General features: G+C 64.3%; 55 protein-coding genes and 1 tRNA gene (2 of these 56 cut by a window edge). 35 read left to right on the top strand and 21 right to left on the bottom strand.

The annotated features are described in order from the left end of the window. A protein-coding gene (gene epmB / locus J2W94_RS06955) for an EF-P beta-lysylation protein EpmB (protein ID WP_310091432.1) crosses the window boundary here: on the bottom strand, positions 1-193 show its start. Its footprint begins 845 nt before the window's first position; 193 of the gene's 1,038 nt are visible here — the first part of the coding sequence; it begins with the start codon at positions 191-193; its stop codon lies beyond the left edge, outside the window. 100 nt (positions 194-293) lie between these two features. Between epmB and efp the strand changes: the two genes are divergently transcribed. The 6 genes from efp (at position 294) to folE2 (ending at position 5,400) form a co-directional block, all read left to right on the top strand. Then, on the top strand, positions 294-860 hold the full coding sequence (gene efp, locus J2W94_RS06950; RefSeq protein WP_310091430.1) for an elongation factor P: 567 nt from the start codon (positions 294-296) through the stop codon (positions 858-860). A 4-nt stretch (positions 861-864) separates the two neighbouring features. Then, positions 865-2,202: a TRZ/ATZ family hydrolase gene (locus tag J2W94_RS06945; RefSeq protein WP_310091427.1), complete on the top strand. Its 1,338-nt coding sequence runs from the start codon at positions 865-867 to the stop codon at positions 2,200-2,202. 25 nt (positions 2,203-2,227) lie between these two features. Continuing rightward, on the top strand, positions 2,228-2,950 hold the full coding sequence (gene ubiG, locus J2W94_RS06940) for a bifunctional 2-polyprenyl-6-hydroxyphenol methylase/3-demethylubiquinol 3-O-methyltransferase UbiG (RefSeq protein WP_310091425.1): 723 nt from the start codon (positions 2,228-2,230) through the stop codon (positions 2,948-2,950). A gap of 24 nt (positions 2,951-2,974) precedes the next feature. Then, positions 2,975-3,655, top strand: coding sequence for a phosphoglycolate phosphatase (locus J2W94_RS06935; protein WP_310091423.1), 681 nt, complete (start codon positions 2,975-2,977; stop codon positions 3,653-3,655). Between the two features lies 1 nt (position 3,656). Further along, positions 3,657-4,373: a phytoene/squalene synthase family protein gene (locus tag J2W94_RS06930; RefSeq protein ID WP_310091421.1), complete on the top strand. Its 717-nt coding sequence runs from the start codon at positions 3,657-3,659 to the stop codon at positions 4,371-4,373. Positions 4,374-4,452: 79 nt separating this feature from the next. Beyond that, positions 4,453-5,400, top strand: a complete 948-nt coding sequence (gene folE2 / locus J2W94_RS06925; RefSeq protein ID WP_310091419.1) for a GTP cyclohydrolase FolE2 — start codon at positions 4,453-4,455, stop codon at positions 5,398-5,400. A 264-nt stretch (positions 5,401-5,664) separates the two neighbouring features. On the opposite strand, the gene J2W94_RS06920 is transcribed toward folE2, so the two are convergent. The 3 genes from J2W94_RS06920 to yidD are packed head-to-tail and all read right to left on the bottom strand — an operon-like array spanning position 5,665 to position 8,092. Next, complete coding sequence (locus J2W94_RS06920) at positions 5,665-6,498, bottom strand: M23 family metallopeptidase (protein WP_310091417.1); 834 nt, start codon at positions 6,496-6,498, stop codon at positions 5,665-5,667. Next, positions 6,495-7,841 (bottom strand): dihydroorotase, encoded by a 1,347-nt coding sequence (locus J2W94_RS06915; RefSeq protein ID WP_310091416.1) that lies wholly within the window; start codon positions 7,839-7,841, stop codon positions 6,495-6,497. Before J2W94_RS06915 ends, J2W94_RS06920 begins: the two co-directional genes overlap by 4 nt. Continuing rightward, entirely contained in the window at positions 7,841-8,092 is a 252-nt protein-coding gene (yidD, locus tag J2W94_RS06910; protein ID WP_093279813.1) for a membrane protein insertion efficiency factor YidD, read from the bottom strand. The genes J2W94_RS06915 and yidD overlap by 1 nt, the downstream gene beginning before the upstream one ends. A gap of 119 nt (positions 8,093-8,211) precedes the next feature. Here yidD and dksA point away from each other — a divergent pair, with 119 nt between their 5' ends. Then, positions 8,212-9,327: an RNA polymerase-binding protein DksA gene (gene dksA, locus J2W94_RS06905; protein ID WP_310091413.1), complete on the top strand. Its 1,116-nt coding sequence runs from the start codon at positions 8,212-8,214 to the stop codon at positions 9,325-9,327. Positions 9,328-9,840: 513 nt separating this feature from the next. Here the strand turns inward: dksA and J2W94_RS06900 are convergent. The 4 genes from J2W94_RS06900 to cysS form a co-directional block, all read right to left on the bottom strand. Beyond that, complete coding sequence (locus tag J2W94_RS06900) at positions 9,841-10,482, bottom strand: CDGSH iron-sulfur domain-containing protein (RefSeq protein ID WP_310091411.1); 642 nt, start codon at positions 10,480-10,482, stop codon at positions 9,841-9,843. A gap of 52 nt (positions 10,483-10,534) precedes the next feature. After that, positions 10,535-11,773 (bottom strand): MFS transporter, encoded by a 1,239-nt coding sequence (locus J2W94_RS06895; RefSeq protein ID WP_310091409.1) that lies wholly within the window; start codon positions 11,771-11,773, stop codon positions 10,535-10,537. After that, positions 11,770-12,207, bottom strand: coding sequence for a SufE family protein (locus J2W94_RS06890; protein WP_310091408.1), 438 nt, complete (start codon positions 12,205-12,207; stop codon positions 11,770-11,772). Before J2W94_RS06890 ends, J2W94_RS06895 begins: the two co-directional genes overlap by 4 nt. Before the next feature lie 222 nt (positions 12,208-12,429). Then, the gene (cysS, locus tag J2W94_RS06885) at positions 12,430-13,797 is read right to left on the bottom strand and encodes a cysteine--tRNA ligase (RefSeq protein WP_310091406.1); all 1,368 of its coding nucleotides are present in this window, start codon (positions 13,795-13,797) and stop codon (positions 12,430-12,432) included. Between the two features lie 140 nt (positions 13,798-13,937). Here cysS and J2W94_RS06880 point away from each other — a divergent pair, with 140 nt between their 5' ends. The 11 genes from J2W94_RS06880 (at position 13,938) to J2W94_RS06830 (ending at position 25,355) form a co-directional block, all read left to right on the top strand. After that, complete coding sequence (locus J2W94_RS06880; RefSeq protein ID WP_310091403.1) at positions 13,938-14,432, top strand: hypothetical protein; 495 nt, start codon at positions 13,938-13,940, stop codon at positions 14,430-14,432. A 215-nt stretch (positions 14,433-14,647) separates the two neighbouring features. Continuing rightward, entirely contained in the window at positions 14,648-15,682 is a 1,035-nt protein-coding gene (locus tag J2W94_RS06875; protein ID WP_310091402.1) for an N-acetylornithine carbamoyltransferase, read from the top strand. 23 nt (positions 15,683-15,705) lie between these two features. After that, on the top strand, positions 15,706-16,902 hold the full coding sequence (locus J2W94_RS06870) for an argininosuccinate synthase (protein ID WP_310091400.1): 1,197 nt from the start codon (positions 15,706-15,708) through the stop codon (positions 16,900-16,902). Positions 16,903-17,060: 158 nt separating this feature from the next. After that, positions 17,061-18,164: an acetylornithine deacetylase gene (locus tag J2W94_RS06865; protein WP_310091398.1), complete on the top strand. Its 1,104-nt coding sequence runs from the start codon at positions 17,061-17,063 to the stop codon at positions 18,162-18,164. Between the two features lie 4 nt (positions 18,165-18,168). After that, the gene (locus J2W94_RS06860) at positions 18,169-19,485 is read left to right on the top strand and encodes an acetylglutamate kinase (RefSeq protein ID WP_310091397.1); all 1,317 of its coding nucleotides are present in this window, start codon (positions 18,169-18,171) and stop codon (positions 19,483-19,485) included. Between the two features lie 3 nt (positions 19,486-19,488). Further along, positions 19,489-20,112: a GNAT family N-acetyltransferase gene (locus J2W94_RS06855; protein WP_310091395.1), complete on the top strand. Its 624-nt coding sequence runs from the start codon at positions 19,489-19,491 to the stop codon at positions 20,110-20,112. After that, complete coding sequence (gene argC / locus J2W94_RS06850) at positions 20,102-21,052, top strand: N-acetyl-gamma-glutamyl-phosphate reductase (RefSeq protein ID WP_310091393.1); 951 nt, start codon at positions 20,102-20,104, stop codon at positions 21,050-21,052. The genes J2W94_RS06855 and argC overlap by 11 nt, the downstream gene beginning before the upstream one ends. A 107-nt stretch (positions 21,053-21,159) precedes the next feature. Continuing rightward, positions 21,160-22,464 (top strand): argininosuccinate lyase, encoded by a 1,305-nt coding sequence (argH, locus tag J2W94_RS06845; RefSeq protein WP_310091391.1) that lies wholly within the window; start codon positions 21,160-21,162, stop codon positions 22,462-22,464. 93 nt (positions 22,465-22,557) lie between these two features. Then, entirely contained in the window at positions 22,558-22,830 is a 273-nt protein-coding gene (locus tag J2W94_RS06840) for a YciI family protein (protein ID WP_310091389.1), read from the top strand. Between the two features lie 10 nt (positions 22,831-22,840). After that, positions 22,841-23,986, top strand: a complete 1,146-nt coding sequence (gene proB / locus J2W94_RS06835) for a glutamate 5-kinase (protein ID WP_310091387.1) — start codon at positions 22,841-22,843, stop codon at positions 23,984-23,986. 115 nt (positions 23,987-24,101) lie between these two features. Beyond that, positions 24,102-25,355, top strand: a complete 1,254-nt coding sequence (locus J2W94_RS06830; RefSeq protein ID WP_310091385.1) for a glutamate-5-semialdehyde dehydrogenase — start codon at positions 24,102-24,104, stop codon at positions 25,353-25,355. A 41-nt stretch (positions 25,356-25,396) separates the two neighbouring features. On the opposite strand, the gene J2W94_RS06825 is transcribed toward J2W94_RS06830, so the two are convergent. Further along, positions 25,397-25,473 (bottom strand) — tRNA-Pro (locus J2W94_RS06825). A 139-nt stretch (positions 25,474-25,612) separates the two neighbouring features. Between J2W94_RS06825 and hisS the strand changes: the two genes are divergently transcribed. Then, complete coding sequence (gene hisS / locus J2W94_RS06820) at positions 25,613-26,995, top strand: histidine--tRNA ligase (RefSeq protein WP_310091383.1); 1,383 nt, start codon at positions 25,613-25,615, stop codon at positions 26,993-26,995. Beyond that, positions 26,995-28,893 (top strand): HAL/PAL/TAL family ammonia-lyase, encoded by a 1,899-nt coding sequence (locus tag J2W94_RS06815; RefSeq protein ID WP_310091381.1) that lies wholly within the window; start codon positions 26,995-26,997, stop codon positions 28,891-28,893. The genes hisS and J2W94_RS06815 overlap by 1 nt, the downstream gene beginning before the upstream one ends. 17 nt (positions 28,894-28,910) lie before the next feature. Here J2W94_RS06815 and J2W94_RS06810 read toward each other — a convergent pair whose 3' ends face one another. Further along, positions 28,911-29,330, bottom strand: coding sequence for an LIC_13387 family protein (locus J2W94_RS06810; RefSeq protein ID WP_310091378.1), 420 nt, complete (start codon positions 29,328-29,330; stop codon positions 28,911-28,913). Positions 29,331-29,361: 31 nt separating this feature from the next. Beyond that, positions 29,362-31,140, bottom strand: a complete 1,779-nt coding sequence (locus tag J2W94_RS06805) for a sensor domain-containing diguanylate cyclase (protein WP_310091376.1) — start codon at positions 31,138-31,140, stop codon at positions 29,362-29,364. Between the two features lie 262 nt (positions 31,141-31,402). Between J2W94_RS06805 and J2W94_RS06800 the strand changes: the two genes are divergently transcribed. The 11 genes from J2W94_RS06800 (at position 31,403) to J2W94_RS06750 (ending at position 41,080) form a co-directional block, all read left to right on the top strand. Further along, positions 31,403-31,729: a YerC/YecD family TrpR-related protein gene (locus J2W94_RS06800; RefSeq protein ID WP_310091374.1), complete on the top strand. Its 327-nt coding sequence runs from the start codon at positions 31,403-31,405 to the stop codon at positions 31,727-31,729. An 11-nt stretch (positions 31,730-31,740) separates the two neighbouring features. Beyond that, positions 31,741-32,655, top strand: coding sequence for an ATP phosphoribosyltransferase (gene hisG, locus J2W94_RS06795; RefSeq protein ID WP_310091371.1), 915 nt, complete (start codon positions 31,741-31,743; stop codon positions 32,653-32,655). Beyond that, a complete protein-coding gene (hisD, locus tag J2W94_RS06790; protein WP_310091370.1) occupies positions 32,652-33,962 on the top strand; it encodes a histidinol dehydrogenase in 1,311 nt (436 codons plus the stop codon). The genes hisG and hisD overlap by 4 nt, the downstream gene beginning before the upstream one ends. Beyond that, entirely contained in the window at positions 33,959-35,041 is a 1,083-nt protein-coding gene (hisC, locus tag J2W94_RS06785) for a histidinol-phosphate transaminase (RefSeq protein ID WP_310091368.1), read from the top strand. Before hisD ends, hisC begins: the two co-directional genes overlap by 4 nt. Continuing rightward, positions 35,038-36,111, top strand: coding sequence for a bifunctional histidinol-phosphatase/imidazoleglycerol-phosphate dehydratase HisB (gene hisB, locus J2W94_RS06780; protein ID WP_310091366.1), 1,074 nt, complete (start codon positions 35,038-35,040; stop codon positions 36,109-36,111). Before hisC ends, hisB begins: the two co-directional genes overlap by 4 nt. Next, positions 36,111-36,710, top strand: coding sequence for an imidazole glycerol phosphate synthase subunit HisH (gene hisH, locus J2W94_RS06775; protein WP_430540552.1), 600 nt, complete (start codon positions 36,111-36,113; stop codon positions 36,708-36,710). Before hisB ends, hisH begins: the two co-directional genes overlap by 1 nt. Beyond that, positions 36,707-37,444, top strand: coding sequence for a 1-(5-phosphoribosyl)-5-[(5-phosphoribosylamino)methylideneamino]imidazole-4-carboxamide isomerase (hisA, locus tag J2W94_RS06770; RefSeq protein WP_310091364.1), 738 nt, complete (start codon positions 36,707-36,709; stop codon positions 37,442-37,444). Before hisH ends, hisA begins: the two co-directional genes overlap by 4 nt. Continuing rightward, positions 37,438-38,214: an imidazole glycerol phosphate synthase subunit HisF gene (hisF, locus tag J2W94_RS06765; RefSeq protein ID WP_310091362.1), complete on the top strand. Its 777-nt coding sequence runs from the start codon at positions 37,438-37,440 to the stop codon at positions 38,212-38,214. Before hisA ends, hisF begins: the two co-directional genes overlap by 7 nt. Further along, positions 38,204-38,806: a bifunctional phosphoribosyl-AMP cyclohydrolase/phosphoribosyl-ATP diphosphatase HisIE gene (gene hisIE, locus J2W94_RS06760; protein ID WP_310091361.1), complete on the top strand. Its 603-nt coding sequence runs from the start codon at positions 38,204-38,206 to the stop codon at positions 38,804-38,806. Before hisF ends, hisIE begins: the two co-directional genes overlap by 11 nt. A gap of 105 nt (positions 38,807-38,911) precedes the next feature. Then, positions 38,912-40,501, top strand: a complete 1,590-nt coding sequence (locus J2W94_RS06755) for a calcineurin-like phosphoesterase family protein (RefSeq protein ID WP_310091359.1) — start codon at positions 38,912-38,914, stop codon at positions 40,499-40,501. Between the two features lie 3 nt (positions 40,502-40,504). Continuing rightward, a complete protein-coding gene (locus J2W94_RS06750; protein ID WP_310091357.1) occupies positions 40,505-41,080 on the top strand; it encodes a YdeI/OmpD-associated family protein in 576 nt (191 codons plus the stop codon). 108 nt (positions 41,081-41,188) lie between these two features. On the opposite strand, the gene yddG is transcribed toward J2W94_RS06750, so the two are convergent. From yddG to J2W94_RS06725, 5 genes are all read right to left on the bottom strand, one after another. After that, positions 41,189-42,064: an aromatic amino acid exporter YddG gene (yddG, locus tag J2W94_RS06745; RefSeq protein WP_310091356.1), complete on the bottom strand. Its 876-nt coding sequence runs from the start codon at positions 42,062-42,064 to the stop codon at positions 41,189-41,191. Positions 42,065-42,075: 11 nt separating this feature from the next. After that, positions 42,076-42,780 carry an acireductone synthase gene (gene mtnC, locus J2W94_RS06740; RefSeq protein ID WP_310091617.1) on the bottom strand — a complete coding sequence of 235 codons (705 nt, stop codon included), beginning with the start codon at positions 42,778-42,780 and terminating at the stop codon, positions 42,076-42,078. Beyond that, positions 42,777-43,334 carry a 1,2-dihydroxy-3-keto-5-methylthiopentene dioxygenase gene (locus tag J2W94_RS06735; protein WP_310091354.1) on the bottom strand — a complete coding sequence of 186 codons (558 nt, stop codon included), beginning with the start codon at positions 43,332-43,334 and terminating at the stop codon, positions 42,777-42,779. The genes mtnC and J2W94_RS06735 overlap by 4 nt, the downstream gene beginning before the upstream one ends. A gap of 199 nt (positions 43,335-43,533) precedes the next feature. Beyond that, complete coding sequence (locus tag J2W94_RS06730; protein ID WP_310091351.1) at positions 43,534-44,175, bottom strand: methylthioribulose 1-phosphate dehydratase; 642 nt, start codon at positions 44,173-44,175, stop codon at positions 43,534-43,536. Between the two features lie 80 nt (positions 44,176-44,255). Continuing rightward, the gene (locus tag J2W94_RS06725; protein ID WP_310091347.1) at positions 44,256-45,800 is read right to left on the bottom strand and encodes an amino acid permease; all 1,545 of its coding nucleotides are present in this window, start codon (positions 45,798-45,800) and stop codon (positions 44,256-44,258) included. Between the two features lie 165 nt (positions 45,801-45,965). On the opposite strand from J2W94_RS06725, the gene J2W94_RS06720 reads away from it, so the two are divergent. Continuing rightward, positions 45,966-46,529, top strand: coding sequence for an NUDIX hydrolase (locus J2W94_RS06720; RefSeq protein WP_310091345.1), 564 nt, complete (start codon positions 45,966-45,968; stop codon positions 46,527-46,529). A gap of 67 nt (positions 46,530-46,596) precedes the next feature. On the opposite strand, the gene serA is transcribed toward J2W94_RS06720, so the two are convergent. Next, positions 46,597-47,838, bottom strand: coding sequence for a phosphoglycerate dehydrogenase (gene serA / locus J2W94_RS06715; protein ID WP_310091344.1), 1,242 nt, complete (start codon positions 47,836-47,838; stop codon positions 46,597-46,599). Positions 47,839-47,967: 129 nt separating this feature from the next. Here serA and J2W94_RS06710 point away from each other — a divergent pair, with 129 nt between their 5' ends. From J2W94_RS06710 to J2W94_RS06700, 3 genes are all read left to right on the top strand, one after another. Beyond that, a complete protein-coding gene (locus J2W94_RS06710) occupies positions 47,968-49,356 on the top strand; it encodes an FAD-binding oxidoreductase (RefSeq protein WP_310091342.1) in 1,389 nt (462 codons plus the stop codon). Positions 49,357-49,484: 128 nt separating this feature from the next. Next, positions 49,485-49,784 carry a DUF2388 domain-containing protein gene (locus J2W94_RS06705; protein ID WP_310091340.1) on the top strand — a complete coding sequence of 100 codons (300 nt, stop codon included), beginning with the start codon at positions 49,485-49,487 and terminating at the stop codon, positions 49,782-49,784. After that, entirely contained in the window at positions 49,781-51,643 is a 1,863-nt protein-coding gene (locus J2W94_RS06700; RefSeq protein ID WP_430540551.1) for a DUF4105 domain-containing protein, read from the top strand. The genes J2W94_RS06705 and J2W94_RS06700 overlap by 4 nt, the downstream gene beginning before the upstream one ends. Before the next feature lie 256 nt (positions 51,644-51,899). On the opposite strand, the gene yeiP is transcribed toward J2W94_RS06700, so the two are convergent. The 4 genes from yeiP to J2W94_RS06680 all read right to left on the bottom strand — a co-directional run. Then, the gene (gene yeiP / locus J2W94_RS06695) at positions 51,900-52,466 is read right to left on the bottom strand and encodes an elongation factor P-like protein YeiP (RefSeq protein ID WP_310091338.1); all 567 of its coding nucleotides are present in this window, start codon (positions 52,464-52,466) and stop codon (positions 51,900-51,902) included. A gap of 48 nt (positions 52,467-52,514) precedes the next feature. After that, positions 52,515-53,285 (bottom strand): SDR family NAD(P)-dependent oxidoreductase, encoded by a 771-nt coding sequence (locus J2W94_RS06690; RefSeq protein ID WP_310091336.1) that lies wholly within the window; start codon positions 53,283-53,285, stop codon positions 52,515-52,517. A 187-nt stretch (positions 53,286-53,472) separates the two neighbouring features. Continuing rightward, positions 53,473-53,967, bottom strand: coding sequence for a GNAT family N-acetyltransferase (locus J2W94_RS06685; protein WP_310091334.1), 495 nt, complete (start codon positions 53,965-53,967; stop codon positions 53,473-53,475). After that, on the bottom strand, positions 53,960-55,877 hold the 3' portion of the coding sequence (locus J2W94_RS06680) for a sensor domain-containing protein (protein ID WP_310091332.1). 692 nt of this gene lie beyond the right edge of the window; 1,918 of the gene's 2,610 nt are visible here — the last part of the coding sequence; its start codon lies beyond the right edge, outside the window — the gene reads right to left on this strand; it ends in the stop codon at positions 53,960-53,962. Before J2W94_RS06680 ends, J2W94_RS06685 begins: the two co-directional genes overlap by 8 nt.

Raw genomic sequence — 55,877 nt, 5'->3', positions numbered from 1 at the left:
GCGGCACCCGCAGTGGAAACCGCGTGGCGGCCTCGTCGGAGATGCGGTCGGAGAGCGCTTCCAGTCCCAGCATCGAGAGCAATTCCCGCGGGTCGCGTACCGCCTGGCGCCACAATTGTTGCCAGTGGGCGGGCTGCAATGGGGTGGGGTGGGCAGGGCTGGCGTGTAAGGAAACGGTGGCTGCAGGTATCATGGCGGTCTGAAAGCAAGCGCCTGCCGGTCCCGGCGGGCTTCCCATTCTATCCGGCCGGCCGCTGTACGCGGCGGGCTTGCCACACCTCAGGAGTTTCCCCATGGCCAGTTATGGCATGAACGACGTCAAGACCGGACAGAAGATCCTGGTCAACAACGAGCCCTGCGTCATCACCGAGACCGAATACGTCAAGCCGGGCAAGGGCCAGGCCTTCACCCGCATCAAGTACCGTTTCATCAAATCGGGCCGAGTGGTGGAAATGACCATGAAGGCGACCGACGACGTGGAAGCGGCCGACGTGGTCGACACCGACATGCAATTCCTCTACGCCGATGGCGAGTACTGGCATTTCATGCAGCCGGAAACCTTCGAGCAGGTCCAGGCCGACAAAACCGGCGTGGGCGACGCGGCCAAGTATCTGAAGGGCGAAGAACAGTGCGTGGTGACCTTGTGGAACGGCGTGCCGATCCAGGTGACTCCGCCCAATTTCGTCGAGCTGAAGATCATCGAGACCGACCCGGGCGTGCGCGGCGATACCTCCGGCGGCGGCGGCAAGCCGGCCACGCTGGAAACCGGTGCGGTCGTGCGCGTGCCGCTGTTCGTCGGCCAGGACGAGATCATCAAGGTCAATACGCGTACCGGTGAGTACGAGTCGCGGGTTAAGTAAGCCGATGACAGAGGCCGCCCGCGAAACCTGCGACCTCCTTATCGAAGCCGGCTTCGTGGTGCCGGTGGAACCGCACGGCGTGGTGCTGGAAGACCACGCCGTGGCTGTCTCGGGTGGACGGATCGTGGCGATCCTGCCCACCTCCGAAGCGCGCGCGCGTTTCGACGCGGTCGAAGTCGTGTCGAGACCGGAAGCCGCGCTGATTCCGGGGCTGGTCAACGCCCACGTCCACAATCCCATGACCCTGCTGCGCGGCGTGGCCGACGACTTGTCGCTGAAAGTCTGGCTGCAGCAGCATATCTGGCCGATCGAAGCTGCGGTTATCGGACCCGAGTTCGTCGCCGACGGCGTGACCCTGGCCATCGCCGAGATGCTGCGCGGCGGCACCACCTGCTGCAACGAGAACTATTTCTTCCCGGACGTGCAGGCCGCCACCTACAAACGCTATGGGTTCCGCGCGCGCGTGGGCCTGCCGGTGATCGATTTCCCGACCGCCTGGGCCAAATCGGACGACGAATACTTCGACCGCGCCGGCGAAGTCCACGACCAGTGGCGCGACGATGCGCTGATCGCCACAGCCTTCGCGCCGCATGCGCCGTACACCGTGTCCGATGCCAATTTCGAACACATCCGCATGCTGGCCGACCAGTTGGATCTGCCCGTGCACCTGCACCTGCACGAGACCGCGCAGGAAGTCGAACAGTCGCAGCAGAAACACGGCCAACGCCCTATCGCCCGTCTGAACCGGCTGGGCCTGATCAACGACCGCCTGATTGCGGTGCACATGACCCAACTGACGGAGGGCGAAATCCATCTTTGCGCCGAACGCGGCGTGTCGGTGGTGCATTGCCCCGAATCCAACCTCAAGCTCGCCTCGGGTTTCTGTCCTGCTTGCGCTCTGCAGCGCGCAGGCGTGAACCTGGCCATCGGCACCGACGGCGCGGCCAGCAACAACGATCTGGACATGTTCGGCGAAACCCGCACCGCCGCGATCCTGGCCAAGGCCGTGGCCGACGATGCCGCCGGTTTCGATGCCTTCAGTGCATTGCGCGCGGCCACGCTGGGCGGCGCCAAGGCGATGGGTTTCGACCATCTGGTCGGTTCGATCGAGCCTGGCAAACAAGCCGACCTGGTTTGCGTCGACCTTTCCGCGCTCGAAACCCAGCCGCTGCATCACGTGGTATCGCAACTCATCTACGCCACCGGCCGCCACCAGGTCAGCGATGTCTGGATCGCCGGCAAGTCCAGGCTGGCCAAGCGCGAACTGGTCGAGATGGATATGGCTGGAATACTGGCCAATGCCAAGCAATGGCGGGCACGTATCGCGCAGATCGTACGTTGACCGGCAACCGAGAAGGAAATTACGCATGACCCGTTCCACCACCGGCGCCAAGGAAAACTTCGACCAGGCCGAGCTGGACAAATTCGGCGCACTGGCCAATCGCTGGTGGGACCCGCAAGGCCCGCAGAAGGCGTTGCACGCGCTGAATCCGGTGCGGCTGGATTACGTCAAGCGACGCATCGCCTTGCGCGACGCGTCGGTACTGGACGTCGGCTGCGGCGCCGGCCTGCTCAGCGAAGCCTTGGCCAGGGAGGGCGCGCTGGTCACCGCGACCGACTTGGCGCCGGAACTGATCAAGGTCGCCAAGCTGCACAAACTGGAATCGCAGATCAGCGTCGATTACCGCCTGCAATCGGTGGAGTCGCTGGCCGCCGAACAGCCGGGCAGCTTCGACGCGATCACCTGCATGGAAATGCTGGAGCACGTTCCCGACCCGTCCGCGATCGTCGCCGCTTGCGCAACCCTGCTGAAGCCGGGCGGACAATTGTTCCTTTCCACGCTCAACCGTACTCCGGCCGCCTTCGCGCTGGCCATCGTCGGCGCCGAATACGTGGCGCGGCTGCTGCCCAAGGGCACGCACCACTACCAGGATTTCATCAAGCCTTCCGAGTTGGCCGCGTGGTTGCGCGCCGCGGGCCTGCAGTTGGAAGACGTCAGTGGCCTGGCCTACGAGCCCTGGCGCAACGCGGCGCGCATCATCGGTCGCACCGATGTGAACTACCTGGCCTGCGCCAGAAAACCGTTGTGACTGCGACCCTATGACTGTGGCCGAATGACGCTGATCCGTTTTCCACGGGCGGTGCTGTTCGACCTGGACGGCACCTTGCTGGACAGCGCGCCGGACATGCTGGCGACCGCTAATCTGTTGCGCGATGCGCAAGGACTGGCGCCGATGGCGCTGGCGCAGATCCGTCCGCATGTGTCCAAGGGTTCGCGGGCGATGCTGGCTGCGGCCTTTCCGCATCTTGAGGGGGTCGAGCGGGAGAAAATGGTGCCGCTGTTTCTGGACATCTATCTGCAACAACTGGGCAGGCACAGCGTGTTGTTCGCTGATATCGAAGCGATGCTCGCGGCGCTGGAAGCCGATGGCGCTGCCTGGGGCATCGTCACCAACAAACCCGAATACCTTGCCCGCGAAATCCTGCCGCAGCTCGGCTGGGAAACCCGCTGTGCGGTACTGATCGGCGGCGATACCCTGGCGGAGAAGAAGCCGCATCCGCTGCCGTTGCTGGTCGCCGCCGAGCGCATGGGCTTCGCCGCCGGCGACTGCGTGTACGTGGGCGACGACGAGCGCGACATCCAGGCGGCCCGCGCTGCGGGCATGCCTTCGATCGCCGCCCTGTGGGGGTATCGCCAGGATCACGAGGATCCTGCCGAGTGGGGCGCGGATGCGATCCTGGAAACCCCGGGCGACTTGCTCGACGCGGCTCTTTGGCCCGCCAGCCGCCACTGAAGTGACCGACTCGACCGCACTCGACGGCTTCCTGGAAAAATGGCGCACCCGTTGGCCGGAATGGCGGGTGGTCGAAGTATTCGTTCCGCTGTCGCAACGCCAGCTCGCCGTGGCCTGGTTCGCCCTGCTGCAGGAATTCACCGATGCGATGAACATCGCTGGCGATCCCTTGCCCGCCGATGCCAAGCTGGCCTGGTGGGGCGAGGAACTGCGCGACTGGAGCAGGCAGCGTTCCCGGCATCCGCTGGGTCGCGTGCTGGAGCCCAACCGCGCGCCATGGTTCGAGCTGGCGGAAGCGCTTCCGGCCTTGATCCGGTTGCGCGAACGCCCGCTGGAGCCGGCGGCGGCATTCGAACTCACAAGGCCTCTGGCAACGGCGGTCGCCCATGTGGAGTCCGCTTTGTTCGGCTCGGCGAGGACAGGACAGCCGCTGGTTCAGGCGATCAGCGCACAGTGGCTGGCGACTCGGCTGGACGGAGCGGGGGATGCGGCGATCCCGGTCCATTTCGGCAATCACGCCGATTCCTCCCAGCGCGGCTGGTCTCAGCAGTTGCTCGAACAATGGCCTGCACGCAATGGCGGCGCCGTTCCCCGCAGGCTTTGGTCGGCGCTGGCCCGGTCGCGGTTGCAGCGTTTCACCGCGGCTGGGGAAGGTTATGCGCCCTTGTCGCCGGTGCGCGCACTGTGGCTGGGATGGCGCGCTGCCAGGCGGCGCTGACGTAACGGACCGTTGCAGGGGCGTCCAGTCCCGAGCCGGTACAATCGCAACCCTGACCTGCCCCCCACGGTTTCCCCAGATGTCCGCTTCACGCCCCGATCTTCTACATACCGTTCCTCCGCGTACCGATCTTCCCGATGTCGCCGACCATGCCGTGCCCTTGGCGCGCGCACTGGACTGGGTAGGCATGGAAGGCATCGCTCTGCCGGTACGCGTGCCCGATGGCGCGGGCGGGCAGCTGCAGGTCGCCGCCAGTATCGATCTGTCGGTGAACCTGGCCAATCCAGAGGCGCGCGGCATCCATATGTCGCGGCTCTACCTGCAACTGCAGGCCGGCCTGGCGCGCGAAGCCATCACTCCCGCCGGCCTGCGTCACCTGCTGCAGGAAAGCATCGCCTCGCAGTCGGGTTTGGCCTCGCAGGCGCGGCTGAAGATCCGCTACGAAGCGCTGCTGCAGAGGCGCGCGCTGGAAAGCGAGTTCACCGGTTGGAAGCGTTACCCGGTGGAGATCGAAGCCACGCTGAGCGAAGGCCACCTGCAGCTGGCGCTGGGTTTCTCGCTGGAGTATTCCAGCACCTGTCCGGCTTCGGCTGCGTTGTCGCGCCAGGCCAACGCCGAGCGTTTCTCCGAGGATTTCGCCGCTGCGCGTCCGCTGTCGGTGGGCGTGGTCCACGATTGGCTCGAATCCGAGCGCGGCCTTGCCGCCACGCCGCACGCGCAGCGCAGCCGCGCGCAGGTACGGGTGGAACTGCGCGCGCAGTTCGACGAGTTGCCGCTGGTACCCTTGATCGACGCCTTGGAAGCGAGCCTGGCCACCCCCGTGCAGACCGCGGTCAAGCGCGTCGATGAGCAGGCCTTCGCGCGCCTGAATGCCGAAAATCTGATGTTCTGCGAAGACGCGGCGCGCCGGGTGGCGTCCGTGTTGTCGGCCGATCCCCGCATCGAGCGTTACCAGGCGACCGTGGCGCATTTCGAAAGCCTGCATCCGCACGATGCGGTAGCGCGGGTCAGCGGCACGAATCCCTAGCCGGCGAGATCGTATGGGTGTGCCGCGGCGGTGGTACGACTTAGGGTCGTAGAAAGGTCGTAGGAGCGACGTAAGTCGCGAAGGATTTTTGATTCAAAGCTTCATTCGCGACTTACGTCGCTCCTACGCCGCTCCTTTGGCGTTATTTGCGCTCCAGCACCAACAGCGGATCGATTCGCACGTCGAACCGCGCCCACCGGATCTTGATGTGTTGGTGATGACGAACGCGCCGCAGCGCGCGGTGAAGATGAACCGCCGTGAAGGCTATTTCCGCTCCAAAACCAGCAGCGGGTCGATCCGCACATCGAACCAATTCATCCCCCAATGCAAATGCGGCCCCGTCGCGCGTCCGGTGGCGCCCACTGCAGCGATGACCTGGCCTTGTTCCACGCGGTCGCCTACCTTCACATCGATGCGCGACAGGTGCAGGAAATTGGAGCTAACGCCGAAGCCGTGGTCCAGCAGCAGCGTGCCGCCGGTGAGGTAGAGGTCGGGCGCGGCGAAAGTCACTACGCCCGCCGCGGGCGCCTTGACCGGCGTACCGGCCGGCGCCGCGATATCCATGCCGGAATGTCCCGCGCCGGGCTGTCCGTTGTAGACGCGGGCATTGCCGAAGCGACCACTGATGCGGCCCTGTACGGGCCACACGAAGGGTTTGGCGAAGTCGGTGCGATCGTCGTCGCGCGCCCGCGCGGCGGTCACCAGCGCTTGTTCGCGCTTGATCCTCTCGGCGATGGCGGGTGGCGGGTTGACGGTCTTCGGCGGTACGCCGTCGACCTGTTCCTGAGGCCACTCGCGGGGCGTCACCGCGATCTGCGCCGCATCACGGATGCCATCGGGCCGTTTGATCTCGACTTCCAGCGGCCCCGGCTCGTCGCGGCCCACGCCGAACACCACCGTGCCGTAGCCGCTGACACGCAGATCGCGCCCCGCGTAGCGCACCGTGCTGCCGGGCGGCACCTTGCCCAGCACCAGTCCGCCTTGAGGCACGCTGGCCGGAAAGACTATTTTCGTATCCAGCGAAGAGGAGTTCTGTTGCGCGAAAACGGAAGCGGGAAGCAGAGCCGACCATAGCAGCAGCGCGAAAACCTTCCTCAACGATCGAACTCCAGACGCTGTCCGTTCGGTGTACCCATCAGGTGTTCGCCATTCCATACCATGCGTCCGTTGACCCAGGTCGCGCCGACGCGCGACTGGAAAGTGGTGCCCTCGAAAGGCGACCAGCCGCACTTCGACAGTACGTCCTCGCGGCGCACGGTGAACGGTTCGTTCTCCACCAGCACCAGGTCGGCCCAGTAGCCTTCGCGCAGGTAACCGCGTTCCTTGACGTCGAACAGCTGCGCCGGCGCATGCGCGAATTTGTTGACGATCTGGGCGACGGTGGATTTCTTCTCGTGCACCAGTTCCAGCGCCGCCACCAGCGCGTACTGCACCAGCGGCAAGCCGGAGGGCGCCTGCGAATAAGGCCTTGATTTCTCTTCCAGCGTATGCGGCGCGTGGTCGGTGGCCAGTACGTCGATGACGTTGTCGGCCAGCGCGCGGATCAGGGCTTCGCGGTCGCTGGCATCCTTGATCGCGGGGTTGCATTTGATCAGATTGCCCAAGCGCCCGTAGTCGCTGCGGTCGAAGCGCAGGAAATGGACGCAGGTTTCGGCGGTGATCCGTTTGCGCACGCCGTCGCTGCGGACCAGCGGACCGGCCTGGAACAGAGCCAGCTCGTCGGCAGTGGAGATATGCAGCACATGCAGGCGGGTGTCGTGCTTGCGCGCCAGCGACAACGCAAGCCGCGTGGATTTGATGCAAGCCTCGCGCGAACGGATGTCCGGATGGCATTCCACCGGAATGTCCTCGCCGTACTTCACCTTGAACAACGCCAGGTTGGCATCGATGGTCGGCGTGTCTTCGCAGTGGGTGATGATGGGGGTGGGGGCCTCGCGGAAGATGGCGTCCAGCGTGTCCGGGTTGTCGACCAGCATGTTGCCGGTGGAAGCTCCCATGAACACCTTGATGCCCGGCGAAGTCTTCGGGTCCAGCGTGCGCACCGCTTCCAGATTGTCGTTGCTGGCCCCCAGATAAAAGCCGAAGTTGCTCCAGGCCCGGCCCGCGGCGCTGCGGTATTTGGCCTCCAGCGCGTCGGCATCCAGCGTAGGCGGAGTGGTGTTGGGCATGTCCATGAAGGTGGTCAGGCCGCCTGCCGCCGCCGCCGCCGATTCGCTGGCGATGTCGCCTTTGTGGGTCAGGCCGGGTTCGCGGAAATGCACTTGGTCGTCGATCATCCCAGGCAACAACAAGCGCCCGCCGGCCTCGATCACCTGGTCGCCAGGTTGTGCGCTCAGTTGTCCGCCTACGTGGGTGATGCGGCCATTGGCGAAACGCAGGTCGCCGTCGAACTCGCGGCCTTCGTTGACCAGACGGGCGTTGACTATCAGGGTGCCGGGCATCAGGGGGTTCCAGTGGACGGGGAAGGGTGGACGGGCTTTTCAGGCACGGGATCGTGCCCGCCCGGATGGAAGGGATGGCAGCGGCCGACGCGCCGCAACGCCAGCCAACTGCCCTTCAGCGGACCGAAGCGACCGATGGCCTGCATCGCGTATTCCGAGCAGCTGGGCGCAAAGCGGCAGCGCGGGCCTAGCAGTGGACTGATGAAGCGCTTGTAAAACCGCAGAATGAGAATGAGGAAACGGCCGACCATGTCCCGATGATATGCGAGTTGGTGAGAGAGGTCATTGAACCAGTGGTTGCCGCACCCGACCGGGTAGGCTATAAAGACGCCCCCTTCCCGGGCCCGGGAAGTTGAAGGAAGCGCTTTTCGTGGCTGCAAAGAAACCTGCGAAGAAGGCCGCCAAGCCGGCCAAGAAACCCGCCAAGCCCGTCGCCAAGAAGCCTGTCGCCAAGCCGGTTGCGGCCAAGAAGCCGGCCGCGAAGCCCGCTGCCAAGAAGGCTCCGGCCAAAGCGGTCGCCAAGAAGGCGCCGGCCAAGCCGGTCGTCGCCAAGAAGGCCGCCCCAGCCAAAAAGGTTGTAGCCAAGAAGGCGCCCGTCGCCAAGAAAGCCGTGCCGGCCAAAAAGCCGGTTGCGCAGAAGCCCGCGCCCAAGCCCGCAGCCAAGGCTGCTGCGAAGCCTGTCGCCGCGAAACCCGTCGCTCCGAAACCCGCTGTCCCGTCCAAGTCCTCCGTCAAATCCGCACCGAAGCCGGCCGCCAAGCCGGTTACGGCCAAAGCGACTCCTGCCAAGACCGCCCCCCCGGCCGCTGGCCGTGCCGAAGCGCCAGTTCCCAAGGCTGCTGCAAACCCGGCACCGGCGCCAGCCGTCAAACCGACTCCCATAAAACCAGTGCCTTCCCCCAAGACCTCCAAAAACACAAAATCCGTCGCCGCAGTTCCGGCTCCCGTCGCCAAGGCCCCTATCCCGCGTCCGGTGGGCAAGGTGGCCGTCGCTGTGGTTTCCAAGCCTTCGACCACGCCCGCACCGCGCGGCAAGGTCAAGGTCGTGCCCTATAAGACCGATGAAGCCACCGGTCGTCCTCTTATCCCCAATGGCTACAAGCCGGCAGCGGACGAGGAATATATGAGTACGCTGCAACTGGAATATTTCCGCCAGCGCCTGCTCACCTGGCGCGCCGATCTGGTCGAGGAATCCAAGCAGACCATCGAGAACCTGAAGGACGAAGTGCGCGACGTCGGCGACGAAGCCGAGCGTGCGACCCGCGAAACCGAGAATTCGCTGGAACTGCGTACCCGCGATCGCTACCGCAAGCTGATCGGCAAGATCGACAGCACGCTCAAGCGTTTGGATGCCGGCGACTATGGCTACTGCGCGGATACGGGCGAGGAAATCGGTCTGGAGCGCCTGGAAGCGCGCCTGACCGCCGAGCGCACCATCGATGCGCAGGAGCGTTGGGAGCACTTGCAGAAGCAGCAGGGCGACTGATCTCAGGCGTTCACCAGAGTAAAAAAGCCCCGCATTGCGGGGTTTTTTTATGCCGTCATCCCAGCGCAAGCTGGAAGCGCTTCTCAACAGCGAAGCTGGTCATCCATCTTGATCTTGGTCTTTATTCTGCTCTTGCTCTTGCTCTTGCTTCTGCCTCCTCCCTTGCGCGCAGCGCAGGGGAGGATTGAGGAGGGGTGCTTTTGCTCTGGCTTCTTGCCCTTTGCGTCGAAGCAAGAGCGTTTCGCGCTGACGCGCGAGTCACTTTTCTTTGAACGGCAAAGAAAAGTAACCAAAAGAAAGCCGCCCCCGTATCAAGTACGGGGCAGGCTCTAACGTCGCGCCCCACGATGAAGCCGTGGGGTCCGCAAGCAGGCCGGGAATTTCCGTAAGACACATCCTGTGTCTACGGAAACGGCGCACATCCCTGTGCGCCGCCCCAGCGGGGTTTATCCCGACCTGCTTGCCGCGTCTCACGGGAGAATGAAGCTAAAAAGCAAGAGCCGAACCCGCCCTTCAAGCACCATCAGCCTGGAAGCCGGCCTTCCTGTGCGAACCATCGCAATAAGGTTTGTTCTGCGAATGGCCGCAGCGGCAAAGCCAGGTTTCGCTGGTGCGGTTGATGGTGTGGCCCACGCCGCTGACGATTTCCAGATTGCCGCTTACCTTCAATGGGCCGTTGCGTTGCGGAGCGACTTCCACGGTGCCCGCGCGTGCGGCCAAGGCTTCGGAAGGCTTGATCGCCGGTTCGCCGCTGGCAAGGAAGCCGCCTTCGGTGTGGCTGCCGTCGCAATAGGGTTTGTTCTTCGAAAGACCGCAACGGCACAACGTCGCGCGAAGGCCTTCGTCCTGGCCAGCGATACGTAGCGGCGCGTTGAAGGCCAGCGGTCCGTTTTCGCGTATCCGTACCGTGTTGACCAGCGGCGCCGGTTCTCCGGGCTGCCCATCGAGGCGCTCGTAGCGGATCGCGCCGGAAGGACAGATGCGGGCGGTGAGCGCCACTTCATCGGCGGAAACCGCATCGGGATGGATCCATTCGCCCTCCACGTTGGGGACGAACACATCGGGATGGGTCAGCACGCAATTGCGGGAATGGATGCAGCGTTCGCCATCGAAATGGATGACGACCTGCTTGCCGCGAACGACTTCCGTACCCATGGCATGACTCGGCTTTGGGGGAAGGCTCAGTTTACGCCCGAGTTGCGCCGGATTACTGCAAGTCCTGCAGATCCAGCCGCCGCAGTTTCGGCGCTTTCCATGCGGTTACGCCGACCACGGCCAGGGTCATGAATCCGCCGAACACCACCGAAGGCACCAGCCCCATCAACCGTGCCGCCAAGCCCGACTCGAACGCACCCAGCTCGTTGGAGGAGCCGATGAAGATGCCGTTGATCGAGGAAACGCGCCCGCGCATTTCGTCCGGCGTGGCCAACTGCAGGATGGTCGAACGCAGCACCACCGAGACGCCGTCGCACATGCCGGACAGCATCAGCATCAGCACCGACAGCCAGAAGTCCCGCGACAGCGCGAAACCGATGATGCACAGGCCGAATCCGGCCACCGCATACAGCAGCAGGCGTCCGGCGTTACGCTTGGGCGGATGCCGCGCAAGCCACAGGCCCACCAGCACCGCACCGGCGGCCGGCGCCGCACGCAGCATGCCCAATGCCTCGGGGCCGTAGTGCAGGATATCGTGGATGAAGGCGGGCAGCAGCGCCACCGCGCCGCCGAACAGGACCGAGAACATGTCCAGCGCCTGCGCCCCCAGCACCACCTGGTTGTTGAACACGAAACGCAGGCCTTCGCCGATGCTCTTGAAGATAGGCGCGCGTTCCGGCGATGCGGGCGGTTCGCTGACGCGCAGGGAAACGATCGCGATCGCGGCGGCCGCGGCGAAGCCGGCCGCCACCAGGTAAGCCAGCGTGTTGCCGCCCCAGGCCACCAGCAAACCGCCCATGGCCGGTCCGACCACCAGTCCGGTCTGCATCACCACGCTGCCGATACCGGCCCCGCGCGCGTATTGTTCGCGCGGCAGCACGCGCGCGAATAGCGCGGTGTAGACCGGCGCCAGGAACGCGCGCACCACGCCGTTGACCGCGATGGCGGCGTAGATGGTGATGGTGCCGAAGGAGGGAATGCGTCCGCTGGCCACGCCCGCCAGTGTCAACGTGGTCAACAGCAAGCCCAGGCAGGCGTACATGCCCAAGCGACGGCGGCGCATATGATCGACCGCATAACCGGCGAACAGGGCGAAACAGAAGTAGGGAATGACTTCGGTCAGTCCGATCAGGCCCAAGGCCAGCGCATCGCGGGTGATCTGGTAGAGATGCCAGCCGACCGTCACCGCCACGATCTGGTAGGACAGCATCGCCAGCAGGCGATAGAACAACAGTCCGATGAAGCCGCGGTTGCGCAGGGGCGAAACGGGCAGGGGCGCCGCCTCACTCATGCATGATTTCTTGCGGTGTCCTGAATGAAGGCCAGGATTGCGGCCAAGCCGTTGCTGCGTGTCGGAGACAGATGTTTGGCCAGGCCGATATCGGCGATGTAGTCGGGTTGGGTCGCCAGTATTTCGGCGGCAGGACGTCCCGAATACACGCGCAGCGCAAGATAGATCAAGCCGGAAACGATGGCCGAATCGCTGATCGCGTTGAAGTCCAGCCGATCCGCATCGCCCTGCGGCACGATCCAGACCAGGGACTGACAGCCAAGCAAGCGGTGTTCCTCCGTCTTCCACTCTTCAGGGAAAGGAGGCAGCTTGCGTCCCAGGTCGATCAGGTACTGGTAGCGCTCGGACCAGTCGCTGAAGAAGCCGAACTCGTCCTTGATGGCGAGCTGGGCTTCGGCGGGGGTGGGTTCGAGGGGGAAAATACTTTCGTTCATCGGAAGTCTAGGCATCCAGTGGATCTAAAGTCCCTCTCCCGCCGGGAGAGGGGTTGGGGTGAGGGTACGGCGAAGTGGAGATGCCGCCGCGGCCATGTGAATGAAGGACTAATCATTCGATCGCGAGGGTCGTCAATGCCACTTCGCCGTACCCTCATCCGCCCTACGGGCACCTTCTCAGCCTTGCACACCCTGCGGGCGCCGGCGGGAGAAGGGACATGATCACGCTCGCTTCCAGCGTACGCCCTGCGCCGTGTCTTCAAGCAAAACGCCTTCGGCGGCCAGCCGATCGCGGATGGCGTCGGAGCGAGCGAAATCGCGGCTCTTCTTGGCTTCATTGCGCTCGTCGATCAACGACTGGATGCGGGCGTCATCATCGCCCGACGCGCCCCGACCGAACCAATCCGCCGCTTCCTGCTGGAGCAGGCCCAGCGCCAGGCCTGCGCCGAGCAGCTCCGACTTCAAGCGCGCCTTCTCGTCGGGCGTGACCGCCTTGCGTGCCTCGCCGGCGATGCGCGCCAGTTCGGCCAGTGCCTGCGGGGTATTCAGGTCGTCGTCCAGGGCGGCTTCCACAACGGCCGGAATTTCCGCTTCGGCCTGGATATCGACAAGGTCGCGCAATGTCCCATACAACCGGTCCAGCGTACGCACCGATTGCTCGATCAAGGCATCGGACCATTCCAGCGGCTGCCGATAGTGCGCCGAGATCAGCGCATAGCGCAGCGCCTCGGGCGGATGCTGCTTCAGCAACTCATGCACGCGCTCCACGTTGCCCACCGACTTGGACATCTTGGCGCCGCCGAAATTCAGCATGCCGTTGTGCAGCCAGAAACGCGCGAATATCTTGCCACCGTGCGCGCATTCGCTCTGCGCGATCTCGTTTTCGTGATGCGGGAACTGCAGATCCACGCCGCCGGCATGGATGTCGATGGTTTCGCCGAAGATCGCTTCGATCATCGCCGAGCATTCGATATGCCAGCCGGGACGGCCGCGGCCCCACGGCGATTCCCATCCGGGGAGGTCGTCGCTGGAAGGCTTCCACAACACGAAATCCCCGGCGTCGCGTTTGTACGGAGCCACTTCCACCCGGGCGCCGGCCAGCATTTCCTCCGGATCGCGGCGCGAAAGCTTGCCGTAGTCCGCAAAAGTGGCGACTGCGAACAGCACATGGCCTTCGGCGGCATAGGCATGGCCGGTTTCGATCAGGCGCTCGATCATGGCGATGATGTGCGGAACGTGGGCGGTCGCTTCGGGCTGAAGATCCTGCGGCACCACGCCCAGGCCGGCCATGTCCTCGAGGTAGGCGGCGGCGTATTTGTCGGTGATCGTGGAAATCGGCACCCCGAGTTCCTTCGCCGCGGCGTTGATCTTGTCGTCTATGTCGGTGATGTTGCGCGCGTAGCGCAGGCCGCCGAAGCGGCGGCGGAGCAGGGCGGCCAGCACTCCGAACACCACCGGGCCACGCGCGTTGCCGATATGCACGTAGTTATAGACCGTGGGGCCGCACAGATACATGGTGGGGCAGCCGGGGACGAGCGGCGCGAAGGGTTCCACCTGTCGCGTCAGGTTGTTGTGCAATCTCAGGGTCATGAGTGGGGTGATGGAAGGATGCCAGTGGATTCTACCGGCCTGTACACCCCTTAAGACAGCAGGCCTTCGACAGCATCGATTCAGCCCCTCTCAAGGCGCACTCCCTACACTGGAGGCCGGGATTCCAGACCAGTGGCCTCATGCGCCTGTATTGCCACATCTTGTTCGGCCTCGGCCTGTCTGCCTTCGCATCGGTCTCGGCAGCGGCCCAGGAGACAGATCCAGTCACGGTGCTGCCGGTGGAAAACGTCCGCCTGGACTATGCGCAGGTGCTGGCGGTGGACCCCGTGTACCAGACCCTGCGCGCTTCGCGCACCGAAATGCGTTGCGAGGAGAAACAGGCCCCAAAGCCCGCCCCTCCACAGGATGAGGGTCGTTGGTCGAAGATCATGGATTCGGTGAAAGGCGTGTTCGCCCGCGACCCGGAGCCTGCGCCCAAAGCCGAACCCGCCAAGCCCAGCTGCCGCATGGTGCCGGTGGAGCGCGAGTTCCGCCGCCCTATCGCCTATGACGTGGATTACGTCTACAAGGGCTTCAAGTACCGCTCGCGTCTGGCCGAAGATCCCGGCAACCGGCTGCGGATCCGGGTTTCGGTGATGCCCTACATACCCGGCCAGAACCTCGCCACGCCTTAAGTCTTGCGCCAAGGCACCCTGCATGCGACGATGCGGACCAATGAAGATGAACGCACACCTGCACGCATGCGCCGCCCGGATGGCCTCGGGAATGACGTCTCGTGCCCGCCGACCGGAACCGCTTATCTAGCTGGGTCGCCGGACGTTACTGCTTGTTCAACCGGAACCCAGCCTGGCGCTGGGTTTTTTCGTTTCTGGATCCCTGGGAAGTCGCAATGAAATCCGATTCAATAAAACCTGATTCAATAAAACATTTCTTGAATACCCAGGACTGGTCGCGTACCGAACTGGACGCGCTGCTGACACAGGCGGCGCTGTACAAGCGGCATAAGCTGGGTGATGCGCTGAAGGGCAAATCGATCGCCCTGGTGTTCTTCAATCCGTCCATGCGTACCCGCACCAGTTTCGAGTTGGGCGCCTTCCAGCTGGGCGGCCACGCGGTGGTGCTGCAACCCGGCAAAGACGCGTGGCCGGTCGAATTCAACCTGGGCACGGTAATGGATGGCGACACCGAGGAGCACATCGCCGAGGTCGCCCGTGTGCTGGGCCGCTACGTCGATCTGATCGGGGTGCGCGCCTTCCCGAAGTTCATCGACTGGGGCTACGACCGCGAAGACATCGTGCTGAAGAGCTTCGCCAAGTACTCGCCGGTGCCGGTGATCAACATGGAGACCATCACCCATCCGTGCCAGGAACTGGCGCACGTACTGGCCCTGCAGGAGCATTTCGGCACTTCCGATCTGCGCGGCAAGAAATACGTGCTGACCTGGACCTACCATCCCAAGGCGCTGAACACCGCCGTGGCGAACTCGGCCCTGACCATCGCCACGCGCATGGGCATGGACGTGACCCTGCTGTGCCCTACGCCCGAATACGTGCTGGACGAGCGCTACATGGGCTGGGCCGAACAGAACGTGGCCGAAAACGGCGGCTCGCTGCGCGTCAGCCACGATATCGACAGCGCCTACGCGGGCGCCGATGTCGTTTACGCGAAGAGTTGGGGCGCGCTGCCCTACTTCGGCAACTGGGAACCGGAGAAACCCATCCGCGACCAGTACAAGCACTTCATCGTCGACGAACGCAAGATGGCGCTGACCAACAACGGCGTCTTCAGCCACTGCCTGCCGTTGCGCCGGAACATCAAGGCCACCGACGCCGTCATGGATTCGCCGCAATGCATCGCTATCAATGAGGCGGAAAACCGCCTGCACGTGCAGAAGGCCATCATGGCCGCGCTTTCCAACCAATAAACCCACGGAACCGACACTCCCCCATGAGCCAGACCAAAGACATCGTCCTCGCCTTCTCCGGCGGCCTAGACACTAGTTTCTGCATTCCCTATCTGCAGGAGCAGGGCTGGGCCGTGCATACCGTATTCGCCGATACCGGCGGCGTGGATGCCGAAGAGCGCGCCTTCATCGAACAGCGCGCCGCCGAACTCGGTGCCGCCAGCCACGTCACCGTCGATGGCGGTCCCGCGATCTGGGAGGGCTTCGTCAAGCCGTTCGTGTGGGCGGGAGAGGGCTATCAGGGCCAGTATCCTTTGCTGGTATCGGACCGCTACCTCATCGTCGATGCGGCGCTCGCACGCGCGAAGGAACTCGGCACCAAGGCCATCGCGCATGGCTGCACCGGCATGGGCAACGACCAGGTGCGTTTCGATCTGGCGGTGAAGGCGTCGGGCGACTACCAGATCGTCGCGCCGATCCGGGAAATCCAGAAGGAACACACCCAAACCCGTGCCTACGAGCAGAAATACCTGGAGGACCGCGGCTTCGGCGTGCGCGCCAAGCAGAAGGCCTACACCATCAACGAGAACCTGTTGGGACTGACCATGTCCGGCGGTGAAATCGATCGTTGGGACGCACCCGGCGAAGGCGCGCGCGGCTGGTGCGCCCCGCGCAGCGCCTGGCCGACCGAACCGTTGACCGTCACCCTGAAGTTCGAGAACGGGGTCGCGGTCGAACTGGATGGCAAGCCGCTCGAAGGCGCGACGTTGCTGGCCAAGCTCAACACGCTGTTCGCCCAGTACGGCGTCGGCCGCGGCATGTACACAGGCGACACCACCATCGGCCTGAAAGGACGCATCGTGTTCGAAGCGCCGGGTCTGATCGCGTTGCTGACCGCGCATCGCGCGCTGGAAGAGGCCGTGCTGACCAAGCAGCAGAACCGCTTCAAGCCCGATGTGGCGCGCAAGTGGGTGGAACTGGTGTACGAAGGCTTCTTCCACGATCCGCTGAAGACCGATCTGGAAGCGTTCCTCGCTTCTTCGCAGTCCACCGTCAACGGCGAAGTCACACTGGAGACGCGCGGCGGTCGGGTGGATGCGGTGGCCATCAAGTCGCCCCATATCCTCAACGCCAAGGGCGCGACCTATGCGCAATCGGCCGACTGGGGAGTGGAGGAAGCCGAAGGCTTCATCAAGCTGTTCGGCATGAGTTCGACCCTCTGGGCCGAAGTCAATCGCTAAACGCAAGAAAACTCGCCGTCGTCATCCCAGCGAAAGCTGGGATCCATCTTGCTCCCCACCCTCGAACCTGTATTTGAAAGTGCAGAGCAAAGTCAAAATGGATCCCAGATTTCGCTGGGATGACGACGGAACTCAACAACCAATGGACAGAAGTTAGAATGCTCGACAAGGTCCTCAATCACCTCGAAGCGCTGGTGTCCCACGACACCCGTAATCCGCCGCGTGCGATCACCACCGGCGGCATCTTCGACTATATCCGCGTGCAGCTTCCGGACTTCGCCGTCGAAGTCACCGATCACGGCGCCGGAGCGGTCTCGCTGTTTGCCGTGCGCGGCGAGCCGAAGCGGGTTTTCAACGTTCACCTCGATACCGTGCCTTCTTCGCCGGCCTGGACCGCCGATCCGCTGAAACTGCGGGTGAGCGGGGATCGCGCCATAGGACTCGGCGCCTGCGATATCAAGGGCGCCGCCGCCGCGCTGATCGCTGCCGCGCAATCGACGCAGGGCGATGCGGCGTTCCTGTTCACCAGCGACGAGGAAGCCAACGATCCACGCTGCATCGCCGCGTTTTTGAACAAGAATGCGCTGGCGCGCGATCACGGCTTCATCGAAGCGATCATCGCCGAGCCCACCCAGGGCCAAGCGGTACTGGCGCACCGCGGCATCAGCGCGGTGAGGATGCTGTTCAAGGGCCAGGCCGGACATGCTTCGGCGGAGAACGCGCTGACTCTGAGCGCCGTGCACAACGCGATGCGCTGGGGCACCACGGCGCTGGATTATGTACAGGGCCAACATCATCTGCGCTTCGGCGGCCTGACCGGCCTGCGTTTCAATATCGGCCGGGTCGAAGGCGGCATCAAAGCCAACATGATCGCGCCAACGGCCGAAGTGCGCTTCGGCTTTCGCCCGTTGCCGTCGCAAAACATGGACGCGCTGCATGCGCAGTTCAGGGAATTCGCCGCGAGCGGTGCGCTGGCCGAATACGAGGAAACCTTTCGCGGTCCCTCGTTGCCGTCCGGCGACGTGGCCCGTGCGGAGGAGCGCAGGCTTGCGGCGCGCGATCTGGCCGACGAACTCGGTTTGCCCATCGGCAACGCGGTCGATTTCTGGACCGAAGCGTCGCTGTTCTCCGCCGCGGGCCTGACCGCGCTGGTCTACGGCCCCGGCGACATCGCGCAGGCGCATACCGCGGACGAATGGGTTTCCCTCGAACAATTACAACGCTACGCCGAGACGGTGCAGCGGATCTTCGGACAGAACTGAGAACATGGAATCGCACAAGCAAACCCGGCAGACCATCATCCGCCTGCTGTCCAGCATGGCCAGCGCCAAGGAAATCTCGCAGTACGTCAAGCGCTTCTCGCAGTTGGACGCCAAGCGTTTCGCCGTGGTCAAGGTGGGCGGCGCGGTGCTGCGCGACGACCTCGATGCGCTGACCTCTTCTCTGTCGTTCCTGCAGGAAGTGGGGCTCACGCCCATCGTCGTGCACGGCGCCGGGCCGCAGCTGGACGAGGAAATGACCGCCGCCGGCATCGAAAAACAGACGGTTAACGGTCTGCGGATCACCAGTCCCGAAGTGTTGGCGATCGTGCGCAAGGTGTTCTTGCAGCAGAACCTGGCCCTGGTCGAAGCGTTGCAGGAGTCGGGCGCGCGCGCGACCTCGATCGTGTCCGGCGTATTCGAGGCGGAATATCTGGACCAGCAGACCTATGGCCTGGTCGGCGAAGTGAGGCGCATCAACCAGTCGCCGATCGAGGCGAGTCTGAAAGCCGGCTCGATTCCGGTCATCGCCAGTCTGGGCGAAACCGTGGGCGGCCAGATCCTCAACATCAATGCCGATTTCGCGGCCAATGAGCTGGTGCAGGTGCTGCAGCCCTACAAGATCATCTTCCTCACCGGCACGGGCGGATTGCTGGACGACAAGGGCGCCGTGATCGATTCGATCAATCTGTCCACCGAGTACGACGAACTGATGGCGCAACCCTGGATCAACGGCGGCATGCGGGTGAAGATCGAACAGATCAAGGACTTGCTGGACAAGTTGCCGCTGACTTCTTCGGTCTCGATCACTAAGCCGGCGGAACTGGCCAAGGAGCTGTTCACGCACAAGGGCTCGGGCACGCTGGTGCGTCGTGGCGAGCGCGTGCTGCGCTTCGATTCCTGGGAAGGCGTGGATTTGGAACGGATGCGCGTGCTCATCGAATCGAGTTTCGGACGGAAGCTAGTCGTCGACTATTTCGAAAAAGCCAAGCCTTACCGCATCTACATCAGCGAGAACTATCGCACTGCGCTGATCCTGACCCGGGAAGAGGGTTTCGCGTATCTCGACAAGTTCGCCGTGCTGGACGATGCGCAAGGCGAGGGTTTGGGACGCGCGGTCTGGCATGTGATGCGGGAGGAGAATCCGCAGTTGTTCTGGCGTTCGCGCCATAACAACCAGGTCAATATCTTCTACTACGCCGAATCCGATGGCTGCTACAAACAGGAGAAGTGGAAGGTGTTCTGGTACGGCATCGAGGATTTTGCCGACATCGAGCGTTGTGTGGCCCATTGCCGCACGCGTGTTCCGACCCTGGTGGACTGAACCATGAACCTTCCGAATCTTCCCGCCAGTTGGCAAGCACCGCGACTCGATGGCCGGCATGTGGCGCTGGAGCCCTTGGCTGTCGAGCATGCCGAGGGATTGAGCCTCGCGCTCAAGGGCGATGAATTATCGCGGCTCTGGTACACCAACGTTCCCAAAGCGGCGGATGTCGAGGCCTGGGTAGGCACCGCTTTGGATAAGCAACGACAAGGTCTGGAAACGCCGTTCGTAGTGCGTGATGCCGACGGTTTGGTGGTCGGCAGCACGCGCTTCTACGATATGGACGCGTCCGTGCCCAAGCTCAGCATCGGCTACACCTGGTACGCGCCCAGAGTGCAGCGCAGCGGCTTGAACACGGAAGCCAAGCTGCTTCTTCTCACCCATGCGTTCGAAACGCTCCAATGCGCCTCGGTGTATCTGGAGACGAGCTGGTTCAACCATGCCTCGCGCACCGCCATCGCGCGCTTGGGCGCCAAGCAGGACGGAATCCTGCGCAATCACCGCCGGCATGCCGATGGCACGATGCGCGACACGGTGGTGTTCTCCATCATCGACAGGGAATGGCCAGCCGTGAAAAGCAACTTGTCCTGCAGGCTCGAACAGGGAGGACGCAAGCATGGCCAGTAAGACGGTCGGTCTGGTCGGCGCGCGCGGGCACACCGGCGCCGAGCTGATCCGCCTCATCTCCCGGCACCCGCAGCTGGAACTGGCGTTCGTGTCTTCGCGTGAGCTAGACGGACAGCCCGTCAGCGCGCATATCGAGGGTTTCGCCGGCGAACTTCGCTACGAGAACTTGGGCCATGAACAGGTCGCCGCCAAAGGTGTGGATGCGGTGATCCTGGCCCTGCCCAATGGCAAGGCCGGCGACATCGTCGCAGGACTGGAGGCACAGGCGCCAGAGTCGGTGATCGTTGACCTATCGGCCGATTACCGTTTCAACGAAGACTGGTACTACGGACTTCCCGAACTTACCCGCGCAAGCTACGCGGGACAGAAACGCATCAGCAACCCGGGTTGCTATGCGACCGCCATGCAGCTCGCGATCGCGCCCTTGCTCGATCGGCTGGCCGGTCCGCCGCAATGCTTCGGCGTTTCCGGATATTCGGGCGCCGGCACCACGCCTTCCGATAAGAACGATACCGACAAGCTGCGCGACAACCTGATGCCTTACGCGCTGGCCGACCACATGCACGAGCGCGAAGTGTCCCGCCATCTGGGCGTGCCGGTGGAATTCATGCCGCATGTGGCGCCGCACTTTCGCGGCATCACCATGACCGTGAATCTCTGGCTCGACCAGGCGGTGAAAGTGGAAGCGATCCGCGATCTTTATCGGCAACGCTATGCGGGCGAGCCGTTGATCCGCGTCCTCGACGAGGCTCCATGGGTCAGCAGTATCGCCGGCAAGCATGGCGTAGAGATAGGCGGCTTCACCGTTGCGCCGGGCGGCAAACGCGTCGTCGTGGTCGCCACGCTGGACAATCTGCTAAAGGGCGCCGCGACGCAGGCTATGCAGAACCTGAATACTGCTTTTGGTTTCGACGAACTGGCGTCGATACCGCTGGAATGAAGTAGGGCGGGCATTGCCCGCCTGTCACCGAAGCGGCGGGCAATGCCCGCCCTACGTCAAATGGCGAGACGGGTGTACCCGTTGAGCATGAAGGCAGGAGAGAACCGATGTCCGATTTGTTATGGCAAAAACCAGGAGTGAGCGTCGACGCCAGAATCCAGAAGTTCCTGGCCGGCGACGACGTGATCCTGGATCGCGAGTTCTTCCTGCACGACATCGTCGCCAGCAAGGCGCATGCCGAGGGCCTGCAGCGCATCGGCATTCTCTCGTCCGAAGAGTTGACGGGCTTGAATCGCGAGCTGGATCTGCTGGCCGAAGACTTCCGCAGCGGCGTTTTCGTGCTGGACGATCGTTTCGAGGATTGTCATTCCGCTATCGAATCGCGGTTGACCGAACGTCTGGGCGATGCGGGCCGCAAGATCCACACCGGCCGCAGCCGCAACGACCAGATCCTGGTGGCGACGCGCCTGTGGTTGAAAGAGAAGCTGGCGCGAGTCTCGGATTTGAGCCGCCAGATCGCCAAGGTGGCGCTGGATCGCGCCGAGGCCGAGCGGAGCCTTCCTCTTCCCGGCTACACGCACATACAGCGCGCGGTGGTTTCGTCCGCGGGCATGTGGTGGGCGGGCTGGGCGGAAGCCTTCATCGACAACGCCATCCGTGCCGACGACACGCACCGCCTGATCGATGCCAATCCGCTGGGCACCGCCGCCGGCTACGGCGTCAACCTGCCGTTGGATCGCGATCACACCACGCGGACTCTGGATTTCGCACGCCTGCAGATCAGCCCGATCTACGCGCAGCTCTCGCGTGGAAAGTTCGAGATGGCAGCGCTAGAGGCCTTGGGAAGCGCGACGCTCGATCTGCGCCGACTGGCCTGGGATCTGTCGTTGTTCACCAGCGCCGAATTCGGTTTCGTGGCGCTGCCCGCGCAATACACCACCGGTAGTTCGATCATGCCCAACAAGCGCAACCCCGATGTGATCGAGCTGATGCGTGCGACCCACGCTAGCGTGGCGGCGGCGCGCACCGAGATCGAGCAGCTGTTGTCGCTGCCATCGGGCTATCACCGCGATCTGCAGGGCAGCAAGGGCGCCATATTCCACGGCTTCGGCCGTGGTTTGCCTGCGCTGGAACTGCTGCCGGACCTACTGGCGAACCTGGAATGGCGCGAGGATCGGATGCGCGCCGCGATGGATTCAGGCATGTACGCCACCGATGTGGCGGTGGAACAGGCGGCGGCCGGCGTACCTTTCCGCGAAGCCTATCGTGCGGCGGCTGCGTCCGCGGACCAGGCGGGATCGGGGCGAACGCCCGAATCCAGTCTTGCCGCACGTGTCTCGCCGGGCGCGGCGGCGGACCTGCGTCTGGATGAATTGCGTGAGCGATGGGAATCCTTGAGCAAGCGGGCGTAGGAGCGACGTAAATCGCGAATACACTTTGTTGAAAGCGGAATTCGTACCGGTGTTCCAGTCGCGACTTAGGTCACTCCTACCTTGGGAATAGAGATGTCGGATGGGTCGGCAATCAAGCGTTATCTGGTGATGGCAATGCGCAAGCCGAACTTCAACGAGGCGGTAGTGGCGCCGCACTTGGCGTTTCTCGACGGCCTGCGTCTGGCCGGCAAGTTGGAAATGACCGGAGGCTTCAGCGACAAGAGCGGCGGCGCCTATGTGCTGAAGGTGGACACGCTGGCCGAAGCGCTGGCCATTGCCGCCGACGATCCGCTGACAACCTCGGATTCCTCGACCTTGACCGTCTATGAATGGAACGCCCGCTGAGCCCCATGCAATGAACACGACCGAATCGCCCTTCGCCCAACAAACGCTGCCCACATGGCGCCGTGCCGTGCTCAAGGTCGGCAGCAGCCTGCTGGCCGCGGAGGGCGAAGGCCTGAGCCCGCGCCATGCATTGGGGCTTGCGCAGTTCGTTTCCGCGAGCCTGGCGGCGGGGCGCGAAGTGGTGATCGTGTCCTCCGGTGCGGTGGCGGCGGGACGTGCGGTCATCCATCGCAAGGCCAATGCCGGGGCCGCCATGGCCGAACGTCAGGCGCTGGCCGCATTGGGTCAGGCGCAGCTGATCGGTTTGTGGCAGCGTTTCTTCGAGCGGCCGGTGGCGCAGGTGCTGCTGACCCACGACGACCTGCGCAATCGTCGCCGCTACCTCAATGCGCGCGCGACGTTGAACGAATTGCTGGCGCTGGGCGCATTGCCGGTGATCAACGAGAACGACACGGTCTCGGTCGACGAGCTGAAACTGGGCGATAACGACAACCTGGCGGCGGTGATCGCAGCGTTGGTCGACGCCGATGCCTTGTTCATCGCTACCGATATCGATGGTTTCTATACCGCCAACCCGCGCATCCATGCCGATGCCAAGCCGATCGAAGACGTCGAAGCGCTGACTCCTGAGTTCTTCGCCATGGCCGGCGAAGCCGGCAGCAGCGCGGGAACCGGCGGCATGCGCACTAAACTGGAAGCCGCGGCAAAAGCGGCCGCCGCGGGCATCGAGACCTTCCTCTTCAACGGCACCCGCGCCGAAGCGGTGCGCGCGCTGGCGCAGGGCCAATTCAGCGGTACCCGTTTTCGCCCCTCCCAGAACCGCGTTGCCGCGCGCAAGTACTGGCTGCGCAACGTGCCGCTGGAGGCGGGCGGGGTGATCGTCGATGCCGGCGCGGCGCGTGCCATGGGCGAAAAAGGCGCTTCCCTGCTGCCGGGCGGAGTAGTGACGGCAGAAGGCGATTTCCGGCGCGGCGACATGATCGAAGTGCGGTTACGCGACGAGCAGGGCGACCGCAGCATCGCTCGCGGGGTCAGCCAGTACTCCGCGGTGGATGTCCGCCGTATCGCCCGCCGTCATTCGCGCGACATCGAAGCGATATTGGGCTACAACTACGGCGAGAATGTGATCCACCGCGACGATCTGGTGCTGTTGTGATGAGATCCGGACGCCGTTGTAGGAGCGACGTAAGTCGCGACCGATTCGCCGAGCCGTATCAAGTCGCGACTTACGTCGCTCCTACGGTGGCCATGATCTGGATTGGAACGAAGCGATGAGCGATATAAAGCAACAGGCCCTGCAATGTCGCGAGGCCGCGCAGCAGATCGCGCAGCTGTCCACCGATGCGAAGAATGCGCTGCTGCGTGCGATGGCGGCTGCGCTGGAAGCCGATGAAGCGTCGATCCTCGAAGCTAACGCCGCCGACCTCTCCGCGGCTCGCGAGAAAGGCCTCAGCGGGGCTATGCTTGATCGCCTGAAGCTGGATGCCCGGGCTCTGGCCGCCGTCGCCGATGCGCTGCGCGAAGTCGCCGATCTGCCCGATCCTGTCGGCCTGGTCACACGCCGCGATGTGCGCCCCAACGGCATCAGCGTCGAGCGCGTGCGCGTGCCGCTGGGCGTGATCGCGATGATCTACGAGGCGCGCCCCAATGTCACCGCCGATGCCGCCGCGCTGTGCCTGAAGGCCGGCAACGGGGTGATCCTGCGAGGCGGTTCCGAGGCCATCCGCTCCAATACCGCCATCGCCGCGTCGCTGAAACGCGCGCTGCGCCAAGCCGGGTTGCCCGATGCGGCGCTGACCCTCGTCACCGACCTGCGCCGCGAGGCCATGCTGGAGCTGTTGCAGCTCACCGATATCGTCGACCTGGCCATCCCGCGCGGCGGCGAAGGCCTGATCCGTTTCGTCGCCGAACATGCGCGGGTGCCGGTGATCAAGCATTACAAGGGCGTCTGCCATTTTTTCGTGGATGCCAGCGCGGATCTGGAACTCGCCTTGCGTTTGCTGATCGACGGCAAAGTTTCCCGACCAAGCGCCTGCAATTCGCTGGAAACGCTGCTGGTGCACGCGGATATCGCCGGCGATTTCCTTCCTGCCGCCGCATCGGCGCTGGCGGAACGGAACGTGGAGATACGCGGCGATGCGCGCAGCAGCGCGCTGATGGCGGGAGCCAAGCCGGTCACCGAGGACGACTACGCCGCCGAGTTCCTCGATTTGGTCATTGCCGTGCGGGTCGTCGACAGCCTGGACGAAGCCATCGCCCATATCCACCGCTACGGGTCGGACCACACCGAGGTCATCGCCACGCGGAACGAAGGCAATGCGGAGCGCTTCGTGCAGTCGTTGCGTTCGGCGGTGGTGATGGTGAACGCTTCCTCGCGCTTTTCCGATGGCGGCGAACTGGGACTGGGCGCCGAGATCGGCATTTCCACCACCCGTTTGCACGCGTACGGTCCGATGGGCCTGGAAGCGCTGACGGTGGAGCGTTTCGTGGTGCGCGGCAGCGGGCAGACCCGGAACCTGCCCTGAGGGCAACAAAAAACCGGCACGGGGCCGGTTCCTGGTCTTCTTGGTCGGGGAGACAGGATTCGAACCTGCGACCTCTACGTCCCGAACGTAGCGCTCTACCAGACTGAGCTACACCCCGATGAAGCCGCATATTGTATTCAGTCGCCCCCCATCGGAGCAAGTAGCGCGCGCCTTACCGCCTGCTCCGGCGGTTCAGCCGCTAAAATGGCGGCTTGCCTCAATCTGCCGCTCCGCGGCCGCACTCCAGGAGTTTTCGCTTGATCAAGCCGCGCACGCCGCCAGGGGTCATGGAGCTGTTGCCCCGCGACCAGATCGCCTTCCAGCGCATGCTGGACACGATCCGCCGCAATTACGAGCGGTTCGGGTTCCTGCCGGTGGAGACGCCGGTGTTCGAGCTGTCCGAGGTGCTGCTGACCAAGTCGGGCGGGGAAACCGAGCGTCAGGTCTATTTCGCCCAGTCCACGGGCGCTCTGGAAAAGGCCAGTGAAGGTCTGCCGGAGCTGGCGCTGCGCTTCGACCTGACCGTGCCGCTGGCGCGCTATGTGGCCGAACACGAGCATGAGCTGGCCTTCCCGTTCCGCCGCTACCAAATCCAGCGCGTCTACCGCGGCGAGCGCGCCCAACGTGGCCGTTTCCGCGAGTTCTATCAGTGCGACATCGATGTGGTGGGCAAGGATGCGCTGAGCATCCGCTTCGATGCCGAGATTCTGGCGGTGATCCATGCGGTGTTCTCCGAACTGGGCATCGGCGATTTCACCGTGCAGCTGAACAACCGCAAGCTGATGCGCGGCTTCTTCGAAGCGCTGGGCATCGCCGATGGCGATCGCCAGATGGCAGTGCTGCGGGAAGTGGACAAACTGGACAAGCGCGGCGTCGACGCCGTACGTGAGACGCTGGTCGGCGAGGGCTTCGAGCTCTCGGCGGAGACGGTGGGGAAGATCCTCGACTTCGTGGCGGTGCGTTCGACCAGCCACGCGGATGCGCTGGCACGCCTGGACGCATTGGGGCAGGGCAGCGACACCTTCAATCAGGGCGTGGCCGAGCTGCGCGAAGTGTTGGAACTGGTGCACGCGCTTGGAGTGCCTGAAAGCGACTACTGCCTGAATCTGTCCATCGCGCGCGGCCTGGATTACTACACGGGCACCGTCTACGAAACCCAGTTGGACGGCTATCCGCAGATCGGCTCCATCTGTTCTGGCGGGCGTTATGACGACCTTGCCAGCCATTACAGCAAATCGAAGCTGCCGGGAGTGGGCATTTCCATCGGGCTCACGCGCCTGTTCTGGCAGCTGCGGGAAGCGGGTCTGGTGGCGGGCGTCGATGAAAGCTCGGTGCAGGCGATGGTCGCGCTGATGGAAGAGAACCAACTTACCGAATCGCTGGATATAGCGCGGCGCCTGCGTGCGGGCGGCATCAATACGGAGGTTCAGATGGAACCGAAGAAGCTCGGCAAGCAGTTCCAGTACGCTTCGCGAGCGGGTATCCGTTTCGTGGTGCTTGCCGGCGAGGACGAACTCGCCCGCGGGGTGGTCACGGTGAAGGATCTGGCGCGCGAACAGCAGTTCGAAACGACCCGTGACCAGCTCGCTTCCACTCTGCGTGTCGAGCTCGAGCAGACTCGCGCACTGGCGGGTCGCTGATGAAACCGATCCGCTTGGATGGCCAGTCGCTGACCCGCGATCAGTTGGTCGAGATCGCCTACGGCGCCAGCATCGGCCTGGACCCGAAAGCCCTGAAAGCAGTGGCGCGCGCCGCCGATTTCCTCGCCGAACAGGTGCGCCGCGAGGAGCCTATCTACGGCGTCTCCACCGGCTTCGGCAGCAACGCCGACAAGTTGCTGGGCGCGCATCCGCTGCGCGACGAACTGCCCGGCGCGGTGAAGTCCGGCCGCTCGCTGCATGAAGAGCTGCAGCACAACCTGATCATCACCCATGCCGTGTGCGTGGGCGAGCCGATGGCGCCGGAAGTGGTGCGCGCCATGCTCGGCATCCGCATCAATACGTTATTGCGCGGCCACTCCGGCATTCGCGTGCAGACCCTGGAAGCGCTGGCGGCGATGTTCAATGCCGGCATCGTGCCGGTGGTGCCTGAGCTGGGGTCGGTCGGGGCCTCGGGTGACTTGGCGCCGCTCTCGCATTTGGCGCTGGTGCTGCTCGGCGGAGGCGAAGCCTTCCTCGAAGGCGAACGCATGCCCGGCGCGCAAGCGTTGCAGCGTGCGGGCCTGACGCCGGTGAAGCTTTCCTACAAAGAAGGCCTGGCCCTGAACAACGGCACCGCGCAGATGCTGGCGATGGGCGTGCTGGCGGTGCACAAGCTCGATGCGCTACTGGACACCGCCGATCTGGCCGCAGCGATGACGCTGGATGCCTTCGCCGGCCGTCTGGGCGCTTTCGCCGAAGAGGTGCATGCCTTGCGTCCGCACCCCGGCCAGGTGCACGTGGCGGCGCAGCTGCGTCGGCTGCTGTCCGGATCGACGCTGGCCGATATTCCGTATCACCTGGTGCCGAAATTCAGGCAGTGGCTGCCGCACAGCTGGGATACGGAGGCTTCGCGCGAACTGCGTTTCGATATCGGCTGGGACTGGGTGCCCAGCGACCAGCGCCACGGGCGCGAAAAATTCTACAAACGCTTCCGCCCCTTCCGCGGCGGCAAGAAGCACCAGCCGCAAGACAGCTATTCGTTGCGCTGCATCCCGCAGGTGCATGGCGCGGTGCGCGATGCGGTGGCGCAGGCCAAGCGCGTGCTGGAAATCGAGCTGAATTCGGTCACCGACAATCCGCTGGTGTTTCCGGACAAGGTGGACGCCGCCCACGTGGAAGAACAAGTCATCTCCGCCGGCCACTTCCACGGCATGCCGCTGGCGTTGGCGATGAGCTACGTGAAGGCTTCGATCCCGGTGCTGGCGTCGATCAGCGAGCGAAGGCTCAACAAGCTGGTCGATCCCGCCACCAACGACGGCTTGCCCGCTTTCCTGATCGGCAACGAGGACGGCACCGAGTCGGGCCATATGATCGTGCAGTACACCGCTGCGGCCATCGTCAACGACCTGGCTAGCCGTGCGCATCCGGCTTCCGTGTTCTCCATTCCCACCAGCGCCAACGCGGAAGACCATGTCTCGATGGGCGCCAACGAAGCGCGTCAGGTCCTGGCGATGACCCGCGATCTGACCAAGGTGTTGGCGCTGGAGATCTACACCGCAGCGCAGGCGCTGGACCTGCGTCGCGACATGATCAATGCCGCTCGGGAGCTGGCGGGCCGCACGGATGCCGCGGCCTTTGCGGTGAAGGTGCAGGGCGGACCGGTCGGCGGTACGGACGCAGCGGGGATCTTTCGTGAGGAAGTGGATGGCTTGCGCGCTGAGCTTGCGAAATCCGGGGAATTCCATCCGGGCGACGCCGTTTCCGCGGCGCATGCGGCTTTGCGGGGCGAGATTCCATTCCTGGAGCGCGACCGTGCGATGGACGGCGAAGTCGCCGCGGCCGTGCGTCTGGTCGAATCGGGCAAGCTGCTGGATGCCGCGCGTATCGCACTGTCCTGAGCGATAGCGCCGCGCGGTCAGACTCGCGCCAGCACTAGGGCGGCCGCATAGAATGCGGTCGCCACCAGAATGCAGCGGTATGGAATGCTGAACCAGTAGCGCTTGCCGAGGACGGCATAACCCGCGAGCATCGCCAGCCCCGTCAATTGCAGGAATAGCGACCCGAACAGCAGCGTGCGCTGGACCAGCGCCAGGTATCCGTACATCAGGCCGAAGAAAATCGCGCCATGGCTATGGCTCGCGTTGAAGCCTATCCAACTTTTCCACATCGTGGTTTGGCGGGTCAGCACAGGATGCACTTCCTTCATCCGGGCTTCCAGCGACGCGTCCCTCGGCCGCAGCTTGGGGCCGCGGAAGGTGTACAGCAGGTGCAGCGCACCCAGCGTCAGGACGATCAGCGCGCTGAGCGCTATCAGCCAGGACGCCAGCGAAGTCATGCGCGCGTGGATCCCTGCGCAGAGTTCCTGATCACAACGTGCGCACGCAGTCGCGGCCTTCGGCCTTGGCCGCGTACAGCGCCTGATCGGCGACCTGCAATGCCGACTCGATGCTGTCCTTGGCCGCGATGTCGACCGAATGCACGCCGATGCTGGCCGACACTCCGATCACCAGATCGCCGCTCACGCAAGGCCGGTCGTGCAGGCTCTGGCGCAACTCCTCGGCGACGGCGCTGGCCTGGCTAAGGTCCATGCCGGGCAGGGCGGCGATGAATTCTTCGCCGCCGAAACGGGCCAGCAGGGCGTTGTAGGGCGCCAGTATCTCGGCCATGGTGTTGGACGTGCAGCGCAGGCAGTCGTCGCCGACCAGGTGGCCGTAGGTGTCGTTGATCTTCTTGAAATGGTCCAGATCGATCATCAGCAACGAGATGGGCCGGCGGCTGTTCCTGGCTTCCGACAGCAGGTGTTCGAAAGCCTCGCGGAAATGCGTTCGGTTGTAGAGCTCGGTAAGGCCGTCATGGCGGCTGGACTCGCTCAGTTGATGGTGGGCGTCCTCCAGTTGTACCAGCGCGTTGCGCAGTTCCGAAGTGCGCATTTCGACCTTCTGCTCCAGCTGGTCGCGCGCTTCGCGCACGATACGTTCGTTCTCGTTGCGCAAGGCCGCGTAGCGGTAGCCCAGGGCGACGGACAGCAGCAGCATTTCTAGCGCCGAACCGATCTGCACGCCGTATTCGGTGATGAAGTTCTTCGGCAGCAGATCGAAGGCGATGGCCGAGAACATGCCGGTGCCCAGCAGGAACAGGAACCACGCCAGCAGGAACAGCTTGGCCGGCTTGTAGCCGCGGCGCAGCACGACCACGGTTTCGATCAGGATCCAGCAGATGCTGGGGAACACCGCCGCCGAAGCCAACGGTGTCACCTTGCTGTAGGGAAGCACCGTTGCCGCGATGCCCAGCAGCACGAAGAACACGATGATGCCCAACGCCACGCGATCGCCGAAACGCCATCGTTGCTTCAGTTCCAGGAAATTGCGCGCGAACTGCTGCATGCCGATCAGGGCCAGGCAGATCGATAGCGGCACCATGTGGTCGGCCAACCATGCCGATCTGGGCCACAGGTATTCGAAGCCCAGACCGTTGAGGGTGAACAGCACCAGGCCGAAAGCGGTGATATGGAACAGGTACCAGAAATAGCTGGCGTCGCGCAGCGTCAGCCATAGCACCAGGTTGTAGGTGAACAGCGCCAGCAAGATGCCGTAATACAGGCCGATCGCCAGCTGCGCGTCGCGCGACTGTTCGATGAAGGCATCGGAAGCGTAAAGCGTCAGCGGCACCTGCATCGAGCTTTCGCTTTGCACGCGCACCAGCAGGTCCACCGTCTGGCCCGGCGGAAGGTTCAGCCAGAAATTCGGTTGCCGGTAGCGGATGTTGCGCTGATCGAAGGGCAGGTGGTCCCCTCCGGCGCTGTGGACCAGCCGGCCATCGCCGTATCTGGCGTAGACGTCGATGCGGTCGCTCAGTGCGTATTCTTGCACCAGCAACCATTTGCTCTCGGGATTGCCCTGGTTATGGACCACGGCATGGAACCAGTAGGCGCCGTCCTGGAAACCGAATGAGGGGTTGTCGCCCGGTAGCGGTTTGAATGCGCCTTGCTGCAGATGCCGGTCGGCGGCGGCGAGGTCGTCGCTGCCTTTTTCGTCATGGTAGAAACTGGTATGCGGCGCCAGCGACAGCTGGGAGGAGGCGGCGTCGATTTCCAGCGCGGTGCGCGCGAACGCATCCGGGACCGCCAGGGCCAGCAATAGCAACAAGATCCGAATCGATCGGCTCCGCCAACACAGCATCCTGCCCACTCCCCATGCGCGTTTCCGCGTGATGGCCCTCCATGAGGGCCGATCCGGAAGTCTACTCCCGCCGGAATGCGCCACTCGTGGATTCCCTCTCACTTCCGTTTCATCACTTCAACGCAATAAGCCCGGTGGCGGGGACAAGGGTCGGATTCGCCGGCTTGACCGACCGCCCGGTCGTGGGTTAATGTAACAGCACATTAATACATTGATACGAGCCATATCCATGAAGCGCCGCCCTGCCGTCAACGAACAAGCCGCCTCGGCCGCACTGCAGGCCTTGTCTCGTGCCCTGGCCGGTCTGGCCAAGGCGGAGGACGTAAGGGCCTTCCTGCAGGATCTGTGCACCCCGGCTGAGCTCGAGGCCATGGCCGACCGTTGGCGCGTGGTGCCCCTGCTGTTGAAGGGGGTGCCTTATCGCGAAATCCACGACCTGACCGAAATCAGCGTCACCACCATCGGACGGGTGGCTCGCACGCTGGAAAGCGGCACCGGCGGCTACGCCTCCGCCCTGCGGCGCCAGCAATCCCGTTCCTCCACCGTTTCGCAGTGAGCCAGCCCTCCATGAGCCCCATAGTCGCCAGCGCGACGCGCGATCGTTTGCGCATCGCCATCCAGAAAAGCGGACGTCTCGCCGAACCGGCGCGTGCGCTGCTGTCTGCCTGTGGTCTGAGCTGGCGGGAAAGCCGCGACAAACTCTTCTGCTACGGCGAATCGCTGCCGGTGGACCTGCTGCTGGTTCGCGACGACGACATTCCGGGTCTGATCGCCGATGGGGTCTGCGATTTCGGCGTAGTAGGGCGCAACGAACTGAACGAGCAGGCGGCGGCGCGCGCGCGGTTCGGCCTGTCCGACGCCTACCGGGAAATGCATGCCCTGGGTTTCGGCGGCTGCCGCCTGATGCTCGCTATTCCCGAAACCTGGGACTGGCAAGGCCCCGCGCAACTGGAGGGCATGCGCATCGCCACCAGCTACCCCGCGATCCTGAGCGACTGGCTGGAGAAACAGGGCGTGCGGGCCAGCGTGGTCGAACTGTCCGGGTCGGTGGAGATCGCGCCGAAGCTGGGCACGGCCGATCTGATCTGCGACCTGGTTTCCAGCGGCGCCACCCTGCTGGCCAATCAACTCAAGCCGGTCGAAACCCTGCTGGAAAGCGAGGCGGTGTTGGCCGGGCCGGCACGCGAGCTGGAAGACCAGCGCGCCGATCTCGCCGCGATGCTGCTGCGCCGGATGGAGGGTGTGCTCAAGCTCAAGGACAGCAAGCTGCTGATGTTCCGTGCGGACCGCGATACCGTGCCGGCCCTGCTGCGGTTGCTGCCCGACGCGGATCCTCCGACTTATCTGGCCGCTGAAACCGGCGGCCCGCTCTCGTTGCAGACCATGTGCCACGGCCTGGTGACGTGGCAGCGGCTGGAGGAGCTGGAACGCGCCGGCGCGCAGGGCTTGATGGTGTTGTCGGTCGAGAGGTCGCTGGCATGAGCGGCTTTGTCGGAAACAGGATCGACTGGTCGTCGCTGGACCAGGCCGCCCAGCGTCAGGCCTTGCTGCGGCCGGCGCAACAGGTCGCCGAAGACACACGGGCAGCGGTCGCCGCCCTGCTGGCCGAAGTGAGGGATCGTGGCGACGTGGCCCTGCGCGAAATCACCGCGCGCTTCGACAAAGTGGCGCTGGAAAATTTCGAGGTCAGCGAAGCCGAGTTCGCGGCCGCCGAACGGGAAATCGCCGAAGCGCTCAAAAGCGCAATGCGGGAGGCCGCGCAACGCATCGAAATCTTCCACCGCGCAGGCATGACCCAGCCGTACGCGGTCGAGACCGCGCCGGGTGTGGTGTGCGAGCGCGTGGTGCGGCCGATCAGGCGGGTCGGGCTTTATGTCCCCGCAGGCAGCGCGCCGTTGCCCTCCACCGCGTTGATGCTCGGAATTCCGGCTCGGTTGGCCGGCTGCAAGGAAGTGGTGTTGTGCACGCCGCCACGCCAGGACGGCAGCGCCGATCCGGCGGTGCTGGTCGCCGCCCGCCTCACCGGGGTCACCCGCGTACTGAAACTGGGCGGCGCGCAGGCCGTTGCGGCCTTGGCGTTCGGTACCGAGTCCGTCGGCAAATGCGACAAGATTTTTGGGCCGGGCAACAGCTACGTGACCGAAGCCAAGCAGCAAGTCGCGCGCGGCGGCATCGTCGCCATCGACATGCCCGCCGGCCCGTCGGAAGTGCTGGTGATCGCAGATGCGGGCGCCAATCCCGCCTTCGTGGCGGCCGATCTGTTGTCGCAGGCCGAACACGGGCCGGACTCCCAAGTCTTGTTGCTCTCCGACGACGATCGGCTGTTGGCCGCCGTCGAGAAAGAAATCGAATCCCAGCTCGCAGCGCTGCCGCGCGCCGCGATCGCCCGGCAGGCGCTTGCCGAATCGCGCCTGATAAAGGTCGAAACGCTGGAGCAGGCGTTCGCGATCAGCAACGACTACGCGCCCGAACACTTGATCCTGGCGCTGCGCGAACCGCGCGCCTGGTTGGACAAAGTGGAGGCGGCGGGCTCGGTATTCCTCGGCGACTTCACCCCCGAAGCATTGGGCGACTACTGCAGCGGCACCAACCATGTATTGCCCACCAACGGCGCGGCCGCCGCGTACAGCGGGGTCAGCGTGGCGAGTTTCCAGAACCTGGTCAGCGTGCAGTCCGCAAGCCGCACCGGCATCGCGGCCATAGGCCCATGCGCGGTCACCCTGGCGCGCGCCGAAAGCCTCGATGCGCACGCCAATGCCGTCGTTCTGCGCATGGAGGCGGCTGCGTGAGCGCGTTGCTTGAATTGGTACGCGAAGATCTGCGCGGTTTCGGAGGCTACAAATCCGCCAGAACCGAAGCGCTCAAGGGCGAGGTATGGTTGAACGCCAACGAATCGGCTTGGGCCAACCCCGCCGACCGTGGCGCCAGCAGTCGCCGCTACCCGGATCCGCAGCCGGCCGCCTTGCGCAGCGCGCTCGCCGAGCTGTACGCGTGCGAAGAATCGCAGTTGCTGATCGGGCGAGGCAGCGATGAGGCGATAGATCTGCTGGTGCGCGCACTGTGCAATCCGGGCCAGGACGCCATCGTCGTCACCCCGCCGGTATTCGGCATGTATTCGGTCTGCGCGCGCCTGCAGAACGCGCCGGTCATCGAAGTGCCTCTTCGCGACGGCGCCGACGGATTCGTTGCCGAGCTGGAGGCCATCGGCGATGCCGCGCTCAAGGCCAGGGCGAAACTCGTCTTCCTGTGTTCGCCCTCCAATCCCGCAGGTTCGGCCATTGCGCTGGACGGCATCGAGTCGCTTGCAAGACGCTTGCAGGGGACGGCCCTGGTGGTGGTCGACGAGGCTTACGGGGAATTCTCGGATCTGCCGTCCGCTACCGCGCTGCAGGCACGCCAGTCCAACATCGCGATCCTGCGCACTCTTTCCAAGGCGCATGCGCTGGCGGCGGCGCGCATCGGCGTAGTCATCGCCGATAGCGAATTGATCGAGGTGCTACGCCGCTGCCAGGCGCCGTATCCGGTTCCCACGCCCTGTGCCGAACTGGCGCTCGCTGGCCTATCGCCGCAGGCGCTGGCCGAAACCCGTAGACGCGTGGCCGTGGTGAAGTCCGAACGCGACCGCCTGCAGGCCGCGCTTGCCGGTCTGCCGGAAGTGTTGCGGGTTTATCCCTCGCAAGGGAACTACCTGCTGGTTCGTTTCCGCGACGCGGACTCCGCCTTCCGCACCCTGTTGTCCGCGGGAGTGGTGGTTCGCGACCAGCGTGCGGCGCCGCAACTGGGCGACGCGCTGCGCATCACCATCGGCTCGCCCGAGCAGAACGACCGCGTGATCTCCGCTCTGCGCCTGCAGGAGGCCGCCGCATGACTCCGATCCTGTTCATCGATCGCGATGGCACCCTGATCGAGGAGCCTTCCGATTTCCAGATCGACGCCTACGAGAAAATCCGCTTCGTGAAGGATGTGGTGCCTGCGCTGCTGAGGCTGCGCGATGCCGGATACCAGTTCGTGATCGTCACCAACCAGGATGGACTCGGGACCGACGCCTATCCGCAAGCGTCCTTCGACGGCCCCAACAATCTGATGCTGCAGATCTTCGAGAGCCAGGGTATCGTGTTCCGCGAGGTGCTGATCGACCGCAGCTGGCCACAGGAGAACAAGCCCACGCGCAAGCCGGGCATCGGTTTGATGCTGCCGTATCTGCAGGACCGTAGCATCGACTGGGCGCGTTCGGCGATGGTCGGCGACCGGGAAACCGACATCGCCTTCGCCGCGAACCTGCGCATCCGCGGATTCCAGCTGAAAACCGCGCAATTCGGGGGCGAGTGGGATTGGATGGGCATCGCCCACGAATTGGCCGACACACCGCGCCGTTCCCTCGTGCAGCGGAACACGAAAGAGACGCGGATCAGGGTGGATGTGGATCTGGATCGTATCTCCGAGCCGGCCATAACCACCGGCTTGCCGTTCTTCGATCACATGCTGGAACAGATCGGAAAGCATGGCGGCTTCGCCTTGAGCATACGCACCGAGGGCGATCTGCATATCGACGAGCACCACACGGTGGAGGACACCGGTTTGGCGCTGGGACAGGCCCTGAAGGAGGCGCTGGGCGACAAGCGCGGCATCGGCCGCTATGGCTTCACCTTGCCGATGGACGAGACGCTGGCCACCGCCGCGCTGGATTTCAGCGGCCGGCCGTATTTCGTATTCTCTGGCGAGTTCAAGCGCGAGCGCGTCGGCGACCTGCCTACCGAACTCGTTCCGCATTTCTTCCGCTCTGTTTGCGATGCCTCCGGCCTCAACCTCAACCTGCAGGTGCAGGGAGAAAACGATCACCACAAGGTCGAGGCCTGCTTCAAGTCCTTCGCCCGCGCCCTGCGCCAGGCGATCAGGCGTGAAGGTCTGGAGTTGCCCAGCACCAAGGGCGCGCTCTGATGCGGGTGGCGCTGGTCGACGCGGGCGGTGCGAATATCGGTTCGGTGCTCTTCGCGCTGCAGCGTCTTGGCGTGGAAGCGACATTGACCGGCGATGCGCAGATCATCCGCGACGCCGATCGCGTGATCCTGCCCGGCGTCAGTACGGCCGCGATGGTGATGGGGCGGCTGCGCGAACTGGATCTGGTGGAGACCCTGCGCAATCTGGAGCGGCCGCTGTTAGGCGTCTGCGTGGGCATGCAGCTGTTGTACGAACGCTCGGAAGAAGGCGATGTGGAATGCCTCGGGCTGGTTCCGGGGAAAGTCGCGAAACTGCCGGTTAGCAGCGCCATCCGTATTCCGCACATGGGCTGGAATACCCTGCAACCCCTGCGCGCCAGCTCGCTCAGCGAGGGAATCGAAGCGGGCGACCGTGCCTATTTCGTGCACAGCTATGCGGCGCCGGTGACCGCGGACTGCGTGCTCTCCAGCGATCACGGCGTCGCCTTCGCCGCGGTGGTGCGGCGCGGTCGCGTGTCTGGCGCGCAGTTCCATCCGGAGCGATCGGCCAAGGTCGGCGCACGGTTGCTGCAGAACTTCCTTGAACGGGACCTGGCATGAGCGAATTCACCGTCTATCCGGCTATCGACGTCCGTGAAGGGCGCGTGGTGCGCTTGGCGCAGGGCGACTACGAGCGGGAAACGACCTACGGGCACGATCCGTTCGACGCCGCAAGCCGCTATGCGGCGCAGGGCGCGAAGTGGTTGCACCTGGTCGACCTGGATGCGGCCAAAGCGGGCGGCTATACGTTGGCGCCCCTTTTGCGGGAGATCTGCGCCTTCACCGGCCTGAAGGTGCAGACCGGCGGCGGCGTGCGTTCGCGCGACGACGTGGTCCGCATGCTCGCGGCGGGAGCATCGCGCGTGGTGGTGGGTTCGCTGGCGGTTCAGCAGCCGGACCAGGTGCTGGAATGGATCGCCGAATTCGGCGTGGAGCGGATCACCGTGGCGCTCGACGCGCGTCAGGACGAACAGGACGTGTGGCGGCTGCCGGTTCACGGCTGGACCGAAACCGCCTCGGCCACGCTGGACCCACTGGCGGTGCGCTACGCCAATGGTGGCCTGAAGCATCTGTTGAGCACGGACATCGCTCGCGACGGCATGCTGTCCGGGCCCAATGCCGCGCTCTACGCGCACCTCCAAGCGATCGCGCCTGCGCTGCAGGTGCAGGCCTCCGGCGGCGTTCGCGAAATCGCCGATGTGGTGGCGGCCAAGCGGCAGGGTTGCGCGGGCATCGTGCTGGGACGCGCGTTGCTGGAAGGAAAACTCGACCTGGCCGAGGCGCTGGCATGCTGAGCCGCCGGATCATTCCCTGCCTGGACGTGCGCGACGGACGCGTGGTCAAAGGCGTGCGCTTCCGCGATCACGTGGATATGGGAGATATCGCCGAACTGGCGCTGCGCTATCGCGACGAGGGCGCGGACGAACTGGTGTTCTACGACATCGGCGCCAGCCCGGAAGGGCGTTCGGTGGATCACGCCTGGGTCGGCCGCGTCTCCGCACTGCTGGATATCCCGTTCTGCGTCGCAGGCGGCATCCGCGATGTGGAAACCGCGCGCGCCGTGCTTTACGCGGGCGCGGACAAGATATCGATCAACAGCCCCGCGTTGGAACGGCCTGCCTTGATATCCGAACTCGCCGATGCGTTCGGTGTGCAGTGCATCGTCGTCGGCATCGACTCGGTCCGCGAAGCGGACGGCCAATGGCGGGTGCGCAGCAATACCGGCGATCCGTCGAAAACGCGGGCGCTGCCGATCCGCACCTTGGACTGGGTGGTCGAGGCGCAACGACTGGGGGCCGGCGAGATCGTGCTGAACTGCATGGATAGCGACGGGGTAAGACGCGGTTACGATGTCGAGCAGCTCACAGCGGCGCGGGCGCTTTGCGCGGTGCCGCTGGTGGCTTCCGGAGGCGCGGGAACCCTCGAGCATTTCGAGCAGGTCTTCCAGCAGGCCGACGTCGATGGGGCGCTGGCGGCCAGCGTTTTCCACAGCGGCCAGATCGCAATCCCGGAACTCAAGCGCTACCTGCGCTCACGGCAAATCGAGGTGCGCGATGTCGGATGACCTGCAAACGTTGGATTGGGCCAAGGGCGACGGCCTGTTGCCCGCAATCGTGCAAGACGCCGGCAACCTGCGCGTGCTGATGCTGGGTTACATGAATGCCGAGGCGCTGGCGGCCACGCAGAGCAGCGGCCATGTTACTTTCTACAGCCGTAGCAAGCAGCGCCTGTGGAAGAAGGGCGAAACCTCCGGCCACGTGCTGGAGCTCGTTTCCCTCCAGGCCGATTGCGATAACGACACGCTGCTGGTGCTCGCGCGTCCGCAAGGTCCCACCTGCCATCTGCAGCGCGACAGTTGCTTTCCTGAGGCGCCCTCGAGCTTTCTCGCCGATCTGGATGCGCTGGTGGCCCAGCGCGGGCGCGATCGTCCTGCGGGCAGTTACACGACGGCGTTGTTCGAAGAAGGCGTTCGCCGCATCGCGCAGAAGGTGGGCGAAGAGGGCGTGGAGACCGCGCTGGCCGCAGTCGCCCAAGACGATGCCGCCTTGCTGGGCGAATCGGCTGATCTTGTGTTCCACCTGCTGGTGTTACTGCGTGCCCGCGGCCTGTCGCTGCAGGATGTGTCGGCCCTGCTGCGTGATCGCCACAAGGCATAGAGCCCCGTATTGGCCTGTATATTCGCCTGTAGGAGCGACGTAAGTCGCGAGCCAACGCCCGAACGTGCCTGCTAATCTTGGATCGTCGCCTATCCGGAGTCGCCGATGCACAACTTGTCCGCCATGCTTGTCCTTCTATTGGTGGCCTCTCCCGCTTGGGGAAAGCCTTCCTGCAGCGAGGGGAAAGTATGGGAGGACAGCAACCGCAGCGGCACCATCGACGCAAACGAGAAACCGCTCGCCGGCATCAAGGTTTCCGACGGCGCCCGTCTCGCAACGACCGATGAGGCGGGCATTTACCACTTGCCGCCAATTGAAGGCCGCACCCTGTTCGTGATCAAACCCGCGGGCTATGAATTTCCCGCGCGCGCGGACGGCCTGCCGGATTTCTGGAGCAACCTGCGTAGCGAGCAGGGGCCCAAGCTCAAGTACGGCGGCATTCCCGCCACCCGGTCTGCTTGCAGGAATTTCGGCCTGTGGCCTGCGCAGGCGGTCGCTGAGGACGGTGGAGCCCCGTTGGAAGTGCTGGTCTTTTCCGACACCCAGACCAAGAGCAAAACCGACATTGACTACTACAAGCGCGACATCGTCGAGCCCTTGGTCGGCAAACAGCGCGCGCGCCTTGGGCTGACCCTGGGCGATGTGGTCAACGACGATCTCTCGCTGTATCCGCAACTGAATCAGGTCACGCGAATGCTGCAGGTTCCCTGGCTGCATATAGCCGGCAACCACGATCTTGATTTCGACGCCCGTCACGACGAGGAATCGCTGCTCACCTTCCGCAATACCTACGGCCCGGACACCTTCGCGTGGGAAGAACGGGAAGCGGTGTTCATTGGCCTGGACGATGTGATCTATCGGCCTGGTCAGAAGCCCGCCTACATCGGCGGGCTGCGCGAAGACCAGTTCGCTTTCCTGCAGGCCTATCTGCCCACCGTGACCAAAGATCGACTGCTGGTGATCGGCGTGCACATCCCGTTCTTCGATGCCAAGCCCGGCGTCGAAACTTTCCGCCATGCCGACCGCGCGCGGCTGTTCGCATTGCTCAAGGACTTCCCGCATGTGCTGCTGCTCAGCGGTCACAGCCACACCCAGCAGCACGTGTATCACGGCGCGGTTAGCGGCTGGCACGGCAGCGTGCCGCTGCACGAATACAACGTCGGTGCGGTCTGCGGCGCATTCTGGTCGGGTGCGAAAGACGCGCAAGGCATCCCGGACGCGACCATGGCCGATGGCACTCCCAACGGCTACGCGAGCCTGCAGGTGCGCGCCGGCGGCGCCTACGCGCTGGCTTGGCATCCTGCTCGCGATCCCGACCGCGCGCTGTCCCTGCATGCGCCTAAAGTACTGAGGAAGGGCGCCTATCCCGCATTCGCGGTTTATGCCAACGTGTTCATGGGTCAGGACGATACCAAGGTGGAATATCGCGTCGATGGAACGCCATGGAAGCCGATGTCCCTCGTTCGCCAAGCCGACCCGAACCTGTTGGCGGAAAACGCCCGCGACGACGGCGCCGAAGCGCTGCGCGGCTACGACCGCTCGCCCGAAGCCGAGCCCTCGAAGCACCTGTGGCGCGGCGCCTTGCCTACCGATCTGGGCGTGGGCGAACATCGGATCGAAGTACGCGTGCACGATCAAGGGCGCGGCGAACAGACGGCAAGCTCCACCTATCGATTGCAGGAAGCTGCGGAGTAAGCCATGCCCGTACCCGACGACTTGCCCATCCAGCATTTCAAGGACCCGGAAGCCTGGGAGCAATGGCTGGTCGCGAACGCGGGCGGGAGGGGCATCTGGCTGCGGATCGCCAAGAAGGATTCGGGCATCGCCTCGGTGAACTACGCCCAAGCCCTGGAGGTGGCGCTATGCCACGGTTGGATCGATGGGCAGAAGCGGGGACACGACGAACAGTTCTTCCTGCAGCGCTTCACCCCGCGCCGGCCGCGCAGCCTGTGGTCGAAGATCAACATCGGCCATGTCGAACGGCTGATTGCCGCAGGCCGCATGCAGTCCGGCGGCCTGCGCGAGGTCGAAGCCGCGAAGGCCGATGGCCGTTGGGAAGCCGCCTACCGCAGCTTCTCCGATATGGAAGTACCCGAGGAACTGGCCGCCGCGTTGAAAAAGAACAAGAAGGCCAAGGCGTTCTTCGATCAACTCGACAGGACCAACCGTTATGCCTTCTGCTGGCGCGTGCATACGGCGAAGAAACCGGAGACCCGGATCGCGCGCGCGGAGAAATTCGTGGAAATGCTGGCCAGGGGCGAGAAGATCCACTGACTCCTTGTCATCCCGAGCGCAGCGAGGGATCTGCTTGACGGCTTCAACAGCAGATCCCTCGCTGCGCTCGGGATGACAGGCTGAGTGGTTGAGTGCTGTCGTAGTAGGTCAGGACTGTTCCGGCGTAGGCCTGCGCAGACTCAACCACGCGCCCAGCATCAGCAGTCCGATAGCGGCCGCCTGCGACCAGTGCGGCTCGGCGCGCCCGGCCAGTACCAACAACAAGGTGGACAACAACGGCGCCAGATAGGAAAGGCTGCCCAGCACCGCGATGTCGCCATGTTTGGTGCCGTGGTCCCAGAGCAGGAAGGCGGCGCCCACCGGGCCGATGCCCATCAGCGCAAGCACCAGCCATTGCGGAAAACTCGGCATGACAGTCCGCTCGAATCCGAGATGGGCCAGCAGTCCGAACAATGCGACCAGGGCGCAGGCCGCGATGATCGCCTCGCTCGGTACCTGCGCATGGCGGCGGTTGAGCACCGAATAGGCGGCCCAGATCACCGCCGCACCCAGCGCAGCGAAATAGCCGGGCAGATAACGCGGCTGTATTTCGATGCCGCTCCCACGGGTGACCAGCACGACGGCGGCGACCAGTCCCAGCAACGTCCCCGCGATCTGCAGGCCGCGCACGCGTACGCCGGGCAACAGGGCGGCGAACAGCACGATCAGCAGCGGCCACAGGTAGTTGAGCAGGTTGGCTTCGACCGCCGGCGCGCGTTTCAGTGCGATGAAGTAGAGCGCGTGGTAACCGAAGAGCGCGGCAGTGGTGAGGCCCAGCGCGGACCACGGCTGGCGCAGTTGCCGCCAACCGTCGCGACCGCGAAGCGCGGTACGCAGGAAGCCGAAAGCGGCTGCGAAGCCGAAACCGAGCGTCAGTACCTCGAACGGCGGCAGTCCGTCGGTCGAGGTGGTCAGCAGCGCCAGGGACGACCACAGGACGATGGCGAGCAAACCGCTCAGCGTCGCCGCTTTCGCAGAAGGCATCGGGGTCAGACTCAGGCGGGAAGCAAGATGTCGGCGAAGCTGGTGGCACGCGGATGATCGTGCGCGGCGGCACCGTCGCGTGGTTGCGGATAGTCCTCGCGCCGGTCCACCAGCACGGTCTGCATGCCGGCGATGCGCGCGGCGTCCAGCTCCTCCACCACATCGGACAGGAACAGGATCTCCGAGGCATCGATGCCGATGCGCGCGGCGATCGCCTCGTAGCTGCCGGCTTCGCGTTTGCCGCCCACTTCGGTATCGAACCAGCCGGAAAACAGCGGAGTCAGATCGCCCGCGTCGCTATGGCCGAAGAACAGCTTCTGCGCCGGCACCGAGCCGGACGAATACACGTAGAGCGGCAATCCCGAGCCGCGCCACTGGCGCAGCGCGGGCGCGACATCGGCGTAGATGGGCGCGGTGAATTCGGCATCGCGATAGCCGGCTTCCCAGATCATGCCCTGCAAGGCCTTGAGCGCGGTGTGCTTGCGGTCCTGGTCGATCCAGCCCTGCAGCGTCTCCACGATCACCTCGTCGCTGCAGATGCTGCCGTGTTCGATCGCCACTGCGTCCAGCCAGCGCCGTACCTCTTCTTCCTTGCCGTGCCGGGCGACGAAGCCGGGCAGGGCGTTGCGCGCGTAGGGGAACAACACGTCCTTGATGAAGGAGATGCTGCTGGTGGTGCCCTCGATATCGGTGAGGATGGCGTGCGGCGCGTTCAGGAGGATTTACCGGGTTCGTAGCGGGGGAATTTCTTGGCGATCTCTTCGCCGGTGAAATGGCCTACCCAGCCGTCCGGCTCGGTAAAGAAGCGGATGGCGATGAAGCTGGGCTGCTCGCCCATGTCGAACCAGTGCAGCGTGCTGTCGGGTACCGCGATCAGATCGTCCTGCACGCATTCCACTTCGTAGACCTTGCCGTTCACATGCAGGGTGAACAGGCCGGAGCCGGCGACGAAGAAACGCACTTCGTCTTCCTTGTGATAGTGCTCGTCCAGGAATTTGGCGCGCATCGCTTCGCGTTGCGGGTTGTCCGGCGCGATGCTGACCACGTCCACGGTCTTGAAGCCGCGCTCTGCGATCAAGCGGTCGATATCGGTCTTGTACGCCGCCATCACTTCCTCCGGGCTCGCGCCGGGCGCGAGCGGATGCGCGGCCTTCCAGCGCTCGAAGGTGACGCCGATCTTGTACAGCTCGGTGGCGATGAAGTCCGGGTCGAAGCTGGCGAATTCCGGTGTGGCCGGATTGTTCTCGTCGAAGATGCGCAGACGGCTCATGGCGGGGCTCGAGTGTCGTGGGATGGGGTAAGCGTAGCAAACGCCTGTGCCCAATCAATGAGGGCCGCAGCCGCAAAAGAAAATTGGATGTGGGAGCGCCGTCTCGGCGCGAGCTTCTGCCTTTAGCTTTGTGATGCCAGGAGCAAGAGCTCGCGCCGGGACGGCGCTCCCACCCCACAACCCACAGCTGTTTCATGTTTCATCCGCGACAGCCCAGCTTGCGCAGCTCCAGCTCGCAGTGGAACAGGAACTCGAACGCCTCCAGGTGTCTGCGCGCTTCGGCCATGTCGCGGCCCCAGGCGTACAGGCCGTGGCCGTCGATCAGGTAGCCCCATAGCGGCTTGCGGTCCAGCAGGGCGTCTACCTGGGCGGCCAGGGTGTGCATGTCCTGGGTGTTGGCGAACACGGGCACGTCGATGGTGTCGTCGTGGGTGGTGTTGCCGTGGAAAGCCTTCAGCAGTTCGTAGCCTTCCAGGCGGATATGGCCAGCGCCGGCATACAGGCGCGAGGCGATGGTCTGCACCGGAGAATGGGTGTGCAGGACGCAGCCGATTTCCGGGTAGCGCCGGTAGAGCTGGGTATGCAGCAGGGTTTCGGCGGAAGGGCGGTGTTCGGTGGCCACGCCCTGGCCGTCGAAGTCGACCACCATGATGTCGTCGAGCCTAAGCCGGCCCTTGTCGCGTCCCGAAACGGTGATCGCCGCGTGACGGTCGTCCAGGCGTTCGGAGAAATTGCTGCTGGTCGCGGGCGTCCAGCCGGCCTGCGACAGCTCGCGCACGTTGGCGATGATTTCCTGCGCGAGTTCCTGCAGGCGGGCGGGGTTGTAAGGGACAGCACTCATGCGCCGAGTTTACAAAATCGGGGCGACAAACGAAAACGGCGCGGATGTCCGCGCCGTTTTCTTGTTGCCGAAGTATCGACTCAGGCCTGTGGGCCTTCGTGGAACGAAGGTTCCGGTTCCAGCTTGGCGTCCGCCGCCGCCTTGTAGGCGACGCTGCCGGGCGCGAGTTCGCTCTTGCGGTAGCCATAGAACGCATAGACCAGCGCGCCGATCACGGCCCAGCCGAGGAACAGGCTGATGGTGTACATGGAGAGGTTCAGGAACAGCAGGATGCAGCCGAACACTGCCAGCGGGCAGACCACCCACACCAGGGGCGTGCGGAACGGGCGCGGACGGTCGGGCTGGGTCTTGCGCAGCACCAGTACGCCGATGGAAACCATCATGAAGGCGAACAGCGTGCCCGAGTTGGAGATGTCGGCCAGGATGCCGACCGGGAACAACGCGGCGAACAGGGAAACAAACAGGCCGGTGATAATGGTGACCACGTGCGGCGTGTGGAAACGCGGGTGCACTTTGGACAGAACCTGCGGCAGCAGGCCGTCGCGCGACATGGTGAAGAAAATGCGGGTCTGGCCGAAGATCATCATCAGGATGACCGACGGCAGCGCCAGCGCAGCGGCGATGCCAATGGCGTTACCCCACTTGGCGAACCCAAGCATGCGCAACACGTGTGCCAGTGGCTCGTTGCTGCAGACCAGCTCTGTGCTGCCTTTGCAGGCCGCGGCGAGTTCGGGCGTGCCCGGATGCAATGCGAGTCCGTTGGCGCCCATCATCGGCTGCGCGCCACCGGCGCCCACTGCGCCATAGCTGACCAGCATGTAGAACACTGTGCACACACCCAACGAAGCGATGAGGCCGATCGGGATGTTGCGGTTGGGATTCTTGGTTTCTTCGGCTGCCGTGGAGACGGCATCGAAGCCTACATAGGCGAAGAAGATCGACGCGGCTGCGCCAAGGACGCCGACGCCGCCCAGCGGGCTACCCCAGCCGGTGGGGAAGAACGGCTTGAAGTTGGCGTCTTGCGCGGCGGGCACCGCGATGATGATGAAAGCGGTTAATGCGACGACCTTGATGCTCACCAAGACCGCATTGACTTTGGCCGACTTGGAGGTACCGATGACCAGCAGGAACGTGACCACCAGCGAGATCAGGAACGCGAGCAGGTTGAAGGTGCCGCCAGCGTAAGGACCCGTTCGTAGCGCTTCGGGAATAGGATATCCGGCGCTCATCAGCAGGCCGTTCATGTAACCGGACCAGCCCACTGCCACCGCACCCGCGGCGATCGCATATTCGAGCACCAGTGCCCAACCCACCGACCAGGCCAGCGCCTCGCCCAACACTGCATAGGTATAGGTATAGGCGGAACCGGAGACCGGGACCATCGCGGCCAACTCGGAGTAGGCCAGCGCCGCCAGACCGCAGACCACCGCGGCGATCACGAACGCGACCATCATGGCCGGACCCGCTTTCTGGCCGGCTTCAGCGGTCAGCACGAAGATACCGGTGCCGATGATGGCGCCGATGCCGAGCATGGTCAGTTGGAAGGCGCCGAGCTGTCGTTTGAGCGACTTTTTCTCGGCGGTGGCAAGGATTTGATCGAGCGGTTTTACACGCCAAGATGACATTCGGTGATTCCCCAGTGCCGTTGATCTGCAGGCCGTGACCGGCAGCGAATGGCCGGAACGGGTTTGCCGAACCTTACCCGTCACACTTTGGTCGCACAAGCGCCGCGGACTTGTGTCGGGCGATAATGCGAGCCTGAATAGGGATACAGGGAACCGGGTTCGCTCATGTCGCAACCGATACAGGCCGTGCCTTTGCTCGCGCAGCAACTCGCCGATTACCAGCGGCGCTGGCCCGCTGAAACCGACACGGTCCGATCGTTCCTGGCGTTGCTGGACGACCCGCAGGACCCCTTCCTGCGCGAACGCCTGGAGGGCCACTTCACGGGCGCGGCCTGGCTGGTCAGCGCCGATGGCAGCCGCATCCTGATGACCCATCACCGCAAGCTGGAGCGCTGGCTGCAGCTCGGCGGACATGCCGATGGCGACCGCGACCTGGCCCAGGTGGCGCTGAAGGAGGCTGAGGAAGAATCCGGTTTGCCGGGATTGTCGGTTGAGACCGGAAGCATCTTCGACCTGGACCGCCACTGGATTCCCGAACGCAAAGAGGTGCCCGGCCACTGGCATTACGACGTGCGCTATGTTGTGCGCGCCGGCAGCGACGAAAATTACGTGGTCAGCGACGAATCCCACGACCTGGCCTGGCGGCGGATCGACGAAGTGGCGCAGGACTCCGACGAATCGCTGAGCCGGATGGCCAGGAAGTGGTTAGGTGCCACGGGAGCAACGTGAAACATTGCCGGCGAATTAGTCGCGACTCACGTCGCTCCTACGCCATCCCGCCCGCACGCCCCTACCTTCAATACAGGACGCGGGTGCGCAGGGTGCCGGGAATCGCCATCAGCGCTTCCTTCAGGTCCACCGCCTGCAGATCGGTGGCCGACACGTCGATCACCACATAGCCCACCTTGGCATCGGTGCGCAGGAACTGGCCGTCGATGTTGATGCCGTGCTTGCCGAAGATGTCGTTGATCTGCGACAGAATGCCGGGCACGTTGCGATGGATGTGCAGCAGGCGGTGGCTGGCCGCGTGCTCGGGCAGAGTCACTTCCGGGAAATTCACCGCGGACAGGGTCGAACCGTTGTCGCTATAGCGCACCAGTTTGGCCGCCACCTCGATGCCGATGTTGTCCTGCGCTTCCAGGGTGCTGCCGCCGACATGCGGGGTCAGGATCACATTGTCCTTGCCGGCCAGCGGCGAGACGAAGGCGTCGTCGTTGCCTTTGGGTTCGACCGGGAATACGTCCACGGCGGCCCCGCCCACCTGTCCCGATTCCAGCGCCGCGCTGAGCGCGTCGATGTCCACCACGGTGCCGCGCGAGGCGTTGATCAGGTGCGCGCCGCGCTTCATCTTCGCGATCTGCGTTGCGCCGAACATGTTCTTGGTCGCCGGTGTTTCCGGCACGTGCAGGGTGACCACGTCCGAGCGTTCCAGCAGATCGTCCAGGCTCAGCGAAGAACGCGCATTGCCCAGCGACAGCTTGGTCTCGATATCGTGGAAGACCACGTTCATGCCGATGGCCTCGGCCAGCACGCCCACCTGGGTGCCGATATGGCCGTAGCCGACGATCCCCAGGGTCTTGCCGCGCGCCTCATGGCTGCCGGCGGCGGATTTTGACCAGCCGCCGCGATGGCATTCGGCGCTCTTCTGCGGAATGCCGCGCATCAGCATGATCGCCTCGGCGATCACCAGCTCGGCCACGCTGCGGGTGTTGGAGTAGGGCGCGTTGAACACCGGGATGCCGGCCAATTCCGCCGCGTCCACGTCTACCTGATTGGTGCCGATGCAGAAGCAGCCGATGGCCATCAGCCGGCGCGCATTGGCCAGGACTTCTTCCGTCAGCTGGGTGCGCGAACGGATGCCGACGATATGGGCGTCGGCGATGCGCGCCTTCAACTCGTCCTCCGGCAGCGATTTGGCATGCACCTCGATCTGCGAATAACCCGCGGCGCGGAAGGTATCGATGGCGGTCTGGCTGACGCCTTCCAGCAACAGGATGCGGATGTCCTGCTTGGGGTACGAGGTCTTCTTCTTTGACATGCGGGCAGGCAGGCGTCCGACGGCGGGGCGGTCACTATGCCAGAAGGGACGGGCCTTTGCTGCGCTGCGGAACTGGACGCTGGCGGCCCCGGCTGGCACGCTGTCGGCCCCACCCCGTATCGGTTTCCCATGAGCGACCCGCGCCTGACCGACCTGCTGCAAGCCGTGCCGGCGCTGCGCGTGAAAACCGATCCCGCCGACCTGGAGCACTACGGCCGCGACTGGACCCGGCGCTGGACGCCGGCGCCGCTGGCGATCGCGCTGCCGGGGTCCATCGAGGAAGTGCAGGCGGTCGTCCGCTGGGCCTGCCAGCACCGGGTTGCGATCGTGCCTTCCGGTGGGCGCACAGGCCTATCCGGCGGCGCGGTCGCAGCCAACGGAGAACTGGTGCTCAGCCTGGAACGCATGAACCGCGTGCTGGACTTCAACGCGGTCGATCGCACGCTCACCGTGCAGCCGGGCATCGCCCTGGAGGCGGTGCACAACGCGGCAGGCGAGCAGGGACTGGAGTACCCGGTGGATTTCGCCGCGCGCGGTTCGTGTTCCATCGGCGGCAACATCGCCACCAATGCCGGCGGGATCCGTGTAATCCGTTACGGCAACACCCGCGAATGGATCGCCGGCATGAAAGTGGTGACCGGTACCGGCGAGTTGCTGGATCTCAACCGGGGCCTGGTCAAGAACTCCAGCGGCTACGACCTGCGCCATCTGATGATCGCTTCGGAAGGCACGCTGGGCATCGTGGTGGAGGCGACTCTGCGCCTGACCGATCCGCCGCCGCCCTCCAATGTGATGCTGCTGGCGCTGCCTTCGTTCGAGGTCCTGATGCAGGTGTTTTCCGCCTTCCGCGAAAGGCTGCAGCTGGAGGCTTTCGAGTTCTTCACCGACCGCGCGCTGCACCACGTGCTGGCGCACGGGGCGCAAAAACCTTTCGAGGAAACGCATCCGTACTATGTGGTCACCGAGTTCGCCTCCGGCGACGAGGTGCAGGAAGCGGCGGCGATGGCCGCGTTCGAAACCTGCATGGACAACGGCTGGGTCAGCGATGGCGTTATCAGCCAAAGCGATGCGCAGGCCGCGCAGTTGTGGCGGTTACGCGAGGGCATCACCGAGAGCTTGGCGCGATACAAGCCGTACAAGAACGACGTGTCGGTGCGTATTTCGGCGATGCCCGCATTCCTCGAGGAAACCCAGAAGCTGCTAGGCGAGGCCTATCCGCATTTCGATGTGGTTTGGTTCGGCCACATCGGCGACGGCAATCTGCACATCAACGTGCTGAAGCCGGATGGCTTGGACGACGCGGAGTTCGTAAGCCAATGCGAGCAGGTGACCAAACTGTTGGCCGAATCGTTGAAACGCCACGAAGGCAGCATTTCCGCCGAACACGGTATCGGCCTGGTGAAGAAGGGCTATCTGGAAAGCACGCGCAGCGTGGCCGAGATCGAGATGATGCGCGGCATCAAGCGGGTGCTGGATCCGGAGGGGTTGATGAACCCGGGCAAGCTTTTCGACGCCTGAGATGCGGAGCCGATGCGCCGGGATTTCGGCAAGGTGATGGCGGTTCAGCTCGGGTGACGGGCGTGCAGGTAATCTTGCATGGCTCGTCTTTCGGGCGGCCTTCTTCCCCCACTCTGCGGAATTAAAAGATGATTCGAACGATCCTGATCTGCTCGTTGCTGGCGCTTTCCGCTCCGGCTTTGGCTTCCAGCTTCGCGGGCTCTTCCGCTGGCGCGTCTTCCGCTGGCTCTTCGGCTTCCTCCGGAAGCACTTCGGGCGACGACAAGGTGGTGCTGCGCGCGCGCGACGACGCTGCCAGCTTCGTCGCCAGCGAAGGGCGTATCCGCGGCGCTCGGTTGGAAGCGGCTCTGCGTCAGCTGCGCGAGCGCGATCCGGCCGCGCGCAAGGCCAGCGATATGCAGCTCGCGCAGGCCATCCTGGCTTTGTGAGCCCGCGTCGCGGGCCGGGGTTGTGGCTGGCGTTGTGCATGCTGGCCTGTGCAGGAAATGCGCGGGCCGAACTGCAATTGCTGCCCGAAGCCGGACCGCTGACCGCTAAAGAAGCCGCGGCCACCCAGCAACTGCTGGATGCGGCGGTGCAGCGGCTGCCTCCGGCTTGGATAGCCGCTCTGGATCGCATTCCGGTGGTCTGGCGCCATGACTTGCCTGCGCAGATCCATGGACGCGCCCGGGCGCGACGCCTGCTGTTGAATCGTGCGCTGCTTGACGGTTGGATGGCGCGGCCGACGGGCGCTGGGGCCGATGAACCGGCTACGCGCGCGGCGCTGTCGGCCGTGGTCCATGAACTCGCGCATTTCTACGACCGCACGGCGCAAGGCCGGTTGTCGCGCAGTCCACGCCTGCTGGATCTGGCTGGTTGGCAGGTGAGTCCCATGCGATTGGGCTTGCGGACCTCGCACAACGCTTTCAGCGACCGCAGCCCGGATCGTTATGAGCTGACTCGGGCATCGGAGTTCGTTGCCGTCAACCTCGAGCATTTCCTGCTGGATCCGGATTACGCGTGCAGACGGCCGGCTCTGCATCGTTTTTTCTCCGAGCACTTCGACTGGGCGCCCGCACAGGCTGATTGCGCGCTAGGGCAGGTATTTCTGCAGGCCGACGCCGATGACGGCGAGGCGGCGTTGCTGCAACTGGAGCCGTCGCGCGTGTACGCGGTCGACTACCTGCTGGCCGAGGCCAACGAGCAGCCGATGAGCCGTTGGGGCCACAGCATGCTGCGGTTGGTAATCTGCGCGCCGGGCCGCCCGCCGGGGCCGGAGTGCCGTCTGGACCTGCGCTATCACCGCGTGTTGTCGTTCCGCGCCTTCGTCGACGATGTGCAGATTTCCAGCTGGCGCGGGCTCACAGGTTCGTATCCGTCGCGGCTGTTCCTGTTGCCGCTGGAACAGGTGATCGACGAATACACCAAGATCGAACTGCGCGGACTGCAATCGATTCCGCTGCGATTGGACCGGGAAGAAATCGCCGGCCTGCTGGAACGCGCCGCGCAAGCCCACTGGACCTACGACGGCCGTTACTATTTCCTCAGCAACAACTGCGCGGTAGAGACCTTCAAGCTGCTGCATGATGGCGTGCCGCGCCTGGCCGGCGAATCGTTGGCCAGCGTCACTCCGACCGGTTTGTTGCGGCGGTTGAAGAAGGTCGGGGTCGCCGATGCCTCGGTGCTGGACGATCCGGCGGAGGCTTTGCGCCTGGGTTATCGCTTCGAATCCGCGAGCGTGCATTACCAGGCTATGTTCGAGGTGGCCCGCGAAGGATTGTCGCTGCCGCAAAAACGGGTGCAGCAATGGCTGGAACTTCCGCCTGCCGAACGAGCGCCGTGGCTAGAGCGGGCAGACCCCGGATCGAGTCCGGGACAGGCTCTGCGCACCAGCGCGGCGTTGCTGTTACTTGAGGAAGCGGCGCTGCGACAGCAGGAATTACTGGTGCGCGACGAACTCAAGCGCCGCTACTTCGGGAAAGAGGTGCAACAGGGTGCCGATGGTTTCGCTGGAGACGCCGCATTGCGTGATTTTCTGCGCCTGGAGGGCTTTCTCAGTCGTCCGGCGGCCTTGCTGTCGAATAGCGGTTATGGACTACCGCAAGCTGACGAGCGCAAGGCAATAGGGCGGGAGAGCGAACAATATGTCGCACAGTTGAAACAGCAGGGCGTTGCCTTGCGTGCCGATGCGCGCCGATGGCTGTCGCCCGAGCGCAGGTCGATGCTGGAGGGAACCGAAGCCAACATCGCCTTGTTGGGCGAACGATTGCGTAGATTGCACAAGGAGCAGGGTGGGTTGCAGCTGTAGTAAGCGATGGGCAAATCGCTCGGCGGGACTGAAATACGATGCTTTCTCCTCTCCCCTTGTGGGGGAGGATGCCCGAAGAGCCTGCCCCGTACTTGATACGGGGGCAGGAGAGGGGAGCACGAGCGCAGCGATGCGTGCTTTTGGCTTCGCATCACTCGACACCTCGCGGCAATTCACGGTTATTGGCTCCGGCTCACCCTCTCCCGGCCTTCGGCCACCCTCTCCCATCAAGGGAGAGGGGAAGCAAGGACAAGCGTCAGTCCGCCCGCCCGCCGAACTCGCCCGTGGTCGTATTCACCAGCACCCGTTCGCCGTTAACGATGTACTCCGGCACCATGATCTCCAGGCCGGTGCTGAGCTTGGCCGGCTTGGGCCGCTTGGTGGCGCTGCCGCCTTTCAGTTCCGGCGGGGTTTCCACTACTTCCAGGGTCACGTGCTGCGGCAACTGCAGGGCGACGGGCTGGTCGTCGATGATCTGCACGTAGCTGCCGGCCAGGCCGTCGGCGATGTACCCCGCGTCATCGCCGATCACGTCGGCGTCGAAGGTGTAGGGTGTGTAGTCCTCGTCGTCCAGGAACACGAAGGCGTCGCCGTCCTTGTACGAATACGTGGCTTGGCGGCGCGACATCTCCACTTCCTTCAGTTCGTCGTCGGCGCCCACGCTGAGGTCGTATTTCACCGCGCCCGGTACGCTGTACAGGGTGAAGCGGTACTTGACGTTGCCGCCACGGCCTTGCGGCGAGCTGCGCTCGATATCGCGTACCTGGTAGACGGTGCCGTTGTGTTCGAAGACGTTGCCTTTCTTGATTTCGTGGGCTTTCATTGGTTTTCTATGTCGTAGGTTGTTGTCGGGGCATGGAGGCGCGATGCGTTACTTGGGCGCCAGTCGGACGGCGCCATCCAAGCGGATGGTTTCGCCGTTGAGATAGCGGTTCTGCACGATGAACGCCACCGTCTCGGCGAATTCTTCCGGCCTGCCCAGACGCGCCGGGAAGGGGATCGAAGCGCCGAGCGATTTCTGCACTTCCTCGGACATGCCGTCGACCATCGGCGTCCAGAAGATGCCAGGCGCCACCGTCATCACGCGGATGCCGAAACGGGAAAGTTCGCGCGCCATCGGCAAGGTCATGCCGACCACGCCGCCCTTGGACGCCGAATACGCCGCTTGGCCGATCTGGCCTTCGTAGGCGGCCACGCTAGCCGTATTGACGATGACGCCGCGCTCGCCGTCTTCGCCCGCGGCGTTGTGCTGCATCAGGTTGGCGGCGGCCTTGGCCACGTTGAAGCTGCCGACCAGATTGACCATCACGGTCGCCTGGAAATTCGACAGCGGCATCGGCGCTTCTTTGCCTAGCACGCGCCCGGCGCCTAGGATGCCGGCGCAATTGATCGCGGCATTCAATCCGCCCAGGAATTCCCCGGCGGCGGCGATATTGGCCACTACGCCGGTCTCGTCGGTAACATCGGTGCGGAAGTAGTGCGCGTTGCTTTCGCCCAGCGCCGCGACGGCCTCCGCACCCTTGGCGTCGTTGACGTCGAACAGGGCGACTTTGCCGCCCTGGGCGACCAGATGCCGGGCGACGGCAAGGCCCAGGCCGGAAACGCCGCCGGTAATGACGGCGCGGGTATTGGAAAGCTGCATGGAAGAGCCCGATTCGGGAAAACCGGCATTTTACGCGATAGCGGTGGTTCCTTCTCCCTCCGGGAGAAGGTGCCCGAAGGGCGGATGAGGGAATGGACTTTCAGGTCATAGCGAAGGTTCGTCGGCTAGTAATTTTCCCTCCCTCATCCGTCGCTACGCGCCACCTTCTCCCGGAGGGAGAAGGGAATCAAAGATCCAGGAGATAGAACGCGTTGCAACCGCCATGGCCGGTGGCGCCCAACGGCGCATCCAGGCGACGGAACCCCGTGCGTTCGTACAGGCGCATGGCCGCGTCCATGCCGCGCAGGGTTTCCAGGTAGCACTGCCGGAAGCCGAACTCGCGTGCGGCTCGCAGGCAACGGTCCATCATCGCTGCGCCTGCACCGACGCCTCGGGCCTCGGGCAAGAAATACATCTTGCGCAACTCGCAAGTACCCTCATCGCCGCCAGCCAACGGCGCGACGCCGCCACCGCCGATGACCTTGCTGTCGCGTTCGACGACGAAGTAGGCCGAGCGCGGTTGCGCATAGGCACGGCTCATCCAATCCACTTCGGGGTCGTTGATGGCGAAGCCGCTGCCGGTGGCGCCGAATTCCGGCATGACCGTGCGGATGATGCTGGCCATCGTCGCGTCGTCTTTTGTTTCGATAGTGCGTAATAAATACGGTGCGGCTTCAGGCATTGGAAACGCGTTCCTCCGGCGATCTCAGGCGACTGGCGAATTCATCGGGCGATAGTCCGGGCGCGAACAGGAAGCCCTGACCGACCGGTACTCCGAGCTGCAGCAGGAACTGGCGCTGCGCTTCCGATTCCACGCCTTCGGCCACCAGCGCCAGGCCGAGGCTGCGCGCGATCGCCGAGACCGCCTGGCAGACCGCCACATCGGAACGGTTGTTGGGCACGCCCTCGGTGAACAGCTGGCTGAGCTTGAGCCCATGGATGGGCAGGCGGCGCAGATAGTTGAGCGCGCTATAACCTTCGCCGAAATCGTCGATGGTCAGCACCACGCCCAATTCGCGCAGTTCGGCGAAAGTCTTGAGCGTGGCCGGGGCGTCCTCGATCAACACGCGTTCGGTGAATTCCAGTTCCAGCGCCGAGCCGGGAAGGTCGTATTCGGCCAGGACCGCGCGCACGTTTTCCGCCAGTTCGTCGCCGGCGAACTGGCGATAGGAAACGTTGACCGCCACCCGCACGATGCCCAGGCCCTGATCGTGCCATTCGCGAACCTGCCGGCAGGCTTCGCGCAGCACCCAGCTGCCGATGCGCACGATGTCGCCGGTGGTTTCGGCATGGCTGATGAAAAGATCGGGACGCAGTTCGCCCAGTTGATGGTTCTGCCAGCGGATCAGCGCTTCGGCGGCGACGATATGGCCGCGCCGGAGGTCGACCTGCGGCTGGTAGACCAGCCGGAATTCCTCGTTGTCCACCGCACGCCGCAGCTGCGTTTCGATCTGCAGACGGTCCTGCTGCCGGCGCGCGAGCTCCGGAGTGAACGCCTGCCACGCGTTGCGCGCGCGGTGCTTGCTGTCATACATGGCGATGTCGGCGTTCTGGATCAGCTGCTGCGGGCGCAATCCGTCGGTTGGCGCGCGCGCGATGCCGATGCTGGCGGTGATGGCGAACTCGTCCTTGCCGAAGCGGAAGGAATCGGCGAACGCGCCCAACACCGCATCGGCCAGGCGTTCGGGTTGCGCCGGATCGCCGCTGGCGTCGCAGATCACCAGGAACTCGTCGCCGCCGAAGCGCGCCACCAGGCCTTCGGTGCCTACCGCAGCGAGGATGCGGGCGGCGGCCTGCATCAGCAGTTCGTCGCCTGCGCTGTGGCCCAGCACGTCGTTGACGGTCTTGAAACGGTCCAGGTCGATGTACAGCAGAGCGACCTGCGCATGCACAGGATCGATCAGGCGCGTGCCCAGTTCGTTGAGCACGGCATCGCGGTTCATCAGTCCCGTTAGCGGATCGGTGCGCGCCTGGATGCGCAGAGTTTCCTCGGCGCGCTTATCCAGCGAGATGTCCTGCAGCGTGCCGGTGATCCGGGAAGCGGTGGGGTCGCTGGCCTCGGCTTCGCCGATGACGCGGATCCAGAACGGATGTCCATCCAGACGGCTGCCCTGCAGTTCCAGGTCGAAACCGCCGCCGGTCTCGACTACGTTCTCCATCGCGGTGCGGAAGCGCCGCCGGTCCGGTTCGCGCAGGCTGGCCAGCATGGCTTCGATGTTGTCGGGGGTTTGCGCGGGCCCGAGAATGCGTATGGCTTCTTCGGTCAGGTAGACCCTATCGCGGCCGGCATCCCACTCCCATCCGCCGATATGGGCCAACGATTGGGCGCGATCGAACAATGCGCTGTCCCGCTTGAGCGCGGTCACGTCGCTGAAAAGGGAGGTGACCTGCGCCGGCTTGCTGCCGCCCGGCGCGAACTGCGGCACCGAGGTGACCGTGAGCCAGAGCAACTGCTTGTGTTCGCGGTGATATAGCCCCAGCAGCATGCTTTCGATGACCTGGCCGGTGGCCAGGGCGCGATGCGCCGGCAGCGCGTCGCTGGTCATTTCATGGCCGTGTTCGTCGACGATCCGCCAATGCTCCAAGTTCAGA

Origin of the sequence: Pseudoxanthomonas sacheonensis (genome assembly GCF_031455975.1) — a bacterium.
GTDB classification, from domain to species: Bacteria; Pseudomonadota; Gammaproteobacteria; order Xanthomonadales; family Xanthomonadaceae; genus Pseudoxanthomonas_A; species Pseudoxanthomonas_A sacheonensis_A.
This window is presented reverse-complemented; position numbering and strand designations above follow the sequence as displayed.

Excerpts from the sequence above, each read along its gene's own strand:
- efp (WP_310091430.1), top strand. The coding sequence starts at position 294 with ATGGCCAGTTATGGCATGAACGACGTCAAGACCGGACAGAAGATCCTG.
- J2W94_RS06945 (WP_310091427.1), top strand. The coding sequence starts at position 865 with ATGACAGAGGCCGCCCGCGAAACCTGCGACCTCCTTATCGAAGCCGGC.
- ubiG (WP_310091425.1), top strand. The coding sequence starts at position 2,228 with ATGACCCGTTCCACCACCGGCGCCAAGGAAAACTTCGACCAGGCCGAG.
- J2W94_RS06935 (WP_310091423.1), top strand. The coding sequence starts at position 2,975 with ATGACGCTGATCCGTTTTCCACGGGCGGTGCTGTTCGACCTGGACGGC.
- folE2 (WP_310091419.1), top strand. The coding sequence starts at position 4,453 with ATGTCCGCTTCACGCCCCGATCTTCTACATACCGTTCCTCCGCGTACC.
- J2W94_RS06915 (WP_310091416.1), bottom strand. The coding sequence starts at position 7,841 with ATGCCCGGCACCCTGATAGTCAACGCCCGTCTGGTCAACGAAGGCCGC.
- yidD (WP_093279813.1), bottom strand. The coding sequence starts at position 8,092 with ATGGTCGGCCGTTTCCTCATTCTCATTCTGCGGTTTTACAAGCGCTTC.
- J2W94_RS06900 (WP_310091411.1), bottom strand. The coding sequence starts at position 10,482 with ATGGGTACGGAAGTCGTTCGCGGCAAGCAGGTCGTCATCCATTTCGAT.
- J2W94_RS06895 (WP_310091409.1), bottom strand. The coding sequence starts at position 11,773 with ATGAGTGAGGCGGCGCCCCTGCCCGTTTCGCCCCTGCGCAACCGCGGC.
- J2W94_RS06890 (WP_310091408.1), bottom strand. The coding sequence starts at position 12,207 with ATGAACGAAAGTATTTTCCCCCTCGAACCCACCCCCGCCGAAGCCCAG.
- cysS (WP_310091406.1), bottom strand. The coding sequence starts at position 13,797 with ATGACCCTGAGATTGCACAACAACCTGACGCGACAGGTGGAACCCTTC.
- J2W94_RS06880 (WP_310091403.1), top strand. The coding sequence starts at position 13,938 with ATGCGCCTGTATTGCCACATCTTGTTCGGCCTCGGCCTGTCTGCCTTC.
- J2W94_RS06875 (WP_310091402.1), top strand. The coding sequence starts at position 14,648 with ATGAAATCCGATTCAATAAAACCTGATTCAATAAAACATTTCTTGAAT.
- J2W94_RS06870 (WP_310091400.1), top strand. The coding sequence starts at position 15,706 with ATGAGCCAGACCAAAGACATCGTCCTCGCCTTCTCCGGCGGCCTAGAC.
- J2W94_RS06865 (WP_310091398.1), top strand. The coding sequence starts at position 17,061 with ATGCTCGACAAGGTCCTCAATCACCTCGAAGCGCTGGTGTCCCACGAC.
- J2W94_RS06860 (WP_310091397.1), top strand. The coding sequence starts at position 18,169 with ATGGAATCGCACAAGCAAACCCGGCAGACCATCATCCGCCTGCTGTCC.
- J2W94_RS06855 (WP_310091395.1), top strand. The coding sequence starts at position 19,489 with ATGAACCTTCCGAATCTTCCCGCCAGTTGGCAAGCACCGCGACTCGAT.
- argC (WP_310091393.1), top strand. The coding sequence starts at position 20,102 with ATGGCCAGTAAGACGGTCGGTCTGGTCGGCGCGCGCGGGCACACCGGC.
- argH (WP_310091391.1), top strand. The coding sequence starts at position 21,160 with ATGTCCGATTTGTTATGGCAAAAACCAGGAGTGAGCGTCGACGCCAGA.
- J2W94_RS06840 (WP_310091389.1), top strand. The coding sequence starts at position 22,558 with ATGTCGGATGGGTCGGCAATCAAGCGTTATCTGGTGATGGCAATGCGC.
- proB (WP_310091387.1), top strand. The coding sequence starts at position 22,841 with ATGAACACGACCGAATCGCCCTTCGCCCAACAAACGCTGCCCACATGG.
- J2W94_RS06830 (WP_310091385.1), top strand. The coding sequence starts at position 24,102 with ATGAGCGATATAAAGCAACAGGCCCTGCAATGTCGCGAGGCCGCGCAG.
- J2W94_RS06815 (WP_310091381.1), top strand. The coding sequence starts at position 26,995 with ATGAAACCGATCCGCTTGGATGGCCAGTCGCTGACCCGCGATCAGTTG.
- J2W94_RS06810 (WP_310091378.1), bottom strand. The coding sequence starts at position 29,330 with ATGACTTCGCTGGCGTCCTGGCTGATAGCGCTCAGCGCGCTGATCGTC.
- J2W94_RS06800 (WP_310091374.1), top strand. The coding sequence starts at position 31,403 with ATGAAGCGCCGCCCTGCCGTCAACGAACAAGCCGCCTCGGCCGCACTG.
- hisG (WP_310091371.1), top strand. The coding sequence starts at position 31,741 with ATGAGCCCCATAGTCGCCAGCGCGACGCGCGATCGTTTGCGCATCGCC.
- hisD (WP_310091370.1), top strand. The coding sequence starts at position 32,652 with ATGAGCGGCTTTGTCGGAAACAGGATCGACTGGTCGTCGCTGGACCAG.
- hisB (WP_310091366.1), top strand. The coding sequence starts at position 35,038 with ATGACTCCGATCCTGTTCATCGATCGCGATGGCACCCTGATCGAGGAG.
- hisH (WP_430540552.1), top strand. The coding sequence starts at position 36,111 with ATGCGGGTGGCGCTGGTCGACGCGGGCGGTGCGAATATCGGTTCGGTG.
- hisA (WP_310091364.1), top strand. The coding sequence starts at position 36,707 with ATGAGCGAATTCACCGTCTATCCGGCTATCGACGTCCGTGAAGGGCGC.
- hisF (WP_310091362.1), top strand. The coding sequence starts at position 37,438 with ATGCTGAGCCGCCGGATCATTCCCTGCCTGGACGTGCGCGACGGACGC.
- hisIE (WP_310091361.1), top strand. The coding sequence starts at position 38,204 with ATGTCGGATGACCTGCAAACGTTGGATTGGGCCAAGGGCGACGGCCTG.
- J2W94_RS06755 (WP_310091359.1), top strand. The coding sequence starts at position 38,912 with ATGCACAACTTGTCCGCCATGCTTGTCCTTCTATTGGTGGCCTCTCCC.
- J2W94_RS06750 (WP_310091357.1), top strand. The coding sequence starts at position 40,505 with ATGCCCGTACCCGACGACTTGCCCATCCAGCATTTCAAGGACCCGGAA.
- yddG (WP_310091356.1), bottom strand. The coding sequence starts at position 42,064 with ATGCCTTCTGCGAAAGCGGCGACGCTGAGCGGTTTGCTCGCCATCGTC.
- J2W94_RS06735 (WP_310091354.1), bottom strand. The coding sequence starts at position 43,334 with ATGAGCCGTCTGCGCATCTTCGACGAGAACAATCCGGCCACACCGGAA.
- J2W94_RS06730 (WP_310091351.1), bottom strand. The coding sequence starts at position 44,175 with ATGAGTGCTGTCCCTTACAACCCCGCCCGCCTGCAGGAACTCGCGCAG.
- J2W94_RS06725 (WP_310091347.1), bottom strand. The coding sequence starts at position 45,800 with ATGTCATCTTGGCGTGTAAAACCGCTCGATCAAATCCTTGCCACCGCC.
- J2W94_RS06720 (WP_310091345.1), top strand. The coding sequence starts at position 45,966 with ATGTCGCAACCGATACAGGCCGTGCCTTTGCTCGCGCAGCAACTCGCC.
- serA (WP_310091344.1), bottom strand. The coding sequence starts at position 47,838 with ATGTCAAAGAAGAAGACCTCGTACCCCAAGCAGGACATCCGCATCCTG.
- J2W94_RS06710 (WP_310091342.1), top strand. The coding sequence starts at position 47,968 with ATGAGCGACCCGCGCCTGACCGACCTGCTGCAAGCCGTGCCGGCGCTG.
- J2W94_RS06705 (WP_310091340.1), top strand. The coding sequence starts at position 49,485 with ATGATTCGAACGATCCTGATCTGCTCGTTGCTGGCGCTTTCCGCTCCG.
- yeiP (WP_310091338.1), bottom strand. The coding sequence starts at position 52,466 with ATGAAAGCCCACGAAATCAAGAAAGGCAACGTCTTCGAACACAACGGC.
- J2W94_RS06690 (WP_310091336.1), bottom strand. The coding sequence starts at position 53,285 with ATGCAGCTTTCCAATACCCGCGCCGTCATTACCGGCGGCGTTTCCGGC.
- J2W94_RS06685 (WP_310091334.1), bottom strand. The coding sequence starts at position 53,967 with ATGCCTGAAGCCGCACCGTATTTATTACGCACTATCGAAACAAAAGAC.